A 54,173-nucleotide genomic window follows, 5' to 3' on the forward strand; every position below is an offset into this window, starting at 1 on the left:
AAGCCGTCTCCCTGCCCGTGCAGACCGCCGTGACCTGCCCTCTCATCCGTATGCACCCGGCCGTCGTCGCCCAGGCCGCGGCCACCAGCGCCGTACAGCTGGACGGCCGCTTCCGGCTGGGCATCGGCAGCGGCGAGGCCCTCAACGAGCACATCCTCGGTGACGCCTGGCCCGAGGCCGACGTACGCCTGGAGATGCTGGAGGAAGCCGTCCACGTGATGCGCCAGCTGTTCACCGGGGAACAGATCAGCCACCGCGGCAAGCACTACACGGTGGAGAACGCCCGCCTGTACACGGTCCCCGACCAACCGGTGCCCATCGACGTCTCCGCGTTCGGCCCGCACGCCGCCGAGGTCGCCGGCCGCATCGGCGACGGATTCATCACCATGGCACCGGACACCCCCGCCATCGAACGGTTCCGACGCAGCGGCGGCGGAACCAACCCCGTCTCCGCCGGGCTCAAGGTGTGCTGGGCAACCGACAAGGACGAAGCCGTCCGTACCGCACACCGCCTCTGGGCGAACGAACAGCTCCCCGGCGAACTCGCCCAACTTCTGCCCACCCCACGCCACTTCGAGCAGGCATCGCAGCTCGTCGGCCCGGATCGCATCGAAGCGAGTCTCGCCTGCGGCGACGATCCAGACGCCCACGTCCAGGCGGTCAAGCAGTACGTCGACGCCGGCTTCGACACCGTCTACGTCAACCAGATCGGACCGGACCAACAGGGCTTCTTCGACTTCTACCGCACCAAAGTGCTGCCCCGACTCGGAGACTGACAAGCCCCCGTACTAGGGCGTTGTGCGTCAGCGGCCGTACCGATCTCGGTCAGTTCCGTTCCTTCTTGGGAAAGACGAACTCGTCGAGGACCAGGCCGGCCGCGACGGCCGCCGGGATGGCGACGAGGGCGCCGACGATGCCGAGGAGCGCGCCGCCGAGCAGTACCGCGAGGACGGTGACCAGTGGATGCACGTCGACGGCGAACTTCATGGTCCTGGGCACGATGAGGTAGTCCTCGGCGACCCGGAAAACGACGTAGAAGACCGCGGTCGCGATCGCGATGGGCAGGGACACGGAGAGCGCGACGAGGCTGACGACGATTCCGGCGAGGGTGGAGCCGACGATCGGGATCAGGTCCATCAGGGCGGTGAAGATGCCCAGCGCGGCGGCGTACGGGACGCCGGTGGCCGCGCACCAGCCGAAGGTCGCCACTCCGGCGATCCCCGAGGTGACCAGGTTGCCGAGCATGAACTTGCCGATCCGGTTCATGATCTCCTCGGCCACGCCCTCCACGCGCTCACGGCGGCTGGCCGCCACGAAGCGGTAGCCGAACTGCTTCATCGCCGGCAGAGCCGCCATGCAGTACAGGGTCACCGTGATCACGATCGTCGTGGACGTGACCGTACTCAGGACCATCTGGCCGGCACCCAGGACGCCTCCCGCCAGACCGGACGCTCCGCCTCCCGAGCCGATCTGCTCCTTGGCCTTCTCGACCACGTGGTAGCGGTCCTCCAGGCGACCGATCGTGGACTGGTGGTTGTGGACCTGCTCCAGCCAGCCGGGCACCGCGTCGACCAGCGCGCTGATCTCCTTGGCGACCGGCGGAATGACCAGCGCCAGGAATCCCGCGAGCACGACGACGAACCCCGTCAGGACGATCGCGACAGCCCAGCCGCGCCGCAGACCCCGGCGCGTGAACCAGACGACGAGTGGTTCGAGGCTGATCGCGATGAACACGGCCAGCAGGATCAGGGTCAGCATCGAACTGACCCGCAGAACGGTCTGGACGGCGAGCCACGCCAGGCTCGCCCCCAATCCCAGAGCGAAGCCGACCGTCACCCAGGACCGCTTGCGCCCGCCGCGCGCATCCCGTTGCGGGGGCTGCCGCGGCGCCTTCCGAAACTCCTCTACGGCGTCCGCCGGCCCGCCGTCGGAGCCGTTCACGTCCGCCCCTTCCGGCCCACCGTGCTCGTCCCGGGCGGACCCGGACTCGGACTGCGCAGACATCGCGACGCCTCTCCTCGGCTGCCTCACACGGGTGGGTGGCACCCGTCCCGGGTACCCAGGCACTCCGTTCGTACCGCGTGCGCGCGGGAGCCATGTCTGGCCGACGCGTCGAGAGCAGGTCACCATGGTGTGCGCAGTGACGTACGGCCGGCGCGGCAGGAGTGATGGCCGTTCCTTGCCGACGGCTTTGCCTCCCCGCTCGCGTTCCCGGGAAGGGGAACCTGCATGACAGTGAACGAATCCCCCCGCGGCACGACCCTGCTCGCGGACCCGCTGCGCAACAAAGGCACCGCTTTCGACTCCCGGGAGCGGGCAGAGCTCGGTCTCGACGGGCTGCTTCCGCCCGCGGTGGAAACGCTCGGCCAACAGGCCGACCGCGCGTACGAGGCATTCCTCGGCTACGACAAGCCGCTGAACCGGCACATCTATCTGCGCCAGCTGCAGGACACCAACGAGGTCCTCTTCCACCACCTGGTCACCAGCCATCTGGAGGAGACGCTGCCCGTCGTCTACACCCCGACCGTCGGGGAGGCGTGCCGGCGCTTCAGCGAGATCTACCGCCGCCCGCGAGGGCTGTTCCTGTCGTACGAGGACCGGCATCGCTTCCGGGAGATCCTGCGCAACCGCCCGCATTCCGACGTGGACGTCATCGTCGTCACCGACGGCCAGCGCATCCTGGGGCTGGGTGACCAGGGCGTCGGCGGCATGGGCATCCCGGTCGGCAAGCTCAGCCTCTACACCGCGATCGGCGGCATCCACCCGGCCCGTACGCTGCCCATCCTGCTGGACGCCGGGACGGACAACGAGGAGCTGCTGGCCGACCCGCACTACCTGGGCCGCCGCAAGCACCGGGTCACGGGTGACGCGTACGACGAGCTGGTGGAGGCACTCGTGTCGGCGGTGGAGGCCGAACTGCCCGGCACGCTGCTGCAGTGGGAGGACTTCGCGACCGCCCACGCTCGCCCGATCCTCACCCGCTACCAGGACCGGCTGCTGACCTTCAACGACGACATCCAGGGCACCGCCGCCGTCGCTCTCGGCGCGCTCACCACGGCCACGACGGTCGCGGGCACCCGGCTGACCGACCAGCGGATCGTGGTCCTCGGCGCGGGCTCCGCGGCGGTCGGGGTGGCCGACATGATCCGTACGGCCATGACGGACGAGGGCCTGTCACCGGACGAGGCCCGTGCGCGCTTCTGGTTCGTGGACGTCGACGGACTCCTGGTGGACTCCCGTGACGGGCTCAGCGAGGAGCAGCGCGTCTACGCCCGCAGCGACATGCCCGATTCGTACGACCTGGCCGAGGTGGTGCGCCGGGTGGAGCCGACCGTGCTGATCGGCCTGTCCACCGCGAAGGGCGCCTTCACCGAGGAGATCGTCCGGCACATGGCGTCCATGTGTGAGCGGCCGGTGATCTTCCCGCTGTCCAACCCGACCTCCCACTCCGAGGCCGACCCCGCCGACCTCGCCCTCTGGACGGACAGCAGGGCCCTGATCGCCACCGGTTCGCCGTTCCCTCCGCTGAAGACCGACGGCCGCGAAGTGCCGGTGGCCCAGGCGAACAACGTGTACGTCTTCCCGGCGATCGGCCTCGCGGTGACGGCCGCCCGGGCGACCAGGGTCACCGACCGGATGATGGTCGCCGCCGCCCGTGCCGTGGGCCGGTGCGCCGCACGGTCCGTGACGGACGACACCGGCCCCGCGCCGCTGCTGCCACCGTTGCGGGGCATGCGCGAGGCCGCCCTGGAGATCGCCGTGGCCGCGGCGGTGGCGGCCGTCGAGGACGGCGTGGCACCGGAGGCGACCGAGGACGAACTCCGGGCGGCGGTCACCCGCACCCAGTGGGCCCCGCGCTACGAAAGCTGACCCGGCGCGAAGCGTCGGCGCGCCGACCGAGGGGACCGTTGCCTGCCGACGCCCACGTCACGACTCGCGCGGGCGTCGAGACTGCCGCATCTGCATCCACCGCGCTGGATACGACTCGTCACTGCGGCCCAACAGTTGGACGCGATGGACTCACAGCGCCCCGCGCACGCCGCGTCCCGGAACCTGCCGACTTCAACAGCCCAACCGTCGCCACGGCCAGAGCGCGTATGGGGGCGGCCCTTCCGGCACATGAGCCGAACCGGAAGAGCCTGACCATCACATTCCCCCGGGGGACAGAGCGACGGCTGACAGCCGAGTGCCCACATATCCACCACCTACCTGCCGCCTCTGCCCGCCGAGTTCGGCTGCCGTCCGGGCGTCTGACGGGACGGTTTCAGGGCACTCGGCGGCCAGGAGGTTCAATCATGGTTCCCATCCTGCTGGTGTTGCTCGTGGTGCTGATTCTCTTCGGCGCCGGTTTCGCGGTCCAGGTTCTCTGGTGGATCGCTCTGGCCGTACTCGTCCTGTGGCTACTGGGGTTCCTGATGCGCGGGACGAGCGCGAGCGGAACTCGGGGTCGCTGGTATCGCTGGTAGTGGACGCGCGCGTACTGCCCAAGCCGGTCCTGGACCGGCTGCAGGTCCTGACGGAAGGCACCCACGAATACCGGTTCGCGCGCAACACCCACGTCGAGATGGACCCGACTCTGGTGCGCTTCCCGCAGCGGTCAGCGCACCACGGCCCCTGAGTAAGGTCCTTGCCGTACCCGGCATCGACCTCGCCCTCATCGCCGCCCGCCCCCGCCTCGTACCGCCGCGGCCTTCGGTCACTCCCTGTCGGCGAAGACTCTCGTGTCGAGGCGGTCGAGGCGGTCGAGGAGGTCCGCGCGGGGGATCCCGCCGGACAGCACCGCCACCGGGACCACTCCGTCCCGTACGGCGGCCTTCATGTCCCAGGCCGTGTCACCGACGAACACGGCCCGTTCGCTCGCAACGCCCGCGAGTTACCTGGCCTGTCGGACGGGGTCGGGGCGGGTTTGCCGGGTGTGTGTGGGGTGGTGCGGGACGGCTTCCTGCCCCGTCACCGCTTGCTGCTGAGCCGCAGATCGACCTCCTTCCCCTGGGCGCCCGACGCCGCGCCCCAGTGGTCCACGGCGAACGAGGTGCTCAGGGCTTCGAACAGCTGGTCCACGGCGACGCAGCCGCCCTGCAGCGTGGCGGAGACCGAGCCCTCCAGGGGGGTCGGACCGGTCGGGATCCATTCCTGCGTCGGCTCGAACTCCGCACTCCACACAGCGGAGTTGTCGCCCGGCTGTTCCTGGGGCGCGTCGTCGGAGGGCCGGTCGGTGGGGAACGCGGTCCGCAGGACGCCGAAGACGGTCGCGGCCGGCTCGCGCTGCTCGTCGGCGTCGGCCTGCTGATCGGGCAGATCCCTCGGCTTCGGTTTCGGCCCTCCTGTGGTTCCGCGGGCTTCCGGGCGGCTCTCGCTCACGGCGTTCTCGCTTCCTCGCGCAGGGTAGGAGTCAGACGCGGGTGCCCGGACCGCCGACGACAAATCCGGCCTCGGCACCCCTGACCTGGGGGCCGGGCCGTGCGGACGTCCAGGGCAGCGGTGGGACTGCCCGGGCACGGCGAAAGGCGGGCGCCGGCAGAACGCCGGTACCCGCCCCTGTGCGCTGTGGGACCGTCAGGCTCGGTGGTCTCCGTAGTAGCCGCCGACCTGCTCGTGGTAGCCGGGGTCACCGATGTGCTTGTCCTTGTCGAACTCCGGGGAGTTCTTGATCTCTTCCTTCGTGCGGCCGACGTGGATCGTCCGGTCCGCGACGTCGATGGACGAGATGACACCAGCGGGGAGCAGAACCTGCTTGCCGAAGATCCACACTCCGGTGTCGACGACGATGTACGCGGCTCCGACGTCCTCGGAGTGCTTGTCGACCTTGCCGATCGAGCCGTCGCTCGCCTCGACCTTGAATCCGGTCAGGTCCGTACCCGTCTGGTGGCCCGACTCTGCCGGGTAACCCCACATGTTGTTGTCCGTCATGCAAAACCTCCCCTTGTAGTGCCTTGTAGTGCGTGAATACCGAGAAAGCCCGTCCGGTATTTCGGTGGGCGTCCCTCGGCAGGTCGAGTGCCCGTCGTTTTCGGTCCCACACAATTTGAAATGTCGACTACGCGTCAGGCGCAACAAAAAATCAGTGCGAGGAGAAGTACAAGAATCAACGCAGCCATGTCGATTCCTGTCATGTCGATTCATGTCGATTCCCTTTTGGAAAGCCGTAGTACCCGTCTTACCGAATGGCATACGGGCGTTTTCCGGTCTCCTTGTCACGGCATGTCGTCGACCGTCCTGGCCGAGACCTTCCGCCGGGTCGACGCGGCCGGTCCGCATGAGACGGGGCGGCCGGGTTACCCGTGGGGCGTGCTGAGAACCGGAATGATCGCCGTGGTCGTGGGCGCCGCCCTCGCAGCCGTGGGCGGGGCTCTGGCCGTGTCGCCCTGGTGGTGGACGGTCGCCGTGCCGCTGGCCGCGCTCGGCGCGCTCGGTGTGTGGGATCTGATCCAGCGGCGGCACTCGGTGCTGCGCAACTACCCGGTGATCGGGCACGCCCGTTTCCTGCTGGAGCGCATCCGCCCCGAGCTGCAGCAGTACTTCGTAGAGCGGAACTTCGACGGACGCCCCTTCGACCGGGACATCCGCAGCATCGTCTACGAACGGGCCAAGGGCACCGCGGCCGAGGAGCCGTTCGGCACCGAACGCGACGTGTACCAGGCGGGCTACGAGTACCTGGTCCCCTCGATGGCTCCGCGCCCCGTGCCGGAACACCCTCCGCGCGTACGCATCGGCGGCCCGGACTGCACCCGGCCGTACGACATGGCCCTGCTGAACGTGTCCGCGATGAGCTTCGGCTCGCTGTCGGCGAACGCCGTACTCGCGCTCAACAAGGGAGCTGCGGCAGGCGGTTTCGCGCACGACACCGGTGAGGGCGGGCTCTCGGAGTATCACCTGCGTCCGGGCGGTGACCTGGTCTGGGAGATAGGCACCGGCTACTTCGGCTGCCGGACCCGGGACGGTGACTTCGATCCCGGGGAGTTCGCCGAGAAGGCGTCGGCCGAGAGCGTCAGGTGTGTGTCGCTCAAGCTGTCGCAGGGCGCCAAACCCGGTATCGGCGGTGTGCTGCCCGGCGCCAAGGTGAACGCCGAGATCGCCCGGGTGCGGGACGTCCCCCAGGGGCAGACGGTCATCTCACCGCCGTATCACCGGGTGTTCTCCACGCCCCGCGAACTGGTCCGTTTCATCGCGCGGATGCGGGAGCTGTCCGGCGGCAAGCCGGCCGGTTTCAAGCTGTGCCCCGGGTCGCGCCGGCAGTTCCTCGCCGTGTGCAAGGCCATGATCGAGGAGGGCATCACGCCCGACTTCGTCATCGTCGACGGCGCGGAGGGCGGCACCGGTGCCGCCCCGCTCGAATTCGCCGACCACGTCGGCACACCGCTCACCGAAGGCCTGACCACCGTCCACAACGCCCTGGTCGGCGCTGGCCTGCGGGACCGGATCCGGATCGGCGCCAGCGGCAAGATCGCCACCGGCACGGACCTCGTCAAACGCCTGATCCAGGGCGCCGACTACGGCAACGCGGCCCGCGCCATGATGTTCGCGGTCGGCTGCATCCAGGCCCAGCGCTGCCACACCAACACCTGCCCCGTCGGCGTCACCACCCAGGACCCGCGCCGAGCCCGCGCACTCGACGTCGACGACAAGGCCGCACGTGTGCGGCGCCTCCAGGAGGCCACCGTCGGCAGCGCCCTGCAGATCATGGCCTCCATGGGAGTCACCGACCCCGCACAGCTCCGGCCGCACATGCTCCGCCGTCGCATCGACCCGCAGACCGTCCGTTCCTACGACGTCCTCTACGACTGGCTCTCCCCCGGCCAGCTGCTGGTCGAGCCCCCGCCCGACTGGGCGGCCGACTGGAAGGCCGCCGACCCGGACCGCTTCACCATCTGACCCGCGCTCAGTTCACGATCCGCCCTGGCGGAATCCGTGGCACGAACCGTCGCCCGCGTCATCGTGGCCCCCCTGAGCGAACTCGGCGTCCGCCAGGTGTTCGGCGTGGTGGGAGACGCGCTCAACCCCCTCACCGACACCCTCCGCACCACCGACGACGCAGAGTGGGTCGGCTGCCGTCACGAGGAGGCCGCCGCCCCGAGTTCGGTACGGTCCTGGACAACCCCGACTTCGCCGCCGTCGCCACCGCCATGGGCATCACCGGCATCCGCGTCACCGACCCGGACGAGATCGCCGTACCCGCCATGTGTGGGCGGCGGCGCTGATCGTCACCGCCGTACTGGGCGCCGTCACCGCGCTGATGGCGGCTCTCGGCAAGCAGCAGATCGGCAAGGCGTCCCCGCCGACGCCGGAACAGACCATCGACAGCGTCAAGGCCGACGTGGCCGAAATCAAGGAGAGGGCACAGCGATGACCGAGGACAAGCCGCACACGGGTGATGGTGCAACACCCTCCACGAAGGGACTGCGTGAGCAGGTCGAGGCGACGCGCGAGGAACTCGGCGAGACCGTGGAGGCGCTCGCGGCGAAGGCCGACGTCAAGGCCCGCGCCCAGGAGAAGACGGACACCGTCAAGCGACAGGTCGAGGAGAAGACGACACAGGCCAAGGCCCAACTGCGGGACACGACGTCAAGCGTGGTTCATGCGGTGCAGGACAGGACCCCGGAGCCGGTGCGGGCCAAGGCCGCCACGGCCACGGAGCAGGTCCGCGACAAGGCAGCTCATGCCGGTCGGCTCGCCTGGGAGAACACCCCTGAGCCGATACGCGACAGGACCGGCCAGAGCCTGAAGGCGGCACGGGCCAACCGCGCCCCGCTGCTCGCCGCGGCCGGCGCGTTCATCGCGCTGCTGCTCATCCGCCGCTCCAGGAAGCACCGATGAAAGCGAGCGAGATCGCTTACCAACCACTCGGCCTGGCCATGGGCGCCCTGAGCGGCATGCTGGCCGGCGCGGCGTTCAAGCAGGTCTGGAGACGGCTCGGCCATGACGGGGACACCCCCAACGCCACCGACGAGCACCGCACCTGGCCCGAGGTCCTGTCGGCGGCCGCCTTGCAAGGAGCGATCTTCGCCGGTGTCAAAGCCGCCGTCGACCGCGGCGGCGCCACCGCCACCCGTCGGCTGACCGGCACGTGGCCCGGCTGATCACTCCTGTCGGCGTCCCCCACAAGCCGAACCCGGGCGGACGCCGACAGGCGGCCGACTTTCGGCAGGAAGACACCTCCCACCTCCTCCAGCGGCCGTCCGTCGTGCCCGGCCAGCGGTTGCCAGACCCCTCCCGCCTTCGGACAAACGGAGGCCGACGCGCTTGCCTGGAGGAAACAGCTGTCTGAAGCTCCGTGCCGTGTTCGGGCGGGTTCCTGGGCGATCGCCTGGCGCCTTCGGCCATGTGATGTCCGAAGGCGATCAGGCCACCGTCCAGCCGGTCGGCCGCCCAGTCGCGCCAGACGCTCCGTACGTCGCCGTAGAGGTCTGTCATGTCGTCTCGGGTGGCCCACAGCGCCTGCACCCCAAAGCCGGAGGCCAGCGGTGACAAGGGCCCCTGCATGACGCTATCGGGCGACGTAACCGCCGTCGACGGGGAGGGCGACGCCCACGACGAAACTCGCTACCGGGCTGCACAGCCACAGGACCGCCTGGGCGATCTCCTCAGCCGTACCGAGGCCATTGATGGGCTGGTTGGCCTCGGCCTCGGCGCGGTCCAGTTCCCCCTTGGCCATCATGTCGCTGACCATCGGGGTGTCGATCGTGCCGGGGCAGACGGCGTTGATACGGATGCCGCGTGGAGCGTATTCGAAAGCGGCGCTGGTGGTCGGGCCGATCACGCCGTGCTTGGAGGCATGGCAGGAGGCACAACGACCCCGCGGTGCTCCAGCACCAGGACCACCTCGCGCTGCGCCTGGCCCTCATCGCCAACAAACGCGCCACCGTCGTACGGCTGCGAGACGAGCGCCGGATCGACGACACCGTACTGCGCCGCCTGCAGGCCACCCTCGACAGCGAAGAGGTGCGCCTGTCGGGAGGCGCGGCAGTCGAATGACTCATCCCTGAGGAAGGGCTTCCATGAAGGCCATAGGTCCCATGGAGGCCATAGGACTGACCGCATTCGGCGGACCCGACGTACTGCGCGTCCTGGACCTGCTGGAACTCCCCATGGGCACCACCGTGGCGGTCACCGGAGCGGCCGGCGCGGTCGACGGCTACGCCGTCCAGCCGGCCAAGGCGGACGGGTTCCGGGTAATCGCCGACGCGGCACCGAAGGACCAGCACCTGGTGAAGGAGCTGGGGGCCGACGTGGTTCTGCTGCGAGGTACCGATTTCCCCGAACTGGTGCGCAAGGAGATACCCGCCGGAGTCGACGGCCTCGTCGACACCGCGGGCATCACCGCCCTCGCCATCCGCGCAGTGCGCGACGGCGGCCGGATGGCATCGTCGGTCGGCGGCGTCCAGGTGCCCGGTGAACGCGGCATCCAGACCCGGAACGCGTTCGTGCCGCAGTACGCACGCGAGCACGGCAAGCTCGACCGCCTGCGCGAACTGACGGAGAAGGGCGGCCTCACCCCTCGGGTCGCGCGGCCCTGCCGGCCGAGCAAGCCCCCGAAGCGCACCGACTGCTGGAGGCAAGCGGCCTCCGGGGACGAGTGCTGCTGACTTTCTGAGTATCCGATCGGGGACAGCAGCGGACTGCGTCCACGTCGGCAGCAGAGGTCACCGGCGTCCGAAGCAGGAGCCAGAGTCACATGTCGGAACCACCTGGACGACTGCGCGAACCGCCCGCTCCGGACCTCACCGACCGCCCCGTGACCCAAGTGGTCCCCAAGAATGATCAAGGGGCCGCTTCGGATCTCCTCCGAAACAGCCCCTGACCTGCGACTTCGAAAAGTCGGGACGACAGGATTTGAACCTGCGACCCCTTGACCCCCAGTCAAGTGCGCTACCAAGCTGCGCCACGTCCCGCTGCCCGTCTGACCTGGGGTTTCCCCCGGTTGAGCACGCATGGAAACAATACCGCACTCGCATCGATGATCGCGCACGCCTTTTTTCGGGGCCTGGGGTCGCTTCCTGCCGACTCCACCCGCGCCGCTTGACCTGAAGTTTGGTCGAGGTTGCACGATCGTCCGCATGACGACGACCACCACGGAAAACAGCCGCCCGTACACGCACGGCGACCTGTCCCGGCTCATGGGGCTGATGACCGGTGACGAGAAGCACGGCCCGGCGGCGACCTCGACGCTGGACGTGCTGTGGGTGCTCTACGACCGGGTGCTACGGGTCGGCCCGGAGCGGGTGAACGACCCCGAGCGGGACCGGTTCCTGCTGTCCAAGGGGCACGGGCCCATGGCGTACTACGCCGTGCTGGCCGCCAAGGGATTCGTACCGGTGGACTGGCTCCCGGACTTCGGCTCCTACGACTCGCCGCTCGGGCACCATCCCGACCGGGTGCTGGTGCTGGGCGCGGAGATCGGCAGCGGGTCGCTGGGGCACGGGCTGCCGATCGCCGTCGGGACTGCACTCGGGCTGCGTGCCCAGGGGCGTACCGAACCGCGGGTCTGGGTGCTGGTCGGGGACGCCGAACTGGACGAGGGCAGCAACCACGAGGCCATCGCCTTCGCCGGGCCCGCCGGACTGGACCGGCTGCACACCGTCGTCGTCGACAACTCCTCCGCGAGCCACGCCCGGCCCGGCGGTATCGCCGCCCGCTTCGAGGCCGCGGGCTGGTCCGCGGTGACGGTCGACGGCCGTGACCACGAAGCGCTGTACGCCGCCTTCACCGCGCCGCACCCCGGCCGGCCGCATGTGGTCGTGGCCCGGGTGGAGCCGAAGTCCGCCTGATCGTCCCTCCCCATCCCCAGCGCATCGAGAAAGGCTCTCCATGGACACCATGCGTGACCGTTTCACCCCGGTCGTCTCCCGGCTGCTCGACGAGGACCCGCGGGTCGTGGTCGTGCTCGCCGAGATCGGCAAGGACGGCTTCGCGGACGCCCGGCTCCGGCACCCCGACCGGGTGATCAACGTCGGCATCCGCGAGCAGCTCCTCGTCGGGGCGGGCGCGGGACTCGCCCTGACCGGGATGCGCCCGGTCGTGCACACCTTCGCGAGCTTCCTCGTCGAGCGGCCCTTCGAGCAGGTCAAGCTGGACCTCGGGCACCAGGACGTCGGCGCGGTCCTGGTGAGCGCGGCGGCCTCCTTCGACTGGCCGGCCGGCGGGTTCACGCACATGGCTCCGGGCGACGTGGCCCTCCTCGACACCCTGGACGGCTGGACCGTGCACGTGCCGGGCCACCCGGACGAGGCCGAGACCCTGCTACGGCACGCGGTCGCCGCGGGCGACGACAAGGTGTACGTACGGCTGTCCGTCCAGTCGAACCCGGAGGCCCTCCCGGTCGACGGCGCCCACTTCCTCACCGTCCGCCAGGGCCGCTCCGGTGCGGTCGTCGCCGTCGGACCGATGCTCGACACCGTCCTCACCGCGACGGAGGGCCTCGACGTCACCGTCCTGTACGCCACGACCGTCCGGCCCTTCGACGCGGACGCGTTGCGCGCCGCCACGCGCGATACCGGGACGGACGTCGTCCTCGTCGAGCCGTATCTGGCGGGCACCTCGACAGCAGCCGCGAACGACGCACTCGCCGACGTGCCCCACCGCGTACTCGGCCTGGGCGTCGGCCGGGCCGAACTCCGGCGCTACGGCACCGTCGCCGAACACCTCACCGCCCACGGCCTCGACGCGCGGACGCTCCGCGAGCGGATCGGCGGCTTTGTGGGAGGAGGGGGCGGGCGGGCGGCGGCGCGGGGCTGAGGCTGCGCCGTACGACAACGCCCGCACCATCACGCGCAGCCACGCACACCCACCATGCTCGTCGCCGTCAACTCTCTTGCGGACACGCCCGTTCACGTATCGCCGCGTCGCTCGGGGCACTCGCCCCAGTCGGGCCGACCGGTATCGCGTCGGCCCGTACCAGCCCGCGTATGGCAGGCACCAGAAGCAGCGAGATCGGCACCACGAAGCTCATCGCGCCCGCGACGAGGAGAACGTGGTCGGCGCCGAGGGCCGCGGCAGCGGGGCCCGCCAAGGCCTGGCCGACGGGCATCATCGCGAGGGAGCCCGCCACGTCGTACGCGTGGATGCGGTTGAGGACGTCCGGCGGGACCTGGGTCTGGACACTGGTCGCCCACATCACGCCCCAGAAGGACATCCCCACCCCGGCGACAGCGGCGCCGGCCGCCATGGCCGGTACGCCGAGTCCCGCCCCGACGGTCGCCGGGAAGCCGGCGAAGGCGAAGAGGGCGATCGCACCGGCGCGCAGCATACGGCGGGGGCGCAGCCGCAGGGCCAGCAGTCCGCCTACGACGGTGCCCGCGCCGAGGGCCGAGTTGACCAGGCCGTAGGCGCGTGGGCCGTGCTGTTGCACCACGTCGGTCGCCACCAGCGGAACGGTCGGGCCCCATACGGCGATCATGTAGAAGCACCACACGGCGATGACTCCCCAGAGCCACGTGCGTGATCTGAACTCCCGCCATCCCTCGGCCAGATCGGCCTTGAAGGCGCCCGACCCGTGCCCCGGCTCGCGGCTTCCCGGTGCGAGCGGGGGCAGCCGGAGCAGCAGGAGGCAGAGGGCGCTCACCGCGTAGGTGGCGGCGTGGGCCGCGAACACTCCGCCGGGCGAGGTGAATCCGACGAGCAGGCCCGCCACGGCCGGGCCCGCGAGTTGGGCGGCGGACTCGGCGATGCGTATCGCGCCGTTCGCGCCCTGGATGTCGGAGGCGAGTCTCGGCACCGTGCTCGCCACGCCGGGCTGGAACACCGCGCCCGCCACGCCGTTGACGAAGCCGATCGCGCAGATCTCCCAGAGCACGACATGGCCGGTGAAGAAGAGCGCTGCGGCGAGGGACTGGGTGCCGAGGCGCACCAGGTCGGCGCCGATCATCAGCTTGCGGGTGCTGAACCGGTCCGCGATCACCCCGCCGAAGACCACAAGTCCCGCGAAGGCGGCGGCCGTAGAGGCCATGGCGAGGCCTACCGCGCCCGCGCCGTATCCGTGTTCCAGTAGGCCGGCGGCGAGGGCCACGGGCAGCATGGTGTCGCCGAGGCGGGCGATGGCGCGGGCCACGAAGAACAACGCGAAGTCCCTTGACCAGACGGGGCGTTCACCGCCTCCGCCGCCCCGCTTCACCACCCCGGCAACAGTACCGGCACCCCCTTCCGCACCCCTTCCGGCAACGATGTCATCGCCGTCGCCATCGGCTCCGCCCGACTCCGTCTCCGGCCCGCTTCCCGTCCCGGTCGTCATCCCCCACCGCTCCCTCCCCCGGCCGCCGCCCCCGAAGCGCCCCGCCGGTGCTCGCGAAATCCCGCTCAGGTGGGAGCCGGGTCCCCCTCCGTCCCGGGTCCCACTCCCGCTTCCGGATGATGCCACGCGGCACTGACAACGCCCGAGGGAATTTCAGTCGCCGGACCCGGACGGGAGGCCCAACTCGGGGTAGGCGTCCAGGAGTCGGGGCGGGGCCGCCTGGCGCCAGGAGTCGGCGAGGATGTCACGGAGTTCGTCCTCGCTGTCCAGCGCGGAGAGGCGGGCCCGGACCCAGGCGAAGCCCGCCTCGTGGTCGGCGATCCAGAACTTCTCCGGTTCGGCCAGGACCAGTTCGTCGCGCTCCTCCTTGGGGCAGCGCACCGCGATGGAGGTCTCCTCCTCGGGCACGGTGACGAACATCTTTCCGGCGACCCGGAAGGTGGGCATGTTCCAGGCGATCTTCTCCGTCGTGTCCGGGAGGGAGAGGGCGATACGGCGTACGTCTTCGGCATCCGGCATGACTCGCAAGATAGCGGCTGACACTGACAATCACCTGGTGGGAGTGCCCGCCCCCAAGTCCGCCTCCCTATCCCACCCGACGTCCGCTCCGCCTCCCTTTTCCTCTCCCACACGCTTGTAGTACAGCGTCGTCGGCCGCAAGACCCCGGCCGGACTCGCCGCGTAGTTCGGGATCACGCCGGCCCGGGTCCAGCCGGCCGAGCGGTACAGGTGCTCGGCGGGGCTGTCGGTCTCGGTATCGAGGTGGAGGAGCGTGATGCCGGCGGCGACGGCCGCGTCCTCGGCGACGGTCAGGAGCCGGCGGCCGAGCCCCGATCCCCTGGCCTCCCGGTGCACCATCAGCTTGACCAACTCGGCGCGGTGGCGGCTGTTGGGCTTGTCGGGGAAGGCCAGGCTCACCGTGCCGACGACCCGGTCACCGCTCAGCGCCACCCACACGGCGAGCTGCCCGGCGGCCACACCGTCGGCACGCTCCCGCCACCAGTCGACGGCAGCCGCCCGGCCGAGCGGAGCGAGGAATCCGATCGAGGCGCCGTCGTCCACGGCGTCGACCAGCAGGTCTGCCAACTCACCTGCGGAGGCACGCAGTTGAGGCGCGCCCAGACCCCGCACCGTCACCGTCGTCTTCCCCTTCACGGCAACACCACCGCCAGTACGTAGCGCACGTCGTCAGGCCCCGAGCACCGGAACCGCGTCGGTCCCCACACCCGCAGCCGCAGACAGTCACCGGCGTCCAGATGGTGCTCGGTGTCCTGGGCCGTCACGTCGAGGGCGCCCTCCAGGACCCAGATGTGCTGTTCCAGGCCGGGCACGGGCGGCCGGCCGTAGGCGAGGTCGGCGCCCGGCCGGAGCCGCCCCTCGACTAGTTCGCCGCGCAGCCCGGTGTGCGGGGGTGACACGGATCGTCGTACGAAACCGGAGGCGCGGTCCTCCCACACCGGTTGCTCGGCGGCGCGGACCAGCAGGGCGGGTTCGGCCTCCACCTCGCTGAGGAGTTGGGACATCGTCCGGCCGTAGACACCGCACAGGCGGTTGAGGAGGGAGGCGGTGGGGCTGATCTCGGCGCGTTCGGCACGGGACAGGGTCGAGCGGCTCACCCCGCTCCGCTCCGCCAACTCGCCCAGGGACCAGCCGTGTTCGGTCCGCAGTTCGGCGAGCCGGGCGCCGAGTCGGACGTCCACGGGGTCGAGAGTCGTCACCGTTTCCTCGGATCTCATATCCGGGACGATATCCCGCATATGAGACGACGAGGTTACGTCCGGGCCACTTCTTCCAACGCGTCCAGGACCGGGCGGATCAGCGGGTGCTCCTCCGTGCCGCGTCGTACGGCGGCGAAGACCCGGCGGGTCGGGGCCACCCCGTCGACAGGCCGGACGACGACTCCGGTCAGGTCCATGCCGCGGAGCGCCGAGCGGGGGATGAGGGCCACGCCCGCGTCGGCCGATGCCAGGGCGACCACGGCACGGAAGTCGTCCGAGGAGTGTTCGAGGCGGGGCTGGAATCCGGCGTTCTCGCAGGCCAGGACGACGACCTCGTGGCAGGGGTTGCCGGGGTAGGGGCCGATCCACGGGTCCTTGGCCAGTTCGGCGAGGGGGACCTCGTCGGCGTCGGCGAGGCGGTGGGTGACCGGGACGACCGCGTCGAACGGCTCGGCGTAGAGCGGGAGATGGGTCAGGCGCGGGTCGTCGGCGGGCGGGGCCCCGCGGTACTCGACGGCGACCGCGACATCCACCTGCCGGTCCAGCACCATCGGCAGACTGGCGTCGCCCTCGGCGTCCTGGACGCGGATGCGGATACCGGGCGCGAGGCGGGCGAGCCGGGTCACCGCGGGCGCCACCACCTGCGCGATGCCGGTCGCGAACGCGGCGACGGTGACCGTGCCGGCCGCACCCGAGCTGTACGCGGCCAGCTCCGCCTCGGCCCGCTCCAGCTGGGCCAGGACCACATTGGTATGGCTGAGCAGGATCTCACCCGCCGGGGTCAGCCGCACGCCCTTGGCACCCCGCTCGACCAGCCGGTGCCCGGTCTCCTGCTCCAGGGCGGCCAACTGCTGCGACACCGCCGAGGGCGTGAGATACAGCGCGGCGGCCGCCGCCGTCACGGTGCGGTGGTCTGCCACCGCACGGAGGATATGGAGCCGCCGCGCTTCGATCATGAGACCGATTATCGCAATATGTCCGAGGGGCCGGACGAACGCGGGACAGTCCTGGGTCCGGGGCGGGGTCGAGGCCTGGGGCCCGGTCGGGATCGGGGGTGATGTCTGGGCCCGGTCCGGGTCGGGATCGAGGTCGGGGGCTCAGACCGGGCCCGGGTCAGGTCCGGGTCCTGGTCTGGGTCAGGTCCGGGGCCAGGGCCCGGGTCCGGGGCCGGGTCGGGGCCGGCGTCAGGTCCGGGGCCAGGGCCGGGTCGGGGCCCGGGTCAGGTCAGGTCGGGGGCTCAGTCCGGGTCTGGGTCAGATCCGGGTCCGGGTCCGGGTCCGGGTCAGGGCCAGGTCTGGGTCTGGGTCAGGTCTGGGTCGGGTCCCGGGCTCAGTCCGGGTCTGGGTCAGGTCAGGTCCGGGGCCAGGTCGGGGTCAGGGCCGGGTCGGGGTCAGGGCCGGGTCGGGGTCAGGGCAGATCCGGGTCCGGGTCAGGCCGATCGGGTCAGCCCACCGGCTCCGCCCTCAACCTCAGCCTCCGCCCCGCAGCTCTCCAACTCCGCCCACCGGCTCAGCCGTCCGCATCCGCTCTCCGCCTCAGTCCCCCCGGCCCCGCCCTCGGCCTCCGCCCTCCAGCCCCGCCTTCCGCCCCTGGCTGCCAGCCCCGCTCTCGGCCTCAGCTCTCCGCCACGGCCCTCCACCTCGGCCCGCCAGCCGCACCCTCGGCCCCTCAGAGCCCTTCCGCTCCGCTCCAGCCTCGGGCCTCCCCCACGGCACTCAACGTCAGCCTGCCGACTCCACGCTCCGGCCTGAGCCCAGCTCCGACCCCGGACTCAGCCCTCCACCCCGGACCTCCATCTCAGCCCGCGAGCCCCGTCTTCAACCTCAGCCGCCCCCCGCTCAGCCCTCCAGCTCAGCCCGCGCAGCGACAAACGCGTCCACCGCCCGATGCACATCCTCCGTCGAGTGCGCGGCGGACAACTGGACCCGAATCCGGGCCTGTCCCTGCGGTACCACCGGATACGAGAAGCCGATCACATACACGCCCCGCTCCAGCAACAGCTCCGCCATACGCCCCGCCACCCCCGCGTCGCCGATCATCACGGGTGCGATCGCATGGTCACCGGGAAGGATGTCAAACCCCTCCTCGGTCATCCTCCGGCGGAACAACGCGGTGTTCTCTGCGAGTTGGACGCGCAGGCCGTCCGCGGACTCCAGCAGGTCGAGCACCTTGAGCGACGCTGCCGCGATCACGGGGGCCAGGGTGTTCGAGAAGAGGTACGGCCGGGAGCGCTGGCGGAGCAGGGCGACGATCTCGGCGCGGGCGGCGACGTACCCGCCGGAGGCACCCCCCAGGGCCTTGCCGAGCGTGCCGGTGATGATGTCGACGCGGTCCATGACGCCGTGCAGTTCGGGGGTGCCGCGGCCGCCGGGTCCGACGAAGCCGACGGCGTGGGAGTCGTCGACCATGACCATCGCGTCGTAGCGGTCGGCGAGGTCGCAGATCTCGTGGAGGGGTGCGACGTAGCCGTCCATGGAGAAGACGCCGTCGGTGACGATCAGCTTCCTGCGCGCACCCGACGCCTCCTTCAACTGCCGTTCCAGATCGGCCATGTCACGGTTGGCGTAGCGCAGGCGGCGGGCCTTGGAGAGGCGGATGCCGTCGATGATCGAGGCGTGGTTGAGGGCGTCGGAGATGACCGCGTCCTCCGGGCCCAACAGGGTTTCGAAGACACCGCCGTTGGCGTCGAAGCAGGAGGAGTAGAGGATCGTGTCCTCCTGGCCGAGGAACGCGGCCAGCCGGGCCTCAAGTTCCTTGTGGACCTCCTGGGTTCCGCAGATGAAGCGCACGGACGCCATGCCGTAGCCCCAGCGGTCGAGGGCCGCGTGGGCGGCGGCGACGACCTCGGGGTGGTCGGCGAGGCCGAGGTAGTTGTTGGCGCAGAAGTTGAGGACCTCTCCGGGGCGGCCGCCCGCGGTGACGTTCACGGTCGCGGACTGCGGGGAGCCGATCACGCGCTCGGGCTTGTGGAGTCCGGCTGCGCGGATCTCGTCGAGGGTGGCGCGGAGGTCGTCGCGCACGGAGTCGAACATGGGGAAAGCTCCTAAAGTTCCTTCGCCGAAAGGGAGTTGCTCGGTCCCAAAGGGAGTTACGCGGTCCAGTCCAGGATGACCTTGCCGCCCTTGCCACTCGCCGCGTCCGCGAACGCCGCCTCGAAGTCGCGGTGTCCGTACCGGCCGGTGATCACGGGCGCGAGGTCCAGGCCGCCCTCCAGCAGGACCGACATCGCGTACCACGTCTCGAACATCTCACGGCCGTAGATGCCCTTGATGGTGAGCATCGAGGTGACGACGCGGGACCAGTCGACCGGGAACTCCTGGGAGGGCAGGCCCAGCATGGCGATACGGCCGCCGTGCGTCATGTTGGCGATCATGTCGCGCATGGCCTCGGGTCGGCCGGACATCTCCAGGCCGATGTCGAAGCCCTCGCGGAGTCCCAACTCCCGCTGCCCGTCGGCGATCTGAGCGTCCGTCACATTCAGGGCGAGGCTCACACCTATCTTGCGGGCGAGGGCGAGGCGTTCCTCGCTCACATCCGTCACCACGACGTTCCGCGCACCGGCGTGCCGCGCAACTGCCGCCGCCATCAAGCCGATCGGGCCGGCTCCGGTGATCAGCACGTCCTCGCCGACCAGCGGGAACGACAGCGCGGTGTGCACGGCGTTGCCGAACGGGTCGAAGATCGCGGCGACATCGAGGTCGACGGGGACGCGGTGCACCCATACGTTGGCGGCGGGCAGCGCGACGCACTCCGCGAAGGCCCCGTCCCGTCCGACGCCGAGCCCGACCGTGGCGCGGCACAGGTGGCGGCGCCCGGCCAGGCAGTTGCGGCACTTGCCGCACACCAAGTGGCCCTCGCCGCTGACCAGTTCACCGACGGCGATGTCGGCGACGTCCCGGCCCGTCCCGACGACCTCGCCCACGAACTCGTGGCCGAGCACCAGCGGCGTACGGATCGTCTGTCGCGCCCAGCCGTCCCAGTTCCGGATGTGCAGGTCGGTGCCGCAGATCCCGGTCCGCAGGACCTTGATCAGTACGTCGCCGGGTCCGACGGCGGGCTCCGGGACGTCCGCGAGCCACAGCCCGGGCTCCGCCTTCTCCTTGACCAGCGCCTTCAACGCTACGGCTCCTGAGGGTGAGGCCCCGGGCACGTCGAACGAGCCCGTTCCGGGGGTGGGGTGGATTCTGTTAGCAATCTGCCCCACCGGAGCGCCCGGGTCCATCGAGGTTTTCTTAAGCCGTGTCGCAGCTTTCCTTCACAGCCGTCAGAGCCGCGACACCTGGTAGTGGGCGATGGACCACCCGTCCGCCACCCGCTTCACCAGCACCGCGAGCTTGACGTCGACCGGCGCCCGGTCGGTGAACGTGAACTCCGTGTCCAGATAACCGAGTACGAGGTCGTCGGCATACCGACGGGTTTCGAGGATCTCGAACTCGGCTGTCATGCCCAGGGGTTGGGAGTCGTAGTACTCGGCTATGCCCTTCCGGCCGACGCTGTAGGGATGCAGCCCCTGGAAGATCGCGTCCTCAGTGAAGAGGGACGCGACCCGTTGCGGCTCATGCGTGTCGACGGCCGCTTTCCAGGGGTCCAGGACACCGCGCAGGATGACTTCGTCGTCGTTCGTGCTGTTCATCTCCGTCGACCTTTCTCAGTGACCGGCGCTCATACCGCCGTCGACATGCAGGATCTCGCCGGTGACGAAGGGGGCGTTCTCCAAGAACACCACGGCGTCGACGATGTCGCTCACCTCGCCCATCCGGCCGACCGGATGCAGTCCGGCGAGGCCTGTGTGTGTCTCCTCCGGGTGCATCGGGGTCTTGATGGTGCCGGGCGACACGGCGTTGGCGCGGATGCCGCGGGTGGCGTACTCGATGGCGAGGGACTTGGTGGCGGACTGCAGCCCGCCCTTGGTCAGCGAGGCGAGGGCGGAGGGGACGCGGGCGTCCGCGTTGTCGACCAGGCTGGTGGTGACGTTGACGATGTGGCCGCCGCCCTGGGCGAGCATGTGCCCGATGGCCAGCTGGGTGATCCGGAAGAACCCGGTCATGTTGATGCCGAGCACGGACGCGTAGTCGTCGGCCGTGTAGTCGGTGAACGGCTTGGCGACGAAGACGCCCGCGTTGTTGACCAGCGTGTCGACGCGGCCGAACCGCTCGATCGCGGCGGCGACGACCCGCTCAGCGGTCGCCGGGTCCGCGATGTCGCCCTGGACGGTCAGCACGTCCGCGTCGTCGGCCGGGGCGATGGTCCGCGAGGTGGCGACGACGGCGTAACCGAGCTTGCGGTAGGCGTCGACGACGCCGGCTCCGATGCCCTGCGAGGCACCGGTGACGATCGCGACCTTCTGGTTCTGAGTGCTCATGACGACCTTCTCCGAAGTAGTTGCCGAGGTGCTCCTGGCCGGCCGATCGCTGCTAGCCGACCGGTCGCCTATTGGAGAAAGTAGGCGACCTCTGGAAGGGAAAGCAAAGGTCAGACGGGGTTTTCCCAGGACCGGAATCCTCGTTGCTGGGAGGCCTGGCCTCCCAGTCCACGTCAGCGGTGCGGGTCGCCCTCGGGCAGCCAGGCGTCGGGGGCGCGCAGCCCGAGGTCGCCGACGCCGTCGCAGAGCGCGTCCACGGCGGCGAGCACGGCCGTGCGCGTCTCGCCCTCGCGCCACACCAGCGACCAGGTCCAGTGGACCGTCGGCCCGGCGATCTCCCGGCGCACCAGGTCGGACGGCAGTGAAGTGGTCTGCCCCTTGGGCGAGTTGACGACCGGACGACGGCTGCGGCGGACGTGGTCGAAGAACGCGGGGCCGGTGACACCGCCGTCGGAGATGGGCACCGCGCGGGCCCCGGTGTCGTGGGCGAGCTGCTCGGCGTAGACGTTCCACGACGACCAGGAGTTGGTGTCGTCGTCGAGGAGGAGGGCGGTGTCCCGAGCCCGCACGTCACCGGTGTCGGTGCCCGGGGACACCGCGTACAGCCGGTCCGCGCCGAGCAGCCGGGCTCGCAGTCCGTGCCGTTTCAGGTTCTCGTCCCGTACCCAGCACACCGCGAGGTCCAGACTGCCGTCCGCGACCCGGGCGGCCTGTGTGTGCGAGGGCGCGACCCACGCGTCGACATGCACCTGGGCCACTCCGGCGGTGCGCGAAGTCAGGTCCGCGGGAAGCCAGTTGACGTAGCCGAGCCGGACCGCCTCCGAGCCCGCGAGCCGCCCGGCCCGGCGCCGGAGGTCGTCGGCGCGCTCCAGCAGGGCCCGGGTGTGCGGGAGTAGGGCGGCGCCGGCCGGGGTGAGGGAGACCGAGCGGCGGTCGCGGTCGAAGAGCCGTACGCCCAGGTCGCGTTCGAGGGCCTTGATCTGCTGGGAGAGGGACGGACCGGCGATCAGGAGGCGGTCGGCGGCGCGGCCGAAGTTCAGCTCCTCGGCGACGGCGACGAAGTACCTCAGTTGGCGCAGCTCCACGCCCGTCATGCTACGCGCGCTGGGAGGTCGTGCCTCTCAGCAGGGAGCGAGCCCGTCGTGGCGCCCGGGCCGGTCACGGGCCACGATGAGGACATGGAAGCCCGGCACCCTGCCGTCCCGCCGGGCGGGCCCGAACGGAGCGAGATCATGCTGCGAGAGTTCCTGGTCGAGATCACCACCACGATCCCCGAGGGCACCGCCCAGGAAGAGGTCGACCGGCGCCGCGCCGCTGAGGCCGTCCGCGCCCGCGAACTGGCCTCGACCGGCCATCTGGCCCGGTTGTGGCGCCCGGTCGGCGAACTGCGCAGCGTCGGCGTCTGGCGCGCCGCCGACGAGGAGGAACTCCACGCGAAGGTGCTCGGCACGCTGCCACTGCACGCGTGGATGACCTTCGCCGTCACCCCGCTGGAACCGCACCCGAACGACCCCGGCTATGCGGAGTAACTCACCCTGCCCGCAAGGGACTTCACCACCATGAGCCGCTACGCCCCGGTCCCCGCACCTCGGGCGGAGGGCCCGCTCCCGTCCCCCTGGACCCACGTCGCACGGGTCGCCGCGGCCCTCGCGGCGGGCATGGGCGTCGGCCGCTTCGTCTACACCCCGATCCTCCCGCTGATGCACGCCCAGGCGGGGCTCTCCACCGACGCCGGCGCCCACCTGGCCACCGCCAACTACGTCGGCTACCTCCTCGGCGCCCTCGCCGGCACCCTGTTCCCCGCCCTGGTCCGCTCCCGCACTGTCCTGCGCGGCTCGTTCGTCCTGCTGATCGGCACGCTGGCCGCGATGCCCGTCACCGACAGCACCACGGCATGGATCGCGCTGCGGTTACTGGCAGGGATGGCGAGCGCGCTGGTCTTCGTGGTCGCGGTCAGCTCGCTCCTCGGCCATCTGCGCAACCACCCGGCGCACATGCCCGGTTGGGGCTTCGGCGGCGTGGGCGCGGGCATCGCGCTCTCCGGTCTGCTGGTCCTCGCCCTGCGCTCGGTAGCGGACTGGCAGGTCGCGTGGTGGTCCTCGGCCGCCCTCGCCACGGCACTCGCGGCGGCCGCGTGGAATCTACGGCCCGAGGCACCGGCCGCACCCTCAATCGACGCCCCTGAAAAGGTAGTTGGCCCCTGGTTCGGCGCCCTGTTCGTGAGCTACGCCCTGGAGGGCGTCGGCTACATCGTCGCCGGTACCTTCCTGGTCGCCGCGATCGGGCAGAGCTCCCCCGGCTGGATCGGCAGCGGCGCATGGGTGCTCGTAGGCCTGGCCGCCGTACCGTCCTCCGCGCTCTGGGCACGGCTCGGGCGCCGCTGGTCGCGGCCCGGGCTGCTGTGCGTGGCGCTGGTGATCCAGGCGGTCGGCATCGCCCTGCCCGCGCTGGCCGGCGGGGTGGCGGCGGCCCTGGTCGGCGCGGTGCTGTTCGGCGCCACCTTCATCGGCGTCAGCACGCTCGCCCTGGCAACCGGGGCGGAGCTGCAATTCCCGCGCTCGGTCGCCCTGTTGACCGCCGGTTACTCCATCGGCCAGATCCTCGGCCCCCTCGCCGTGGCCCCGCTCCTGCACCACGGCTACCGCCCGGCCCTGCTCCTGGCCGCCGCGGTGGTCCTCGCCGCGGCCGTCGCAGCCGCCGTCCTGCGGACCGGCTTCCCGCCTCGTCAAACGGTGGCGCTACGACCCTCCGCGGCCGCCCGGGACGTACGGACCGCCGGTCGCTGATCAGGCGGTACGGGTCCCGAGCAGGGCCAGGCAGTTGGCCCAAAGGGGGCTCAAACGCCCGGTGTTGTTGTAGAGCTTCGCGAACATCACCTGGCCCTCCAACTGCGCGACGACGGAACGCGCCGCCTCCTGGGAGTCGTTGACGGTGATGTCCCCGCGCTCGCGCGCCTCGCCGATGACCGAGGCGACCATCTCGACCTGGGCGTCGAAGATCTCCTGGAGCCGCGCGCGAACGGCCTCGGTCTGATTGCTCATCTCCAGACTGAGGTTGCCGAACAGGCAGCCCAGCACGGTGCCGCAGCCCTGCTGCACGGCGTGCTGGCCGGCCTCGGTCTCCTCGAACAACTGCCGTAGCCGGTCGAGCGGTTGAGCACCGCCGGTCTCCCCGCTCAGGATGCGCGTCCACTCACGGCGCTGGTCCGCCCAGTGTTCGTCGACGACGGCCAGCGCGAGGGCCTCCTTCGACGCGTAGAAGTAGTAGAAGCTGCCCTTCGGCACTCCGGCGGCCTTGCAGATCTCGGCCACCCCCAGAGCCGAGTAACCGCGCGCCTCGAAGAGCGTCCGCCCGGCGGCGAGGATCTTCTCTCCGGCGTCACTGGTCCTACCCATACGACGACTATACGACCGGTCGGCTATCCTCCGCCGAGCAGTTCGAGCCGGGCTACCAGCTCCGCCGCCGTCGACTTGATCGTCTCCAGACCCGGCTTCCCCCACGGCCGCGGCTCCGTGTCGACGACACACACCGTGCCCAGCACCATCCCCGTGGAGTCGATGAGCGGCGCCCCCAGATAGGAACGGATCCCGAACTCGTCGACGACCGGATTGCCCGCGAACCGCGGATAGTCGCAGACGTCTTCCAACACCAACGCCTTACGTCTGACCACCACATGGGGGCAGAACCCATAATCACGCGCCAACTGCCGGCCCACCTCGGGCTTGGCGTGCTCCCCTCCCGAGACGGGCCGGGGCAGTCCCACCCCGCCCGGAGTGTGCAGACCGGCGAAGAACTGCCGGTTCTCGTCGATGAAGTTGACCATGGCGTACGGCGCCCCGGTCAGGTCGGCGAGCTGGTCCGCGAAGGCGTCGAGCGCCGGGTCCGGGTGCTCCCCCAGGCCCAGCCCGCGCAGCCGGCGCCGCCGTTGAGGGGCCTCCTTGTCCTCGGGTGTGAGCAGCAGACGACCGGCCGGACGCGGCGGGTCGTAGCTCATGGGCAAACTCCGTCCATGTGGACGCATGACATAGAGGAACTCCGTGGCGGTGTGCGGGGATCACATGTGGGCACCATGGCTCGGCGCGTGTGCCGGGGCGTGGGCGATGAGATGGCGTACGAGGGTCAGCAGAGTCTGGACACCGGAACTGGAAATCCGCGCGTCGCAGCGGACGACCGGGATCCCGGGGTCGAGATCTATGGCGGCACGCACCTCCTCGGGGTCGTAGCGGTAGGAGCCGTCGAATTCGTTGATCGCGACGATGAAGCCGAGGCCACGCTGCTCGAAGAAGTCGACGGCCGCGAAGCACTCCTCCAGCCGTCGTGTGTCGGCGAGGATGACCGCGCCGAGCGCGCCTTCGGACAGCTCGTCCCACATGAACCAGAACCGCTCCTGTCCGGGCGTGCCGAACAGATAGAGCACGTGTTCCGGGTCGAGGGTGATCCGGCCGAAGTCCATCGCCACGGTCGTCTCGACCTTGTTCTCGATGCCTTCGAGATCGTCGGTCGCGGCACTGACCGTGGTGAGCAGCTCCTCCGTGCTGAGCGGCGCGATCTCGCTCACGGCGCCGACGAAGGTCGTCTTGCCGACGCCGAAGCCGCCCGCCACCAGGATCTTCAGCGCGGTGGGGAAGGGGTCGTGGCCGCTCTCGTAGTCAGAGCTGTCGTCGTAGTCCATCGAGCACTGCCTCCAGAAGAGACCGGTCAGTGGGGTTGTGGTGGAACTCGGGTGGCTTGGTGGTCAGCGTCCCGCAGTCGACGAGGTCCGACAGCAGCACCTTGGTGACCACGGCCGGCAGCTTCAGGTGGGCGGAGACCTCGGCGACCGAGACGGGCGCGCGGCACAGGTCGAGCGCCTGCGCGTGCTCGGGTCCGAGGTAGCCGAGGGGGGTGGCGCCGGTGGCCATCACCTGCGACAGGAGGTCGAGTGCGACGGAGGGCCGGGTACGGCCGTTGCTGACCGTGAAGGGGCGCACCAGACGTCCGGCCGCGTCGTCCAACCAAGGCCCGTCGCCGGCCGTCGCCACGCTCAAGGCCTCATCGCAGGTGATTCGACGGCGTGCTGCCGGGGGGCGGTCACGAGGTAAGGGCGGACGCTCTTGACCAGCATCGCCATCTCGTAGCCGAGGACGGCCGCGTCGGCCTCACGGCCGGCGAGCACGGCGAGACAGGTGCCGGATCCGGCCGTGGTGACGAAGAGCAGCGTCGAGTCGAGCTCGACGACGACCTGCCGGACGTCTCCACCGTCACCGAAGCGGACGCCCGCGCTACGGCCGAGGGAGTACAGCCCGGAGGCCAGGGCGGCCATGTGGTCGGCGCTGTCAGGGTCGAGCCCGTGAACCGACTTCACGAGCCCGTCGCAGGAGAGCAGCACCGCGCTGGTGGTGTGCGGTACGCGCTGCACGAGGCCGCTCATCAGCCAGTCGAGATCGGATACATGGCCGGTCGGCGCGTCGCTCGCCATGGTGGATCGACTCCTTGGGGTACGAAGGTCTGCGGGAGCGCGGGTGGGGGTGCCAGTGGGGGTGGTGGCGTGCGTGGTCATCCGGCTGATGCGCTCCCGTCGTGCCGGGCGGTGAGGTCGTGGTCATGGCCGAGCACATGCGCGTGCGCTTCGGTTATGGGGGCCGCGTCCATGTGGGGGGCGAGGGTGAAGCGGTCCGTCCCGGTGTCCGGTGTCGTGGGCTGAGCGGTGTAGCGGTGCAGTGCGGTGTCCATATAGCCGGAGCCCATGTGCGTTGCCGACATGTGGGGCTGGTCCACAGGGGTGGTCGCGTCCCGAGCGGAGGAGTCCGCGTGGAGCGCGTTCGTGTAGAGACCGCCTGTGTGGACGCCGGTCGTGTCGGCCCCGTTGGTGTGCGGGACCTCCATGTGGTCCGACGCCATGTGCGGTGACGCCACCTCGCCCTCGTCCAACGGCACCACCCCGTCCGCCGCCTCGGCCGCCTCCATGTGCTGCTGCGCCTCCGCGAGGCCGATCCCGCGCTGGAACGCGGCCATCAGGCCCGGGTCGTGGCCGGCGGGGTGTTCGGAGTCCTGGCGGGGGGTGGGGCCGTCGCGGAGTTGGGGGGCGATGTGTTCCTGGGCGCGGCGCCGGGGCAGTTGGGGCGGCTTGCCCATGGTGCCGCGTACCGCTCCGCCGCGTGGGACGGGCGGTGCGGTCATGTTCTCAGCCACGGTCCCCCGGTCGTCGGGACGGATGCCGGGCACCGCTTCCGAGGGGTTGGCCCGTTCCACGTGGGCGCCGCGCACGGGCAACGGCACCGGTCCGCTGCCGTCCGACCCCGCTGCGGCGGACGGTGCTGAGTCCCGTCGCTGATGCCGCCCCGGCGCCCCTGACCCGCGCTGATGCCGACCCGGCGCGCCAGGAGCACCGGACGGCACCGACGCACCCTGCCCGACGGCGAGTTGACCCCCCTCGGTCCCACCCTGTGCCTGCTGCGGCGGGACGAGCGGATGCCCCCCGCCCAAGGTGTCCTGCGGCTGTCCTACGACCCCGGGGGCGCCCGGCGCCGTACCCGACAAGGCCTGTGGCACCACGAGTACGGCCTGCACCCCGCCGTAGATGTTGGTCTGCAGGCGGACGTGGATGCCGTGGCGACGGGCAAGTTGAGAGACGACGAACAGGCCGATGCGGCCGTCGGCCAGCAGGCTGGCGACGTTGACCTGGTCGGGGTCGGTGAGCAGGGCGTTCATCCGGCTCTGCTCACCGGCGGGCATGCCGAGTCCGCGGTCCTCGACCTCGACGGCGAGGCCCGAGGTCACGAGATTGACGCGGAGCAGCACTTGGGTGTGCGGGGCGGAGAACACCGTGGCGTTCTCGACGAGTTCGGCCAGCAGGTGGATCACGTCGGCTACGGCGTGGCCGCGCAGGGTGCCGTCGATCGGCGGCACGAGTTTGACGCGGGAGTACTGCTCGACCTCGGCGATGGCGGAGCGCAGCACCTCGGTCATGGAGACCGGCTTGCTCCACTGTCTGCGGGATACGGCGCCGCCGAGGACGGCGAGGTTCTCGGCGTGGCGGCGGATGCGGGTGGCGAGGTGGTCGACATGGAAGAGGCCCTTGAGGAGGTCGGGGTCCTCGATCTCGTTCTCCAGCTCGTCGAGGATGGAGATCTCCCGGTGCACGAGGGACTGCAGGCGCCGTGCGAGGTTGACGAAGACCTCGACCTTCTGTTCGCTGCCCGCCTGGCTGGAGAGCTGTGCGGCCGCGACGACGGCGGTGACGGCGCCGTCGTGCGCGTGTGCCAGGTCGGCGGCGAGCAGGTCGAAGTCGTCGGCGTCCCCGGGGGGCTTGGTGCGCGGCTTGCGTGGGGGCGGGCTCTCGCCGCGGCGCAAGGCCTCGACCAGGTCGCGCAGATCGGCCTCGCCGCGCGCGCTGCTGCGGCGCAGGGCGCCGATGCGGTCGCTGACGGAGCCGGCGGCACGGCCTGCGGCCACAGCGGCGATGAAGATGCCCGCGATCGTCACGGACGTGGCTCCGGCGAGGACGCCCCAGAGGGTGAGGCTGGTCCGCGCTCCGGTGGAGCGGACGGTGAACAGGACGGCCGCGCTGGCGCTCAGCGCGACCGCGACGGGCGGCAGCACGGCGAGGCGCAGGAGCTGGGGGCGTATGTGGGTCTCGGGCAGTGCGGGCACGGGGCGGGCGGCCGGTCGCCCGTGCCGGCCGCCCTCACGGCGGTCTGCGCGGGCGGCCGGTGCACGGAGTTGAGACATCGGCGTCCTCGTACTGGTGCGTCGGGCCGGTTGGTTCGCGCGGGGTGCGCGATTCGGGCATACGCCATCGCGGTGCCGGTCGAGAGAGCCGAAGAATTCGGCCCCGCGTCGCCCGACGGACACTCACAGTAGTCGTCAACGCATCAGGTGCGGTGGGCAGTTGACAAACTCCCACGGGGAGCGTCCCGCTCTGGTATGAGGCCTCGTACGACAGACCGATAACCCCCTCGACCGCATGCCGAAGAAGGACAAAGAATCGATCGCACCTGATCGGAACCGGTCACGAGCGGGCGTCGGGGGCCGAGGGGTTCGATGCCACCCCGTCTCCGACACTCGCCCGCCCCTCGCCCAGAAGCGGGCCGCGGAGGCGTTCCCCGGGGCCTCGGCCGCCCTCGACCCCACCCCGGAACATGACAGAACGTGACTGCCGTCGAGGTGTACGAGCGCGTCAGGCGTCGAAGCGGCGGCGGGCGGCCTCGATGTGACCGAGGTATCGGTGGGTCCAGCCGCACATGGCATCGACCGTCGCCCGGAGCCCCTGGCCCGACTCGGTGAGGGTGTATTCCACGCGCGGCGGCACGGTGGGGTGCACGTCACGCTCGACCAGACCGTTGCGCTCCAGCATGCGCAGGTTCTGGGTGAGCATCTTGTGGCTGATGCCCTCGATCGCGTTCCGCAGCTCACTGAAGCGCAGGGTGCCTTCGCCGAGGGCCTCGATGATCAGGAACGCCCACTTGTTGGCGACGTCGGAGAAGATCTCCCGCGCCAACGAGTCCGCGCGTCTCAGGTCCGCGTCCTCGGGCGAGTCGCTGAAGTGCTTGGTCACCATAGGGTTCCTCAGTCACCGAAAAGTGCGTTCTTCCAGGTCAGCGGCAACTCTCCTACGGTTTCCGAGTAACCACAAGTGACCGAGAACGAGGTGGGCAGCATGGCCGTCACTCTGATGAACCCCAGCGGATTGCCGCAGATCCCGGTGTACCGGCAGGTGTCGATCGCGACCGGGGCGAAGCTGGTCTTCGTCGCCGGCCAGGTCGCCTGGGACGCCGAGGGGGTCACGGTCGGCGAAGGCGACCTCGCGGCCCAGGTCGAGCGGAGCTATCTCAATGTCGGCACCGCGCTGGCGGCGGCCGGCGCGTCCTTCGACGACGTGGTGAAACTGACCGTCTACGTCGTCGACTGGACCCCCGACAAGATGCCCCTGTTCCTGGAGGGGGTCGCCCGGGCCACCGCGAAGCTGGGGACCACGCCGATGGCGCCGGGCACGTTGATCGGCGTGGCGGCCCTGGACGTGCCGGACCATCTGGTCGAGGTCGAAGCCACCGCGGTCATCGACTGAGCAGAGCCGGCAGGACAGGACTTCCTCGCCCTGTCAGCGTTCGTTCGCGAGATCCAGTTCCGCCGGAGCGGTCGTCGGCTTCGGTTCCGTCTCCACCGGCTTCGGGGTCCGCCAGGGGTGATCGATCGTTCCCCCGAAGGGCCGCCACCACGGGTCCGTCGTCAGGTCGCCGCCCGGTTCGAACGGCTCGCCCGGCCTCGGTGTGGCCACGGCCTGGCCGGCCGCTTCGCCCTCGTCCGCGGTCCATTCGCCGGGCTCGGCCCACGGGTGCAGCGCCAGATTGAAGGTGCCCCAGTGGATCGGCAGCAGCACCCCGTGCGGCTGCCCGCCCTGGAGATCGAGGTGGGCGCGCATGCCCTCCTCGGGCGTCATGTGGATGTCGGGCCAGAACTCGCTGTACGCGCCGATCTGGATCATCGTGGCGTCGAACGGGCCGTGCGCGGCACCGATGTCCTTGAAGCCCTCGAAGTAGCCGGTGTCGCCGCTGTGGTAGATCCGGTGCTCGTCGCCGGCTACCACCCAGGAGGCCCAGAGGGTGTGCTGGGTGTTGCGCAGGCCGCGGCCGCAGAAGTGCCGGGCCGGGGTGGCGGTCAGGGTGAGGCCGCCGACCTTGGTCTCCTCGTGCCAGTCCAGCTCGCGCAGCCGGTCGGGGGACACGCCCCAGTGCTCCAGGTGGGCACCGACGCCCAGCGGCACGGCGAACAGGGTGTCCGTGTCGGCCAGCGCCTTGATCGTGGGCATGTCCAGGTGGTCGTAGTGGTCGTGCGAGATGACCACGACGTCGACCGGGCCGAGCGCGGCGATCGGCAGGGGCACCGGGTGCAGCCGCTTGGGTCCGGCGAACGGGAACGGGGAGCAGCGCTCGCCCCAGACCGGGTCGAAGAGGACCCGGTGGCCGTCGATCTCCGCGAGCACGCTGGAGTGCCCCATCCAGGTCAGCCGCAGCCCGGTCGCGGCGGGCCTGGCCAGGTCGGCGAGGGTGGTGGCGTGCACCGGCAGCGTGCCGTCGGGGGCGCGGCGGGCGCGCTGCTCCTTGTCGAGGTAGGACTTCCCCATCTCGCGCACCGTGCCGCCGGACGGGCGGACGTTCGTATTGCCCCCGGGGTTCTGGAAGACCCCGTCCTTGAAGTGGGGGGATCTGCGGATGCGCGCCAGGCGCTCGCCACTCGGGTCCGCGCCGAAGGCAGCGGGCTGCAACGCGCGGAGCCCGGAGCTCAGCGTACGGAATGCGGTCACGATGCCTCCAGGTCGGGTCGTTCAGGCTTTCCATTATGGTCGACCCCTGTGACAACGCCGCTGCGTCGGCGTCATCGGGGCCGGTTTCCAAGGAAAGACCAAAGTTCCGCGCCGGAGGTTGACGCCGCGGGGCGGAACTCGCCCTTCCGTTGACAGGACACGGCACCTCTTCCGATACTGACTCGCCGTTCAGTACCCGCCATTCAGCACCGACCGTCCGGTACGCGCTCCAGTACGCGTGCTGCCCGTACTCGCCCTGTCGGCCGGCGCCCCGAGGAGCCCGTATGACCGCCCCCTTGATGTCGCTCACCTGGACCGACCACGTCACCGGCCGCCAGGGCTTCCTGGTCGTCGACCGGCTGGTGCGCGGGGTGTCCAGCGGCGGCCTGCGGATGCGGCCGGGCTGCACGCTCGACGAGGTGGCGGGGCTGGCCCGGGGCATGACCATGAAAGAGGCGCTCCATTACGACCCGCAGGGCCTGTACATCCCCCTGGGCGGCGCCAAGGGCGGCATCGACTGCGATCCCCAGGACCCGGTGTCGTACGGCCTCCTCGTGCGCTATCTGCGCGCCATGCGGCCGTACATCGAGAGCTTCTGGACGACGGGTGAGGACCTCGGGCTCACCCAGGACCTGGTCGACCGGGCCGCCGCGGAGGCGGGGCTCGTGTCGTCGATCCAGGCCGTGTATCCGCTGCTCGATGACGAGACCGCGGCGCGGCGGCGGCTCGCGGACGCCTTCGCGGTCGAGGTGGAGGGCATCGGTCTCGACGAGCTGGTCGGCGGCTGCGGGGTCGCCGAGTCGGTGCTCGCGGCGCTGGACCGGGCGGGCGTGCCGTACGCGGGGACGCGGGTCGCCGTGCAGGGGCTGGGCACCATGGGCGGGGCCACGGCACGGTTCCTCGCGCGCGCGGGGCTGTCGCTCGTCGCCGTCGCCGACATCAAGGGCACGATCGCGAACCCGGCCGGCCTCGACGTGGACGCGCTGCTCGCGGCCCGGGACACGTACGGCACCGTGGGCCGCTCCGCGCTGCGCCCGGGCGACCTCGAACTCCCCGGCGAGGACTGGCTGTCCGTCGACGCGGAGGTGCTGGTTCCGGCAGCGGTGTCGTACGCGATCGACACCGCGAACCAGCAAGGGATCACGGCCCGCTGGATCGTCGAGGCGGCCAACATGCCCGTACTGCCCGAGGCGGAGGAACTGCTGTCCGCGCGCGGGGTCACCGTGCTGCCGGACGTGGTCGTGAACTCCGGGACGAACGCCTGGTGGTGGTGGACCCTGTTCGGCGACATCGGCGCCGACGCGGACGAGGCCTTCGCCCACACCCGGCGTTCGATGCGCGCCCTGATCGACCGGATGCTGGCCCGCGCGGAGGCCGACGGCACGACACCGCGCGCCGCCGCGCACGCCATCGTCGCGGACCGGCTGCCGGTCATCGCGGAACGGTTCGGCTGGTACCGGTGACGTACGGGACACCACCCCTATGGGCAACGGATTAGGGTGATCACGTGGCGAGAGTGCGGTTGAGCGTGGCGGAACGGCGGGCCGAGTTGCTGCGGGCCGCCGTCGAGCAGATCGAGGCGCGGGGTGTGGCGGCGGTCCGGATCGCCGACGTGGCCTCGGCGCTCGGCGTGAGCAACGCGCTGGTGCTGTATCACTTCTCGACCAAGGAGAAGCTGGTCGCCGCCGCGTTCGCCTTCGCCGCCGAGGACGACCTCGCGCATCTCCACAAGCTCCTGGGCCGCCGTACGACCGCGCTGCGCCGACTGCGGGCAGCGGTGCGCTGGTACGCGCCGACCGGGCAGGCCAAGGGCTGGCGGCTGTGGATCGAGGGCTGGGCGGCGGCCCTGCGCGAACCCGCCCTCCTGGACGTCACCCGCGATCTCGACCGGCAGTGGAAACAAGCACTGGCGGAGGTCGTCGCCGAGGGCGTGACCGCGGGCGAGTTCCACTGCCCGGACCCGGCCACCACCGCCCTGCGCCTGACGGCCCTCCTGGACGGCCTCGCCGTACAGATGACCGCATACGCGGGAGCGGTGCCGCGGGCACGGGCCCTGGAGTGGGTCGACGAGGCGCTCGCACGGGAACTGGGCCTGGAGCGGGCGGCGTTGACCGCTCCCTGAGTCGTTCCTCAAAGGCCGCCTCTTCGAGGAGACGCCTCCCGAGAAAGCCGCCTCTCCGAGGGGTCACCTCCGCACCCGGCACCCCGTTACCGCAGGACCCCGTTACCGTGTCGCCCCGTCAGGCCACCCGTTCGATCCGCATCTTGATGTCGTCCGGCGACAGCGCGCCCTTCGCCTCGACATGGTCCCCGGAGGACTCGCCGCGCAGCCGGCGTCCGATCCACGGCACCAGGTACTCGCGCGCCCAGTGCACGTCGTCGCGCCGGATGTCAAGCGTGCCGCGCGGCGGCAGCGGAGGCCAGGGCTGGTCCGGGTCTGCCGGGACCTCGACGCCGAGGACCTGGCCCGCGCGGAGCGCCACGCGCGTGTGCCCCTCGGGAGAGAGGTGGAGCCGGTCGCCGTCCCAGGCCCGCCGGTCCTGGACCGTCTTCAGCGACCACAGGTCGAGCACGGGGCAGCCGTAGCGGTCGGCGATGGCCCGCACATGTCCGTTGTAGGTGGCGATCTTGCCGCGCAGATGCTTGAGCACGGGCACGCCGCGGGTGTCGAAGCCGGTCGTCACCAGGACGGTGCCGACGGCGGCGGTGAGATCGGCGACCGCGCGTTCGAAGCGCTCGGCGACCTCGTCGGGGTCGGTGCCGGGGCGGATGATGTCGTTGCCGCCGGCGCAGAAGGAGACCAGGTCCGGGCCGATCTCCTTGGCCCGGGTGAGCTGGTCGGCCACGATCTGGTCCAGCAGCTTCCCGCGCACGGCCAGGTTGGTGTACTCGAAGTCGCCCTCGGGCCGCCGATCCGCGAGCAGTACCGCGAACCGGTCGGCCCAGCCGACCATCGCCCCGTCGGGCCCTGGATCGCCGACGCCCTCGGTGAAGCTGTCCCCCACCGCCACGTACGACCCGATCACTGATCTGTTGTCACTCTTCGAATCGTTAGCCACGGCAACCATAATTCACCCTCGCATGTGACCTACGCGATCGTATTTAGGGGTTGACGGGCGGTGAGATAAGCCACTTGTAAAGGGTTGTCCAAAGTCGGAATAAGCCTCTGATCAGGGGCGTTGACCCCGGAACTGCTGTGCCCGAAGGCCGGACCCAAGGATCTGGGTCCGGCATTCGGTTGCGTGGGGCAGGCGTGGGGGCCCGGTGTCAGCCGACGGTGACGCCGTGCGAGCGGAGGTAGGCGACCGGGTCCACGTCCGAGCCGTAGTACGGCGTGGTCCGGATCTCGAAGTGCAGGTGCGGGCCGGTCACGTTGCCGGTCGCGCCGGAGAGGCCTATCTGCTGGCCCTCGGTCACGGTCTGGCCGGCCGAGACGGACAGCTGCGACATGTGGGCGTACTGCGAGTACTCGCCGTCCGCGTGCCGGATGACGACCTCGTTGCCGTAGGCGCCGTCGTAGGCCGCCGACACGACCGTGCCCGCGGCGACCGCCTTGACGGTGGTGCCGGTCGGGACGACGAAGTCGACGCCGGTGTGGTAGCCGCTGGACCACATGCTGCCCGCGACGTGGTAGCCGGTGCCGATGGTCCCGCCGGTCACGGGGAGGGTGTAGCCGGTGGAGGTGCTGGTACTCGTGCTGTCGTCGCTCTGTGAGGCCGAGCTGCTCTTCGACGAGGAAGAGGAGGACGACGACGAGGACGAAGCAGTCGAAGTACCGGACGACTTGGAGGAAGTACCGGTGTCCGTCCCGCCCGTCGATGCCTTCTCGCCGAGGGAGAGCTTCAGGCCCGGGTGGATCAGCGACGGGTCGCCGCCGATGGCCTCACGGTTGTCCTGGTAGAGCTTCTTCCAGCCGCCGGTGACGTCCTGCTCCTCGGCGATCTTCGCGAGCCAGTCGCCCGACCGCACCGAATACGTCTTGACGCCCGAGGCCTTCGAGACGGTCTTCGCGGCCGCCTTCTCAGAAACCGTCTTCTCGGCCGCCGGAACGGACTGAACTGCCTTTTCCGGAACCGAAGTCGTGGTCGCGGCATGGGCGCCGGTGGCCCCCATGAGCGGAAGGGCGAGTGCGGCGCCGCCGGTTCCGGCTACGGCCATCGAGCGGGTGAGTCGCTGGGACTTCGGGCGGCGGTGCTTACCCTTCGCGGGCATGACGAATTCCTCTCCGGCGCCTGCGAGGTGAGCTGTCGGGTGCGGGCTGGAGATGCCCGGCCGCGCGCTGGACGCGGCTAAACCCCAAGCCCGTTCCGGAGACCGGAACAGGCGTCTTACCTGTGGGTCCCCCGCTCCTGCCGCATACGGGTGGGTGTGTGCGGAGTCCGGTCGGCGGCAGGATTGGGCGTCCGTCCGGATTGGTGGCGAACGTAAGCGAGGAAGACGCAAAGGGACAAGCAGGAGGTTCCACGGATTTGCGTTCCTTGCGTTTCCCTGTGGGAATTCACAGTCACCCTCCGTGAATTCCCACAGGACCCGACCCCCCAATTCCCCTGCAAAAGCACGTCAATTACGTGAACATGACGAGCGACGCACGGTCACGAATATGACGCTGCTCACGTACACAACTCTCAGGTTCCTTTATTCCAGAGCGAGTTGGAACGAAGGCTGCAATTAGGACAGAGGGATCAGATGCGACGCAGGCGGATAACCGTCGCATCGAGGTCACCGCGCAGGGGGGTACGCAGGCCGTGGTGCAACAAGACGGCACCCCGGTGCACTTCGCCCGTTTCGAGGCATTCGTACGACGCTGCCGGGTCGAGCCCGCGCAGCCGGAGCGCCGGTACGGGCTCGCCGTAGTGCTGCGCCTGGAGCAGGGCGAGGACGACGGTCTCGTCGCCGCGCGCGTACTGCACGGCACTCAGTCCGCCGCTCGGCGGGCGCAGCCGGTGGAGGTCGCCGTGCTGCACGAGCGGCCGGATCTCCTTGTAGAGATCCACCCACCGGCGGGCCTCGGCGAGTTCCTCCCCGCTCCACTCCGAGAGGTCGCCGCCCACGCCGAGCACTCCGGCCATAGCACTCACGAACCGGAAACGCAGGCTGCTGACCCGGTCGTTGAGCTGGGTGTTCGGGCTGTCGGTGACCCAGGCGGCCATCACGCGCGCGGGATGGATCTGACTGAAGCCGTGCTGGATGGCGAGCCGGTCCAGCGGGTCGGTGTTGTCCGAGGTCCACACCTGGTCCGTACGGCTCATGATGCCGAGGTCGATCCGGCCACCACCGCCCGAGCAGGACTCGAAGGCCACACCCGGGTGGGCCGCCCGCAGCCGGTCGAACAGGGCGTACAGCGCGCGCACATGGTCGACCCAGAGGCGCTGCGGGTAGCCGTCACCGGGCCACCCGGCGTCCGTGAAGCAGCGGTTGAAGTCCCACTTCACGTAGTCGATCGGGGCGCTGGAGAGCAGCCCGTCGAGCTGCTCCCAGAGGTACTCCTGCACGTCCTCGCGGGCGAGGTTCAGTACGAGCTGATTGCGGAACTCCGTCCGCTTTCGCCCCTCTTGGTACTGCACCCAGTCGGGGTGCGCGCGGTACAGGTCGCTGTCCGCGTTGACCATCTCGGGCTCGACCCAGATGCCGAACTGCATGCCCAGCGCGTGGACGCGGTCGGCAAGGGGCTTGAGTCCTGCGGGGAAGCGATCCGGGTTGGGGGTCCAGTCGCCGAGCCCGGCCCGGTCGCTGGTCCGCTTCCCGAACCAGCCGTCGTCGACCACGAACAGCTCGACCCCGAGCGCCGCCGCGCGCTGCGCGAGCGTCTCCTGCTGCTCCTCGGAGATGTCGAACTGGGTGGCCTCCCAGGAGTTGTAGAGCACCGGCCGGTCCTGGTCCGCGTCCGGGATGACGTACGTCCGCTGGTACGCGTGCCAGGTGCGGCTGGCGCCCCCGAAGCCGGCGTCGCTCCACAGGCCGGCGAAGACGGGGGTCGTGAAGGACTCCCCCGGTGCCAGGAGCAGCAGCCCGGAGTCGTCGTACCCGGCGCCGCCGGTGATCTGCACGCGCGCGTCCGGGAGTTGGGCCACGGCGATCCGCCAGGACCCCGACCAGCCGAGGGCGCAGCCGTAGACCTCGCCGCGCTCCTCGGTCGCGTCCGTGTCGAGCGCGACCCAGGGCAGGTGCTGGTGCCCGGTGTGGCCGCGCCGGCTGCCGATGACCTTCTCACCGTAGGTGAGGTCGGAGCGCACCAGCCGCGACTCGGCGGCCCACCGCCCGTGCAGCTGCGACAGCTGCCACCCCTCCCGCTCGGGCAGCGTCCACACGGCGGAGTCGGCGCGCAGCAGCTCCAGCGTCTCGGCCCCGTCGTTGTCGAGGCTCGCCCAGCGCTCCACGACGTCGCCGCGCATCCGGTAGTGCAGCGTGATCGCGAGACCGGTGTCCCGGAAGCGGAGCCGCAGCTCGTCGCCCTCGGTGTCGTACCGCTCGAAGGTCCATTCCGTGCCGCGGCGCTCGGGGGTGCGCACGGACAGGGCGGGTCGGGCGAAGCGGGGGCCGCCCTCGACGGGGTACTCCTCGCGGCCGTCGAGCGGGGACTCGAAGGAGGAGCCCACGGGCAGCGGGCGGCCGGCGAGCTCCTCGGCGTCGGCGAGTGCGATCGCGGGGCCCCAGTGCAGGTGGAGCAGCTCGTCGTCCTCGGTGAGATGGACGGCGTAACTGCTCGTGGGGCCCGACAGCACCCACGTACGGCCGTTCTCGGCGATCTCCAGCATCAGGTTCCTCACAGATTCGAACAAGTCCGCTCAAGCGCCAACATCATCAACGGCGGAAGGCCTGTGAGGCAACGCCTGTGGACAACTCATTGCCTGTCGGACCCATGTCGTATCGTCGGGAACGTGCCCGCCGGTGAGCCGCGCCGTCGGGCCGAGTGGGAGGAGTCCTCGTGACGCAGCAGATTCCGTCGACCGAGCCGGAATTGTCCGGAGTGCGCAATTTCCGGGACGTGGGCGGGCTTCCGACCGTGGACGGACGACGGGTGCGGCACGGGGTGCTGTTCCGCAGCGGCCACCTCGCGCACGCGACCGAGGAGGACGCCGCGTTCCTCGACTCGCTGGGCCTGCACACGATCTTCGACTTCCGCAACGCGTCGGACCAGAAGCTGGAGGGCCCCGATGTCGAGCTGCCCGGCGTACGCAATGTGAATCTGCCGCTGAGCGACCCGGCGGACGGCTCCGAGTTCTGGAAGATGGTCCGCGACGGCGAGATGGACCAGCTGCGCGAAATCCTCGGCGGCGACAAGGGCGCGAACCGGATGATCGCCTCGTACCGCACGATCATCAAGGAGCGCACCGCCGAGCACTCCCAGGTACTGCGCTCGCTCGCGGAGGACAGCGTCCCCGCGCTGATGCACTGCGCGGCGGGCAAGGACCGCGCCGGCCTGTCGATAGCCGTGACGCTGCTCGCCGTGGGCGTGGAGCGCGAGGCGATCGTGACCGACTACCTGGAGTCGAACGCGAAGCACCGCCGCTACAAGGTGCGCCGCAGCGGCCCCTCCGCCTCGGCCTACTCCCCCGAGGTGATGGAGCTCCTCAGCCCCCTCTTCGACGCCCGCGCCGAGTATCTGACGGCGGCCTTCGAGACCGTCGAGGAGACCTGGGGCAGCGTGGACGCCTACCTGGAACAGGGACTGGGGATCACCCCGGAGATCCGGGAGCGGCTGCGCGAACGCCTGCTCGACTGAACCGGACCCGGTGAACCGGCCGTCGCGGCAGGTTACTTGGCGCCCACGGAGAACAGCAGGTAGATGAAGCCCGCGAAGATGTGGCCGACGGCGATGTAGATGATGAGCCGCACCCACAGGGCACGGGGGAACTTGTCCTCGATGTTGTTGCCGCTCATGGCGTCTCTCCGGTGATCGGGCCCAGGCACAGGGTGGCCGTGGGGCTCTGCAGCAGGGTGTGGACGAACAGGACCTCGACGCCGTCCTCGTCGGCGGCCGCGAGGCGGTGCGGGGTGAGCGAGTCGAAGTGCGCGCTGTCGCCCGGCGCGAGGAGGTGCGCGGTGTCGCCCAGGCGCAGGCGCAGCCGCCCATTGAGGACGTACAGCCACTCCTCGCCGGGGTGCACGCGCACGATGTCGCCCTGGGAGCCGTGCGGGATGCGCACGCGCAGCGACTGCATCCCGCGGCCGGGGGCGCCTGCCTGCCAGTAGGTCCAGCCGCCCGCCCGGGTCGGTTCCATGTCGGCGGCGCGGACTACGGCCTCCCGGTCGGTGACCGTCTCACCGAGCAGATCGGAGACTGTCGTACCGTAGATGCGGGCGAGCGCGAGCAGCATCGGCAGCGAGGGCTGGCGCTGCCCGGTCTCCAGACGGGAGAGATGGGCGGGCGAGAGTCCGGCCGAGCGGGCGGCGACCTCCAGCGTGAGGGAGGCGCGGCGACGGAGGGCCCGGAGCTGTGGTGCGACGGTGGCCGGCAGGTCTTCGACCGGCCCGGCCGCCGGTTCCGGCTCGGTCTCGGGAGAGCTCATGCTCTCCATTCAGCCGCAGGCTTGTCTCCGAGGCAAATCTCTTGCCTCGGAGGCAAAAGGCCCGGCGCTCACCCACGGCGCACGGCAGAAACCCCTACCGGTTGGCCACCGCTACCGGTTCGCCACCGCCTGCTTCACGAGCGTCTTGCTGAAGTCCCACATCAGCCCGCCACCGCTGTGCGCGTCGTCCATCACGGCGGTGAAGGCGTCCACGAACCGGTCCACCTCACGCTCGCCGATGATCAGCGGTGGGATGAGTTTGATGACCTCCAGGTGGTCGCCGGAGACCTGGGTCAGGATCCGGTGCCGCTGAAGCAGCGGTACGACCACCATCTGCGCGAACAGGCCCTTGCGCGCTGCCTGCAACATGGTCCAACGGCTGCGCAGCTTCAGCGACTTGGGCCTGCCGAACTCGATGCCGATCATCAGGCCCCGCCCGCGGACGTCGGCGAGCAGCTCGTACTTGTCGACCAACGCGGCGAGTCGGGACCTCAACTGCTCCCCGGTGGCACGGGCGTTGGCGACGACCTGCTCGTTCTCCATGACCGACAGGACGGCGAGCCCGGCGACCATGGCCTGCGCGTTGGACCCGAAGCTCGCCGAGTGGACCAGGACGCGGTCCATGGACGAGTAGACCTTCTTGAAGATCCAGTCCTTGCCGAGGGTCGCGCCGACCGGCACATATCCGCCGGACAACGCCTTGGCCACGCACACCAGGTCCGGCTCCACGCCCTCCTCGTGCTGGTAGGCGTAGAAGTCGCCGGTCCGGCCGAGGCCGGTCTGTACCTCGTCGGCGATGAGCAAGGCCTTGTGCTGGTGCAGGAGTTCCTGCGCCGAGCGCAGATAGCCGGGCGGGGCCTCGTGCACGCCCTTGCCCTGGATCGGTTCGACGACGAGGGCGGCGACGTCGCCCTTCTTCAACTCCCGTGCCAGGGCGTCGAGATCGCCGAGCGGTACGGCCGTGTCCGGCAGCAGCGGGGCGAAGCCGTCCCGGAAGCCGTCCTCGCCGTTGACCGAGAGCGAGCCGGTGGTCAGGCCGTGGAAGGCGTGGTCGCAGTACAGGACGCGGGGTTTCCCGGTGGCGTACCGGGCGAACTTGAGCGCGGTCTCGACCGCCTCCGTACCGCTGTTGCCGAAGAACACCCGGTCCAGGTGCGGGCTGTGGGTGAGGAGTTGCTCGGCGAGCAGGCCGGGCAGCGGCTGGCAGTCGAAGCGGGTGAGGTCGGCGAGCTGGGCGTCGAGGACGTCGTGCACCGCCTTGCGGACGACGGGGTGGTGGCGGCCCAGGCCCATCACCCCGAACCCGGCGAGCATGTCGAGGTAGTCGTTGCCGTCGGCGTCCCAGAAGTAGGCGCCCTCGCCCCGCTCGTAGACCTTGTCGAAGCCGATGGTGTGCAGCACGCGCGGGAGCTGGTGGTTGAGGTACTTGGTGTGCAGCTCGTAGCGCTCGGCTCCGCGCTCGGCCAAGAGCGCGGTGAGGTCGAACTCCTTGGTCATTCGGGTTTCTCCTTGGCTGTGCCGGCGTTCGTGTCCTTGACCGCCAGGCTTGCGCTGATCCGTCCGGCGACCTCGACGGGTGTGAGGCCGATGTCGGCGAGCACCTCCCCGCGTTTGGCATGCGCGAGGAACTGCTCCGGGATGCCGAACCGCCGTACGGGGACGTCGACTTCGGCATCCCCGAGCGCCAGCGCCACGGCGGCGCCGACGCCGGAGGCACGGCTGTTGTCCTCGACGACGGCCACCAGCCGGTGCTCCGCGGCGAGGCCGGGGAGCACCGGGTCGACGGGTTTGACCCAACGGGGGTCCACGACCGTGCAGTTGATGCCGCGGGCTTCGAGGAGTTCGGCGGCCTGGAGGCAGACGGGCGCCATCACGCCCACGGCGACGAGCAGTACCTCGGGGGTCTCAGCGCCCCGGTGCAGGACGTCGAGGCCGCCCACGCGGTCGATCGCGGGGATCTCCGGTCCGACCGACTCCTTCGGGAAGCGGACGAGGGTCGGCGCGTCGTCGACGGCGACCGCTTCCCGTAGCTGCGCCCGGAGTTGGTCGGCGTCACGTGGCGCGGCGATGCGAAGACCCGGCACCACTTGCAGGATGGACATGTCCCACATGCCGTTGTGTGACGCTCCGTCAACTCCGGTCACCCCGGCGCGGTCCAGGACGAACGTCACCCCGCAGCGGTGCAACGCCACGTCCATCAGGAGCTGGTCGAAGGCGCGGTTGAGGAAGGTGGCGTAGACGGCGACGACGGGATGCAGACCGCCGGTCGCCAGGCCCGCCGCCGACACGGCCGCGTGCTGCTCGGCGATGCCGACGTCCCACACCCGGTCGGGGAACTTCGCGGCGAACTTGCCGAGGCCGACCGGGTGCAGCATGGCCGCCGTGATGGCCACGACGTCGTCCCGTTCCTCCCCGATGCGCAGGATCTCGTCGCCGAACACGCTGGTCCAGGAAGGGCCGTTGGAGGGCACGAGGGGCTCGCAGGTGAGCGGGTCCATCACGCCGACGGTGTGGAAGTGGTCCTCCTCGTGGGCGAGGGCGGGTTCGTAGCCGCGGCCCTTCTCCGTGAGGCAGTGGACGAGGACCGGGCCGTGGAAGCGTTTCGCCCGGCGCAGTGCGGACTCGACGGCGCCGATGTCGTGTCCGTCGATCGGGCCGACGTACTTGAGGCCCAGGTCCTCGAACATGCCCTGCGGCGCGAACGCGTCCTTGAAGCCCTTCTTCGCGCCGTGCAGCGACTCGTAGACCGTGTTGCCGACGACCGGGGTGCGCAGCAGGACGCTCTTTCCCCAGGCGAGGACCTGCTCGTAGCTGTCGGTCGTGCGCAGGGTGGCCAGGTGGTTGGCGAGGCCGCCGATGGTGGGCGAGTAGGACCGCTCGTTGTCGTTGACGACGATGATCAGCGGCCGGTCCTTGGCGGCGGCGATGTTGTTCAGCGCCTCCCACGCCATGCCGCCGGTGAGCGCGCCGTCGCCGATGACCGCGACGACATGGCCCTTCTCCCCCTGCACCTGGCGGGCCTTGGCGAGGCCGTCGGCCCAGCCGAGCGCGGTGGAGGCGTGGCTGTTCTCGATGACGTCGTGCTCGGACTCCTCGCGCGAGGGGTAGCCGGACAGCCCGCCCTTGCTGCGCAGCTTCGAGAAGTCCTGACGACCCGTCAAGATCTTGTGTACGTAGCTCTGGTGGCCGGTGTCCCACAGGATGCGGTCGGTTGGAGACTCGAAGACCCGGTGGAGCGCGATGGTCAGTTCCACCACTCCCAGGTTGGGTCCGAGGTGTCCGCCGGTCCTGGCCACCGCGTGGACCAGGAACTCCCTTATTTCTTCGGACAGTTCGCCGAGTTCCGCCTCGGACAGCGACTTCAGGTCGCGTGGTTGCCGGATGCTCTCCAGGATCGTCACGTCGGGCCCCCTTCGGTCCGTGCTGTTTCAGCTCACGGTGACGGCCGGCTCCCCCGCCGCGACGCCGTCCTGCTCCATCTGTTCGGCGATCTTCATCGCCTCCTCGATGAGGGTCTCCACGATCTTCGACTCGGGCACGGTCTTGATGACCTCGCCCTTGACGAAGATCTGACCCTTGCCGTTGCCGGAGGCAACCCCGAGGTCCGCCTCCCGCGCCTCACCGGGTCCGTTGACGACGCAGCCCATGACCGCGACGCGCAACGGCACCTCCATGCCCTCAAGCCCTGCCGTGACCTCGTCGGCGAGCTTGTAGACGTCCACCTGGGCGCGCCCGCAGGACGGGCACGACACGATCTCCAGTCGGCGGGGTTTGAGGTTCAGCGACTCCAGGATCTGGAGGCCGACCTTGACCTCCTCCACCGGCGGGGCGGACAGCGACACCCGGATCGTGTCGCCGATGCCCTCGCTGAGCAGCGCCCCGAAGGCGACCGCCGACTTGATCGTGCCCTGGAAGGCGGGCCCGGCCTCTGTGACCCCGAGGTGCAGCGGATAGTCGCTCTGCGCGGCCAGCTGCCGGTAGGCGTTGACCATCACCACGGGGTCGTTGTGCTTGACGGAGATCTTGATGTCGCGGAAGCCGTGCTCCTCGAAGAGGGACGCCTCCCACAGGGCCGACTCGACGAGCGCCTCGGGCGTCGCCTTGCCGTACTTCTGGAGCAGACGGCGGTCCAGGGAACCGGCGTTGACTCCGATCCGGATCGGCGTGCCGTGGTCCTTCGCGGCCCGAGCGATCTCCTTGACCTTGTCGTCGAACTGCTTGATGTTGCCGGGATTGACGCGAACTGCCGCACAGCCGGCCTCAATTGCGGCGAACACGTACTTGGGCTGGAAGTGGATGTCGGCGATCACCGGGATCTGCGACTTGCGGGCGATGGTCGCCAGCGCGTCCGCGTCGTCCTGTGTGGGACAGGCGACGCGGACGATCTGGCAGCCGGACGCGGTGAGTTCGGCGATCTGCTGGAGGGTGGCGCCGATGTCCGACGTACGGGTCGTGGTCATCGACTGGACCGAGACGGGGGCCCCGCCCCCGACCGCCACCGGCCCGACCTGGATCTGCCGCGACACACGTCGCTCGGCGATCGGCCGGACCGGCATCTCGGGGACGCCCAGGGACACTGCGGTCATGGCGTCAGTCGCGGTTTCCTGCGACGGTCTCGCGCATGGCCCGCAGGGACTCCTTGAGGGAGCCCATGGTGGCGAGGACGGCGGTGGGCTCGTAGCCGCAGTGCGCCATGCAGTTGGCGCAGCGCGGGTCCTTGCCGCGGCCGTACTTGTCCCAGTCGGTGTCCTCGATCAGCTCCCGGTACGTCGGGACGTACCCGTCGCTCATCAGGTAGCAGGGGCGCTGCCAGCCGAAGAGCGAGTAGTTCGGGATCGCCCAGGCCGTGCACGGGAAGTCGACCTTGCCCTCCAGGAAGTCCAGGAAGAGCGGGGAGTGGTTGAGCCGCCACTTCCTGCGGTTGCCGCCCGCGAAGGCCTTCTTGAACAGCTCGTGGGTCTGCGCGACACCCAGGAAGTGCTCCTGGTCGGGCGCCTTCTCGTAGGCGTAGGCGGGCGAGATCATCATCTCGTCGACCTTGATGTCGTCGTTGAGGAAGTTCAGGACCTCGATGATGGTCTGCGGGGTGTCGGTGTTGAAGAAGGTGGAGTTGGTGGTGACCCGGAAGCCGCGCTTCTTGGCCTCCTTCATCGCCTCCACCGCCTCGTCGAACACCCCCTCCTTCGCGACGGACTCGTCGTGCCGCTCGCGCAGCCCGTCGATGTGCACCGCGAAGGCGAAGTACGGGGAGGGCGTGAACTTGTCCAGCTTCTTGCGCAGCAGCATGGCGTTGGTGCAGAGGAAGACGTACTTCTTCTTCGCCACCAACTGCCGCACGATCTCGTCGATCTGAGGATGCATCAGGGGCTCGCCGCCCGCGATGGACACCATCGGCGCACCGGATTCGAGCACCGCCCCGACGGCCTGCGCCACCGGCATGCGCTGCTTGAGCACGCCCGCCGGGTGCTGGATCTTGCCGCAGCCCTCGCACTTCAGGTTGCATGCGAAGAGAGGTTCCAGCTCCACGATCAGGGGGAACTTGTCCCGCTTGCGGAGCTTCTGTTCAGCCAAGTATGTAGCGACCTTGATTGTCTGGCGCAGCGGCATGGCCATCTGGCTCACCTCCGGGGGAGCAGCAAAGAACGGTGCCATTCGAAAAAAGCGGGAAGAACGGATCGAAGAACGCGGAAAGCCGATATTCCACCGCGCACCGTGCCGATCCGGACGAGTTCATGTTCAGGAGCGTCCACGACCACCCGTACGGCCGCAACCGGGCGCGCGCCCGTACGCACGGCGCTCAGCAGCGTGACCGCCGACTCCATGTCGACCGCGATCGCGCCGGTCGCGAGCAGATCCGGCCGTTCCTGACCGCGGACGAGATGATCGGAGCCGGTCAGGGGGCCGGTGTGGACGGTGCGGCCGGGCAGGGCCCGCACCAGTTCCTTGACGAGCAGCTCGGTACCGACGCACGGAACGGTTCCGCGCGCCTGTCTGGTCTCCTCGGCGACCACCAGGTCGCCGGGGTGCATACCGGGGGCGAGTCCGGCGCAGAAGCCCGTGGCCAGTACGGCGGCCTCGGCCAGCGCCGGGTCGGCGAGGCGCCGTGTGACGGCCTCCTCGGCCGCCTGGGGCCCCATCCCCGTCCTGAGGAAGGTGACCGGTCCGTCGGCGCCGGAGCGGTCGCCTGCGCGCAGGGCGAGGCGCTCGATGCCGAGCGCGCAGGCGATCAGCAGCGGCGGTCCGGCGGACTGTCTGCCCATCAGCCCCCCTTGGCCGGGGAGAACGAGGTCTGGGAGAACGGTTCTCCGTGCACGTAGCGCCCGAGCGCGGTGAGCGGGAAGACCTGCCGGTAGAGGTGGTAGTTGATGGAGAAGTCCCACGGGAAGCCCGTGCCGGTGAAGTAGGGCTCGTCCCAGGACCCGTCCTCCCGCTGGGTCGTCGCGAGCCATTCGATGCCGCGTTCTACGGCCTTGGAGTCGCGCTCTCCCGCCGCGAGCAGGGCCATCAGCGCCCAGGCCGTCTGCGAGGCGGTGGAGGCGCCCCGGCCGCTCCATTCCTTGGCGTACTTGTAGGAGCGCAGGTCCTCGCCCCAGCCGCCGTCGTCGTTCTGCACGGCTTCGAGCCAGGTGACCGCGCGCCGGATCGCCGGGTGCGAGCCGGGGATCCCGGCCGCGGCGAGGGCAGGCACCACCGACCCTGTGCCGTAGACGTAGTTGACGCCCCAGCGGCCGAACCACGAGCCGTCCGGCTCCTGTTCGGCGAGCAGCCACTCGATGCCGCGCCGGGTGCGCGGGTCGTGGGCGAGGCCCTCGACGGCGAGCATCTCGACGACGTGCGCGGTGACGTCCGCCGACGGCGGGTCGATGACCTCGCCGAAGTCGCAGAACGGCAGCCGGTTGGGGAAGGGGCTGGTGTTGTCGACGTCGAAGGCGCCCCAACCGCCGTTCTTCGACTGCATTCCGAGGTTCCAGCGGACCGCGCGTCCGGCGGCCCGGTCCAGGCGCTCCGGGTCGTGATGTCTGACCCGGCGCAGCGCGAGCACGACCTCGGCGGTGTCGTCGATGTCGGGGTAGTTGTCGTTGTGGAACTCGAACGCCCAGCCGCCGGGCGGCAGTTGGGGCCGCTTGACCGCCCAGTCGCCGGGGCGGACGATCTCCTCCCCGAGCATCCAGTCGGCCGCCTTGACCAGTTGGGGGTGGTCGGCGGGCACGCCCGCGTCGGCGAGCGCGATGGTCGCGAGACAGGTGTCCCACACCGGGGACTGGCAGGCCTCGATCATCCGGGCCCCGTCCTCGCGCCAGACCGCGAACCGGTCGAGCGATTCAAGTCCCGCGCGCATCACGGGGTGTTCGAGGTCGTAGCCGAGCAGATGCAGGGCGATCACCGAGTACACGGCCGGCGGCTGGATGCCGCCCCAGCAGCCGTCGTTCTCCTGCCGCTCGATGATCCAGCGCGCGGCCGACTTCATCGCGGAGCCGCGCAGCTTGCGCGGGGCCACCTTGCGGTAGAGGTGCAGCGCCTTGTCGAGCCGTTCGAAGGCGCCGTCCCAACTCGCCACCGGGGCAAGCGGCTTGACCGGGTTCGGGTTGTCCGCGTCGGTGTGGAGTTCGTCGAGCGGGAAGGGCGCGGGCCGTACCGGCCGCTTCGCGGAGACCACCGTCAGCGGCACGATGGTCTGCCGGGCCCAGCATCCGAAGTCGTAGATGTTGAGGGGTACCCAGGTGGGGAAGTAGATGAGTTCCGGCGGGAGTTCGGGAAGGTCGTCCCACTTCCACCAGCCGAACAGGGCGAGCCAGATCCGGGTGAAGACCCGGGCCGCGGCGATCCCGCCCCGCTCCCGGATCCACGCGGACGCCTTCGCCATGTGCGGGGCGTCCGGCGCGTCCCCGGCCAGGCGCAGCGCGACGTACGCCTCGATGGTGGTGGAGAGTTCACCGGGTCCGCCGTAGAAGCTGGCCCAGGTGCCGTCCTCGCGCTGCTCGCCGCGGATGAAGAGTGCGGCGGCCTGGGTCGTCGACTCGTCGCGGATGCCCAGGAACTGACGGAGCAGCAGATCCTCGGCGTCCATGGTGACGTTCGTCTCCAGGTCACCCTTCCACCAGCCCTGGGCGTCCTGCTGCGAGAGGAGGAAGTCGGTGGCGCGTTGGACCGAGCGTACGGCGGCGTCGTGCACCCCGGCCGCCACGGGGGTGTTGATGTCGGTTTCGCTGGCCGCGGCAACACGGGGAGGCATGGCCCCGGTGCTTCCGTCGGTCGTCGCTGTCATGGCTTCCCCTTCGTGCAGTGGCATGTCTCTGCTGTGGGTCCGCCGTCGGCCGGTGCTCGTATCTTCGCAGCACCGGCCGGCGACTACGCGAGGGCTATTCGACCGATAGTGATCATCTCTTTCGTACGACGACGAAGTCGGCGAGCGCCGTGAACTGCGCCCGAACCCGGTCGGGCATGTCGATGGCGTCGAGGACCTCGATGGCGATGGTGTGCTGACGGCGTGCCTCTTCGGCGGTCCACTCGCGGCCGCCCGCCTCCTCGATGAGCGCGGCACGGGCCGCGAACTCCTCCTCGGAGAAGTTCTCGAAGTCGCTGCTCTTGGCGTCGGCGGCGAGGATCTCGCCGAGCCGCTCGGAGGCGGGTCCGCCCGCCGCGAGCGCCGCCACCACGGGCAGGGACTTCTTGCGCTGGCGCAGATCGCTCCAGGTCTGCTTCCCGGTGGCCTCCGGGTCGCCCCAGATGCCGAGGAGGTCGTCGACGGCCTGGAAGGCCAGGCCGAGATGGTGGCCGTACTTCTCCAGGACGTCGGCGGTGCGGTCGTCCGCACCGCCGAGCACGGCCCCGATGGAGGAGGCGCAGGCGAGCAGGGCGCCGGTCTTGTTGCCCTCCATCTCCAGGCACTCCTCGACGCTGACGCGGTCGCGGTGCTCGTAGGAGATGTCCTGCGCCTGGCCGTCGATGAGGGCGCGGGTCGCGGTGGTGAGGCGGCGGGTGGCGCGGCCGGCCTCGACGGTGCCTAGCTCCAGCAGGACCTCGTTGGCGAGCGCGAACAGGGCGTCGCCGACGAGGATGGCCTGGGAGGGGCCGTGCACCTTCCACACGGTGTCGCGGTGCCGGCGCTGCTCGTCGCCGTCCATCAGGTCGTCGTGCAGCAGCGAGAAGTTGTGGACCAGTTCGACGGCGACGGCGCCGGGGATGCCGGTCTCGGGCGAGGCTCCGGTGACCTCGGCGGAGAGCACGGCGAGCGCGGGGCGTACGGCCTTGCCGCCGTCGCCGGCCGCCGGGTTGCCCTCGGCGTCGATCCAGCCGAAGTGGTAGGCGGAAACGGTGTCCATGGGGGGAGCCAGGCGGTCCACGGCCGCCCGCAGTACCGGTGTGGCAAGGGTCCGGCCGCGCTCCAGGAGCGCGGACACGTCCACCGCGTCGGCAGCCGTCTCGGCCGGGGGCACAGTGGGCACAGTCTCTCCTCTTGTCGCGGTACCGGAGGTACGGGGGTCGCCTGCCGCCTGCTGATCGAGCATCACGCCGCCTCCTCGACTTCGAAGAGGTGACGGGGGCGGGGCCGGCCCAGGGCGGTGAGTGCGGCGTCCGCCGCGCTCACCCCACTGCGGACCGCACTCTCCATGGTCGCGGGCCACCCTGTGGCGGTCCACGCTCCGGCCAGGTACAGGCCGGGGGCCTTGGTGCGGGCGCCGGGCCGCAGCCGTCCGACGCCGGGGGCGGGAGCGAACGTCGCCGTGCGCTCCCTGGTCACGAAGAAGTCCTTCACCTCGGCGCCGCGCGCACCGGGCAGCAGCCGCTCCAGCTCGGGCAGGTAGCGCTCCCGCAGCTCGGCCACGGGCGCGTCGATCTCGTCGTGCACGGCGGACTGGGACAGCGCCAGGTACTGGCCGCCCTTCAGCCCCGACGCGTCGGTCCGGTCGAACACCCATTGCACCGGGGTGCCCAGCGCCGCGAAGAACGGGCGGGCGAGCACCTTGCGGTCGTAGACGACATGGACGTTGAGGATCGGCGCGGTGTCGATCGCGAGCAGCCGCCCGGGGTCGTCGAGGGCGCCGTCGGGCAGCAGATCGTGGGCCTCGCGCTGCGGTACGGCGAGTACGACGGTGTCGGCCTCAAGAGTCTCGCCGGGACAGTGAACGCTCCAACGGCCGTTCTCGTCTGTAGAGATGGAGGTGACGCGTGTACGGACTTCGGTGCGCACGCCCGCGGAGTCGAGCGCCTTGCGGGCGAGCCGGTCGTGCAGTTCGCCCAGCGGGACGTGTGCCCAGCCGATGTCGGCCGCGCCCGGGTCGGAGAGCAGACCGGTCTTGAACACCATCGCGGCGAGAGCGAGCGAGGAGTCGCCCGCGACCGCGTTGAGGGTGGCGACCCCGACCAGGTCCCACAGTGCCTCGACGGCACGCGCCGACTGACCGTGCGCGGTCAGCCAGCTGCCGAAGTTCTGCGCGTCCAGGGCCGGATCGGCGAGGTCGAGCCCTTTGAGCGCGAGCGCGGCACGCCCTACTCTGGCGCGCTCCGCGAACGAGAGATGCGGGTACGTCGCGAGGCTGCGCCCCAGATGCAGCGGCACGGGCAGCGGGTCGCGCCGCAGCCTGCCGAGGCGGCGCCCCTCGGGGCGGTTGACGTCGAGTACGGGCACGTCGAGACGATCCTGCAGCGGAGCCAGCGCCGCGCCGTCGATGCGGTCGAGGAACCAGCGGTAGGCGGTGCAGCAGCGCAGATACACGTGCTGGCCGTTGTCGACGGTGAGGTCGCCGCGCTGGAAGGAGAAGGCGAGTCCGCCCAGGCGCGGGCGGCCTTCGAGCAGGGTGACGCGGACACCGGCGTCGGCGAGGGCGAGCGCGGTGGTGATGCCCGCGAGGCCGCCGCCGATCACGACGGCATGCCGTCCGGCCGGTGCTGTCGCCGGCCCGGCGGGCAGCCCGTCGGGCTGCGTCCCGTCGCTCATCGTGCACTCCCCCCTGCGCGCCCACCGCGGCGCTCGAACCAGCCACGGCAGACCGTTGCAGTCAGGGACGCCGCTTCGCACCGGAGGGTTGCCTGCCGCTTTTCTCCGGTGGCGTCTCCTTGGCCCACTTTGTCCATCAGGTGCGCCTCCTGAGGGTCCGCCGCGTGACGTGCCGGGCGTCCAGACCGGACAGGCCGCGCACGGCGACGTAGGCCTTCTCGCGGCCGGGCAGGGAGACGCGGCCGCGCAGGACGGCCTCCGGCTCGCGCTCGATGCGGTCCAGCAGGCGGCGGTAGATGCCGGCCATGGCGGCGACGCAGGCGCCGCTGCGGCGGTCGAGCATGGGGAGCAGCCGGTAGCCCTCGGCGAAAAGAGTGCGGGCCCGGCGCACCTCGAAGTGCACGAGACCCGCGAAGTCGGAGCCCTCCGGCGGCGTCGGCCCGTCGAACCCGGCCGAGCAGCCGAATTTCGCGAGGTCGTCGGCGGGCAGATAGGTACGGCCGTTCTCGGCGTCCTCGCGGACGTCTCTGAGGATGTTGGTGAGCTGGAGCGCGAGCCCCAGCGTGTCGGCGTACTCCGAGGCGCGTTCCACACCGCGCGCGCCCGGCTCGGTGCCGAACACGCCGAGCGAGAGCCGCCCGATCGCGCCCGCGACACACCGGCAGTAGACCTTCAGGTCGTCCCAGGTCTCGTAGGTCTCGCCGCGGACGTCCAGCAGGACGCCGTCGATGAGCTCGTCCAGGCCGTCGAGCGGGACCGGGAAGGCCTCGGCCGTGTGCGCGAGGGCGACCGCGACCGGGTCGGTGTCGTCCTCCTCGACCTTGCCCTCGCGGACCCGGGTGAGCAGCGCCCGGGTGTCCTCCAGGCGTGCCGACTTCACGTCGGTCGGCAGGGTGCCGTCGCCGATGTCGTCGACGCGCCGGGAGAACGCGTACAGCGCCGACATCGCGCGGCGCTTGGGCGTCGGCAGCAGTCTGATGCCGTACGCGAAGTTACGTGCCTGCTGACCGGTGACGGCCTCGCAGTAGCTGTAGGCGGCGAGTACCGGTGCGGACATATGCGGTGCAGACTCCACGCTGCGGATCACCCCTCTCCTCGCAGAGTCACGCCCACCTCACGCAGCAACTGGATCTTGCCGGGTTTGGGCGGGCCGGGAAGTACGTCGTATTCAGCGGCGACGATCGCTCGGATCGCCGCCCTTCCCCCCGCCACGAACCCCGCGAGCAGCAGCTTCAGTCTGCCGTGGACGCTACCCACCAGGGGGGCGCCTTCATTCAGGAGATCGCGGGCGCGTTCTGCTTCGTATGCAACCAGTGCGCGCACCGATGCGCCCGCGGAGGGCGTGGCGAGATCCGTTTCCTGGACGTGAAAGCGCTTCATGTCCTGGGCGGGCAGGTAGATGCGGTCGCGGCCGAGGTCCTCGGCCACGTCCTGCAGGTGTTCGACGATCTGAAGTGCGGTACAGATCGCGTCGGACAGCCGGACCCGCTCGGGGGTCTCGGTGCCGGTGACGCCGAGGACCAGGCGGCCGACCGGGTTGGCGGACAGTTCGCAGTAGGCGAGGAGATCGTCGTAGGTCTCGTAGCGCGTGACGAGCTGGTCCTGGCGGTTCGCGGCGATCAGGCCGAGGAAGGGCTCGGGGGTCAGCGCGCACCGGCGGACGGTCGGCTGGAGGCGGCGCAGCAGGGGGTGACCCGGGGTGCCGTCGAAGACGCGGTGCAGATCGGCCTCGAAGGCGTCGAGGAGGAGCAGGCGGTCCTCGGCGTCCGCGGGCGGCACGCCGAGGAGGCGGGCGTCGGCGCCGCCGGGGGCCAGGTCGCCGTCGCCGATATCGTCGACGAGGCGGGCGAATCCGTACACCGCCATGAGATCGGTGCGCCAGGCCTTGGGCAGGAAGAACGGCGCCACGGGGAAGTTCTCACCCGCGGCCTTGTCGAGTGTGCCGCGCTCCGGATCACCGGTGCCGGCTGGGCCGGTTCCCGTCACCGCTCACTGCCAGGGGCGGGGACGGCGCATGCTTCGGTGAGCTGGGGAGTTTCCGTAGCCATTGCCGTCACATCTCCCGTTCTACACTGCCGACCCAATACACACTATTTCGGACACGCCGCCCAGTCGTCCGCACAGATACCCGCAGAAGGGTGTCGCGCATTATCGCCCCACTTGCCGCTATTCGGCACCGGTACAGCTTACGTTGTACAACGCAGCGAGCTTCCTCGGGGTGTCCTGCACATCACAACAACACACCGATTGGCGTCAAGATTCCTTGGGGCGGGCCGAGTTGACGTTTCCTTTGCAGACGCGGAGCCCCGCCGGAGCAGTTCCGGCGGGGCTCGGTGAAGCGTTCTGGGCTTTTGCGCCCCTGTGCGAGTGGACTACTTGCCCGTGAACTTCTCGTACTCCTTGAGGACCTCGTCGGTCGGTCCGTCCATCCGGAGTTCGCCGCGTTCCAGCCACAGCACCCGGTCGCAGGTGTCACGGATCGACTTGTTGTTGTGACTGACGAGAAACACCGTGCCCGCGGACTTGCGCAGCTCGCGGATGCGCTCCTCGGAGCGGACCTGGAACTTGCGGTCGCCGGTGGCCAGCGCCTCGTCGATCATCAGGACGTCGTGGTCCTTCGCCGCCGCGATGGAGAAGCGCAGCCGGGCCGCCATGCCGGAGGAGTAGGTGCGCATCGGGAGGGTGATGAAGTCGCCCTTCTCATTGATGCCGGAGAAGTCGACGATCTCCTGGTAGCGCTCCCTGACCTGCTCGCGGGACATGCCCATGGCGAGCCCGCCCAGGATGACGTTCCGCTCGCCGGTGAGGTCGTTCATCAGGGCCGCGTTCACGCCCAGCAGCGAGGGCTGGCCGTTGGTGTAGACCCGGCCCTTCTCGGCCGGGAGCAGGCCGGCGATGGCCCGCAGCAGGGTCGACTTGCCGGAGCCGTTCGAGCCGATCAGGCCGACGGCCTCGCCGCGGTAGGCGACGAAGGAGACGCCCTTGACGGCGTGCACCTTGCGCACCCCGCGCTCCTCGCCGCGCTTGACTATGCGGCTGAGGGCGGAGGTGGCGCTGCCCTTGCCGGTCTTGGCGCCGTGCACGCGGTAGACGATGTGCAGCTCGTCCGCGATGACGGTGGGGACCAGATCCTGGGGG

At 70.3% G+C, this 54,173-nt stretch carries 56 protein-coding genes, 1 tRNA gene, 5 pseudogenes and 1 riboswitch (2 of these 63 cut by a window edge); of the genes and pseudogenes, 20 read left to right on the forward strand and 42 right to left on the reverse strand.

Annotated features, from left to right (window positions below; genetic code table 11):
* On the forward strand, positions 1-776 hold the 3' portion of the coding sequence (locus ACGFY9_RS45210; protein ID WP_393764417.1) for an LLM class F420-dependent oxidoreductase. 181 nt of this gene lie to the left of the window's left edge; 776 of the gene's 957 nt are visible here — the last part of the coding sequence; its start codon lies beyond the left edge, outside the window; its stop codon occupies positions 774-776.
* Between the two features lie 49 nt (positions 777-825).
* Here ACGFY9_RS45210 and ACGFY9_RS45215 read toward each other — a convergent pair whose 3' ends face one another.
* Positions 826-2,004 (reverse strand): AI-2E family transporter, encoded by a 1,179-nt coding sequence (locus tag ACGFY9_RS45215; RefSeq protein ID WP_393764419.1) that lies wholly within the window; start codon positions 2,002-2,004, stop codon positions 826-828.
* A gap of 225 nt (positions 2,005-2,229) precedes the next feature.
* Between ACGFY9_RS45215 and ACGFY9_RS45220 the strand changes: the two genes are divergently transcribed.
* The 3 genes and pseudogenes from ACGFY9_RS45220 to ACGFY9_RS45230 form a co-directional block, all read left to right on the forward strand.
* Positions 2,230-3,870, forward strand: a complete 1,641-nt coding sequence (locus ACGFY9_RS45220) for an NAD-dependent malic enzyme (RefSeq protein ID WP_393764421.1) — start codon at positions 2,230-2,232, stop codon at positions 3,868-3,870.
* Positions 3,871-4,295: 425 nt separating this feature from the next.
* Positions 4,296-4,466, forward strand: a complete 171-nt coding sequence (locus ACGFY9_RS45225; protein ID WP_393764423.1) for a hydrophobic protein — start codon at positions 4,296-4,298, stop codon at positions 4,464-4,466.
* A gap of 2 nt (positions 4,467-4,468) precedes the next feature.
* Positions 4,469-4,588, forward strand: a pseudogene (locus tag ACGFY9_RS45230) (RNA polymerase sigma factor SigF); the annotation flags it as partial.
* Positions 4,589-4,696: 108 nt separating this feature from the next.
* On the opposite strand, the gene ACGFY9_RS45235 reads toward ACGFY9_RS45230, so the two are convergent.
* The 3 genes from ACGFY9_RS45235 to ACGFY9_RS45245 all read right to left on the reverse strand — a co-directional run bounded on the left by ACGFY9_RS45235 (position 4,697) and on the right by ACGFY9_RS45245 (position 5,910).
* Positions 4,697-4,846 (reverse strand): hypothetical protein, encoded by a 150-nt coding sequence (locus tag ACGFY9_RS45235; protein WP_393764425.1) that lies wholly within the window; start codon positions 4,844-4,846, stop codon positions 4,697-4,699.
* Between the two features lie 104 nt (positions 4,847-4,950).
* The gene (locus ACGFY9_RS45240; RefSeq protein ID WP_393764427.1) at positions 4,951-5,361 is read right to left on the reverse strand and encodes a hypothetical protein; all 411 of its coding nucleotides are present in this window, start codon (positions 5,359-5,361) and stop codon (positions 4,951-4,953) included.
* A 195-nt stretch (positions 5,362-5,556) separates the two neighbouring features.
* Positions 5,557-5,910, reverse strand: coding sequence for a PRC-barrel domain containing protein (locus ACGFY9_RS45245; RefSeq protein WP_393764429.1), 354 nt, complete (start codon positions 5,908-5,910; stop codon positions 5,557-5,559).
* Between the two features lie 393 nt (positions 5,911-6,303).
* On the opposite strand from ACGFY9_RS45245, the gene ACGFY9_RS45250 reads away from it, so the two are divergent.
* From ACGFY9_RS45250 to ACGFY9_RS45275, 6 genes and pseudogenes are all read left to right on the forward strand, one after another.
* Positions 6,304-7,872: an FMN-binding glutamate synthase family protein gene (locus ACGFY9_RS45250; RefSeq protein WP_393764541.1), complete on the forward strand. Its 1,569-nt coding sequence runs from the start codon at positions 6,304-6,306 to the stop codon at positions 7,870-7,872.
* A gap of 36 nt (positions 7,873-7,908) precedes the next feature.
* Positions 7,909-8,070: pseudogene (locus ACGFY9_RS45255) on the forward strand (thiamine pyrophosphate-binding protein); the annotation flags it as partial.
* A complete protein-coding gene (locus ACGFY9_RS45260; RefSeq protein ID WP_393764559.1) occupies positions 8,037-8,198 on the forward strand; it encodes a thiamine pyrophosphate-dependent enzyme in 162 nt (53 codons plus the stop codon). The pseudogene ACGFY9_RS45255 and the gene ACGFY9_RS45260, both read left to right, overlap by 34 nt.
* A pseudogene (locus ACGFY9_RS45265) lies at positions 8,180-8,347 on the forward strand (phage holin family protein); the annotation flags it as partial. The gene ACGFY9_RS45260 and the pseudogene ACGFY9_RS45265, both read left to right, overlap by 19 nt.
* Complete coding sequence (locus ACGFY9_RS45270) at positions 8,344-8,814, forward strand: DUF3618 domain-containing protein (RefSeq protein WP_393764543.1); 471 nt, start codon at positions 8,344-8,346, stop codon at positions 8,812-8,814. The pseudogene ACGFY9_RS45265 and the gene ACGFY9_RS45270, both read left to right, overlap by 4 nt.
* Positions 8,811-9,077: a DUF4235 domain-containing protein gene (locus ACGFY9_RS45275; RefSeq protein ID WP_393764431.1), complete on the forward strand. Its 267-nt coding sequence runs from the start codon at positions 8,811-8,813 to the stop codon at positions 9,075-9,077. The genes ACGFY9_RS45270 and ACGFY9_RS45275 overlap by 4 nt, the downstream gene beginning before the upstream one ends.
* A 229-nt stretch (positions 9,078-9,306) precedes the next feature.
* On the opposite strand, the pseudogene ACGFY9_RS45280 reads toward ACGFY9_RS45275, so the two are convergent.
* Positions 9,307-9,441 (reverse strand): annotated as a pseudogene (locus ACGFY9_RS45280) (alpha/beta hydrolase); the annotation flags it as partial.
* A gap of 43 nt (positions 9,442-9,484) precedes the next feature.
* A pseudogene (locus ACGFY9_RS45285) lies at positions 9,485-9,832 on the reverse strand (SDR family oxidoreductase); the annotation flags it as partial.
* Here ACGFY9_RS45285 and ACGFY9_RS45290 point away from each other — a divergent pair.
* Positions 9,799-9,972: a hypothetical protein gene (locus ACGFY9_RS45290; protein ID WP_393764433.1), complete on the forward strand. Its 174-nt coding sequence runs from the start codon at positions 9,799-9,801 to the stop codon at positions 9,970-9,972. The pseudogene ACGFY9_RS45285 and the gene ACGFY9_RS45290 overlap by 34 nt on opposite strands.
* Before the next feature lie 23 nt (positions 9,973-9,995).
* A complete protein-coding gene (locus ACGFY9_RS45295; protein ID WP_393764435.1) occupies positions 9,996-10,583 on the forward strand; it encodes a zinc-binding dehydrogenase in 588 nt (195 codons plus the stop codon).
* Between the two features lie 232 nt (positions 10,584-10,815).
* On the opposite strand, the gene ACGFY9_RS45300 is transcribed toward ACGFY9_RS45295, so the two are convergent.
* Positions 10,816-10,889, reverse strand: a tRNA-Pro gene (locus ACGFY9_RS45300).
* Between the two features lie 165 nt (positions 10,890-11,054).
* Here ACGFY9_RS45300 and ACGFY9_RS45305 point away from each other — a divergent pair.
* Both ACGFY9_RS45305 and ACGFY9_RS45310 read left to right on the forward strand, forming a co-directional pair.
* Positions 11,055-11,765 carry a transketolase gene (locus ACGFY9_RS45305; RefSeq protein WP_393764437.1) on the forward strand — a complete coding sequence of 237 codons (711 nt, stop codon included), beginning with the start codon at positions 11,055-11,057 and terminating at the stop codon, positions 11,763-11,765.
* Between the two features lie 40 nt (positions 11,766-11,805).
* The gene (locus tag ACGFY9_RS45310; RefSeq protein ID WP_393764439.1) at positions 11,806-12,732 is read left to right on the forward strand and encodes a transketolase family protein; all 927 of its coding nucleotides are present in this window, start codon (positions 11,806-11,808) and stop codon (positions 12,730-12,732) included.
* A gap of 67 nt (positions 12,733-12,799) precedes the next feature.
* On the opposite strand, the gene ACGFY9_RS45315 is transcribed toward ACGFY9_RS45310, so the two are convergent.
* The 10 genes from ACGFY9_RS45315 to ACGFY9_RS45360 all read right to left on the reverse strand — a co-directional run bounded on the left by ACGFY9_RS45315 (position 12,800) and on the right by ACGFY9_RS45360 (position 22,398).
* Positions 12,800-14,107: an MFS transporter gene (locus ACGFY9_RS45315; RefSeq protein ID WP_393764545.1), complete on the reverse strand. Its 1,308-nt coding sequence runs from the start codon at positions 14,105-14,107 to the stop codon at positions 12,800-12,802.
* A gap of 270 nt (positions 14,108-14,377) precedes the next feature.
* Positions 14,378-14,743, reverse strand: coding sequence for an MmcQ/YjbR family DNA-binding protein (locus ACGFY9_RS45320; RefSeq protein WP_393764441.1), 366 nt, complete (start codon positions 14,741-14,743; stop codon positions 14,378-14,380).
* Positions 14,744-14,773: 30 nt separating this feature from the next.
* Positions 14,774-15,361, reverse strand: coding sequence for a GNAT family N-acetyltransferase (locus ACGFY9_RS45325; protein WP_393764547.1), 588 nt, complete (start codon positions 15,359-15,361; stop codon positions 14,774-14,776).
* 14 nt (positions 15,362-15,375) lie between these two features.
* Positions 15,376-15,960 (reverse strand): helix-turn-helix domain-containing protein, encoded by a 585-nt coding sequence (locus ACGFY9_RS45330; RefSeq protein WP_393764443.1) that lies wholly within the window; start codon positions 15,958-15,960, stop codon positions 15,376-15,378.
* 35 nt (positions 15,961-15,995) lie between these two features.
* Positions 15,996-16,898: a LysR family transcriptional regulator gene (locus ACGFY9_RS45335; protein ID WP_393764445.1), complete on the reverse strand. Its 903-nt coding sequence runs from the start codon at positions 16,896-16,898 to the stop codon at positions 15,996-15,998.
* Positions 16,899-17,780: 882 nt separating this feature from the next.
* Positions 17,781-18,974, reverse strand: a complete 1,194-nt coding sequence (locus tag ACGFY9_RS45340; protein WP_393764447.1) for a glycine C-acetyltransferase — start codon at positions 18,972-18,974, stop codon at positions 17,781-17,783.
* Between the two features lie 56 nt (positions 18,975-19,030).
* Positions 19,031-20,059: an L-threonine 3-dehydrogenase gene (gene tdh / locus ACGFY9_RS45345; protein WP_393764449.1), complete on the reverse strand. Its 1,029-nt coding sequence runs from the start codon at positions 20,057-20,059 to the stop codon at positions 19,031-19,033.
* A gap of 147 nt (positions 20,060-20,206) precedes the next feature.
* Positions 20,207-20,575: an SgcJ/EcaC family oxidoreductase gene (locus ACGFY9_RS45350; protein WP_393764451.1), complete on the reverse strand. Its 369-nt coding sequence runs from the start codon at positions 20,573-20,575 to the stop codon at positions 20,207-20,209.
* A gap of 15 nt (positions 20,576-20,590) precedes the next feature.
* Positions 20,591-21,304, reverse strand: a complete 714-nt coding sequence (locus ACGFY9_RS45355) for an SDR family NAD(P)-dependent oxidoreductase (protein WP_393764453.1) — start codon at positions 21,302-21,304, stop codon at positions 20,591-20,593.
* Between the two features lie 173 nt (positions 21,305-21,477).
* On the reverse strand, positions 21,478-22,398 hold the full coding sequence (locus ACGFY9_RS45360) for a LysR family transcriptional regulator (protein ID WP_393764455.1): 921 nt from the start codon (positions 22,396-22,398) through the stop codon (positions 21,478-21,480).
* A 141-nt stretch (positions 22,399-22,539) separates the two neighbouring features.
* Between ACGFY9_RS45360 and ACGFY9_RS45365 the strand changes: the two genes are divergently transcribed.
* Both ACGFY9_RS45365 and ACGFY9_RS45370 read left to right on the forward strand, forming a co-directional pair.
* The gene (locus ACGFY9_RS45365) at positions 22,540-22,833 is read left to right on the forward strand and encodes a muconolactone Delta-isomerase family protein (RefSeq protein WP_393764549.1); all 294 of its coding nucleotides are present in this window, start codon (positions 22,540-22,542) and stop codon (positions 22,831-22,833) included.
* Between the two features lie 30 nt (positions 22,834-22,863).
* Positions 22,864-24,090 carry a YbfB/YjiJ family MFS transporter gene (locus tag ACGFY9_RS45370; RefSeq protein ID WP_393764457.1) on the forward strand — a complete coding sequence of 409 codons (1,227 nt, stop codon included), beginning with the start codon at positions 22,864-22,866 and terminating at the stop codon, positions 24,088-24,090.
* Here ACGFY9_RS45370 and ACGFY9_RS45375 read toward each other — a convergent pair whose 3' ends face one another.
* From ACGFY9_RS45375 to ACGFY9_RS45405, 7 genes are all read right to left on the reverse strand, one after another.
* Complete coding sequence (locus ACGFY9_RS45375) at positions 24,091-24,699, reverse strand: TetR/AcrR family transcriptional regulator (protein ID WP_393764459.1); 609 nt, start codon at positions 24,697-24,699, stop codon at positions 24,091-24,093.
* Positions 24,700-24,722: 23 nt separating this feature from the next.
* On the reverse strand, positions 24,723-25,298 hold the full coding sequence (locus ACGFY9_RS45380) for a GAF domain-containing protein (protein ID WP_393764461.1): 576 nt from the start codon (positions 25,296-25,298) through the stop codon (positions 24,723-24,725).
* Between the two features lie 60 nt (positions 25,299-25,358).
* On the reverse strand, positions 25,359-25,976 hold the full coding sequence (locus ACGFY9_RS45385; protein WP_033281764.1) for an ATP/GTP-binding protein: 618 nt from the start codon (positions 25,974-25,976) through the stop codon (positions 25,359-25,361).
* Positions 25,954-26,325 (reverse strand): DUF742 domain-containing protein, encoded by a 372-nt coding sequence (locus ACGFY9_RS45390; protein ID WP_393764551.1) that lies wholly within the window; start codon positions 26,323-26,325, stop codon positions 25,954-25,956. Before ACGFY9_RS45390 ends, ACGFY9_RS45385 begins: the two co-directional genes overlap by 23 nt.
* A gap of 2 nt (positions 26,326-26,327) precedes the next feature.
* A complete protein-coding gene (locus ACGFY9_RS45395) occupies positions 26,328-26,762 on the reverse strand; it encodes a roadblock/LC7 domain-containing protein (RefSeq protein WP_019069670.1) in 435 nt (144 codons plus the stop codon).
* Between the two features lie 77 nt (positions 26,763-26,839).
* The gene (locus tag ACGFY9_RS45400) at positions 26,840-29,014 is read right to left on the reverse strand and encodes an ATP-binding protein (RefSeq protein ID WP_393764464.1); all 2,175 of its coding nucleotides are present in this window, start codon (positions 29,012-29,014) and stop codon (positions 26,840-26,842) included.
* 448 nt (positions 29,015-29,462) lie between these two features.
* Positions 29,463-29,843 carry a winged helix-turn-helix transcriptional regulator gene (locus tag ACGFY9_RS45405; RefSeq protein ID WP_393764466.1) on the reverse strand — a complete coding sequence of 127 codons (381 nt, stop codon included), beginning with the start codon at positions 29,841-29,843 and terminating at the stop codon, positions 29,463-29,465.
* Positions 29,844-29,942: 99 nt separating this feature from the next.
* Between ACGFY9_RS45405 and ACGFY9_RS45410 the strand changes: the two genes are divergently transcribed.
* Complete coding sequence (locus ACGFY9_RS45410; RefSeq protein ID WP_393764468.1) at positions 29,943-30,350, forward strand: RidA family protein; 408 nt, start codon at positions 29,943-29,945, stop codon at positions 30,348-30,350.
* Positions 30,351-30,383: 33 nt separating this feature from the next.
* Here ACGFY9_RS45410 and ACGFY9_RS45415 read toward each other — a convergent pair whose 3' ends face one another.
* Complete coding sequence (locus ACGFY9_RS45415) at positions 30,384-31,586, reverse strand: MBL fold metallo-hydrolase (RefSeq protein ID WP_393764469.1); 1,203 nt, start codon at positions 31,584-31,586, stop codon at positions 30,384-30,386.
* A gap of 284 nt (positions 31,587-31,870) precedes the next feature.
* Between ACGFY9_RS45415 and ACGFY9_RS45420 the strand changes: the two genes are divergently transcribed.
* Together ACGFY9_RS45420 and ACGFY9_RS45425 are read left to right on the forward strand one after the other, a co-directional pair.
* Positions 31,871-33,049: a Glu/Leu/Phe/Val dehydrogenase dimerization domain-containing protein gene (locus tag ACGFY9_RS45420; RefSeq protein ID WP_393764471.1), complete on the forward strand. Its 1,179-nt coding sequence runs from the start codon at positions 31,871-31,873 to the stop codon at positions 33,047-33,049.
* A 44-nt stretch (positions 33,050-33,093) separates the two neighbouring features.
* Positions 33,094-33,708 carry a TetR/AcrR family transcriptional regulator gene (locus ACGFY9_RS45425; protein WP_393764473.1) on the forward strand — a complete coding sequence of 205 codons (615 nt, stop codon included), beginning with the start codon at positions 33,094-33,096 and terminating at the stop codon, positions 33,706-33,708.
* Positions 33,709-33,826: 118 nt separating this feature from the next.
* Here the strand turns inward: ACGFY9_RS45425 and ACGFY9_RS45430 are convergent, their stop codons facing one another.
* From ACGFY9_RS45430 to ACGFY9_RS45440, 3 genes are all read right to left on the reverse strand, one after another.
* Positions 33,827-34,612 carry an SGNH/GDSL hydrolase family protein gene (locus tag ACGFY9_RS45430; RefSeq protein WP_393764553.1) on the reverse strand — a complete coding sequence of 262 codons (786 nt, stop codon included), beginning with the start codon at positions 34,610-34,612 and terminating at the stop codon, positions 33,827-33,829.
* Between the two features lie 241 nt (positions 34,613-34,853).
* Complete coding sequence (locus tag ACGFY9_RS45435; protein WP_393764475.1) at positions 34,854-35,798, reverse strand: peptidoglycan DD-metalloendopeptidase family protein; 945 nt, start codon at positions 35,796-35,798, stop codon at positions 34,854-34,856.
* Positions 35,799-35,802: 4 nt separating this feature from the next.
* A riboswitch (cyclic di-AMP (ydaO/yuaA leader) is annotated at positions 35,803-35,965 on the reverse strand.
* Positions 35,966-36,268: 303 nt separating this feature from the next.
* The gene (locus ACGFY9_RS45440) at positions 36,269-38,341 is read right to left on the reverse strand and encodes an alpha-galactosidase (RefSeq protein WP_393764477.1); all 2,073 of its coding nucleotides are present in this window, start codon (positions 38,339-38,341) and stop codon (positions 36,269-36,271) included.
* A gap of 170 nt (positions 38,342-38,511) precedes the next feature.
* On the opposite strand from ACGFY9_RS45440, the gene ACGFY9_RS45445 reads away from it, so the two are divergent.
* Complete coding sequence (locus ACGFY9_RS45445) at positions 38,512-39,309, forward strand: tyrosine-protein phosphatase (RefSeq protein WP_393764479.1); 798 nt, start codon at positions 38,512-38,514, stop codon at positions 39,307-39,309.
* Positions 39,310-39,341: 32 nt separating this feature from the next.
* Here the strand turns inward: ACGFY9_RS45445 and ACGFY9_RS45450 are convergent, their stop codons facing one another.
* The 14 genes from ACGFY9_RS45450 to ACGFY9_RS45515 form a co-directional block, all read right to left on the reverse strand.
* Positions 39,342-39,467 (reverse strand): DUF6126 family protein, encoded by a 126-nt coding sequence (locus tag ACGFY9_RS45450; RefSeq protein ID WP_393764481.1) that lies wholly within the window; start codon positions 39,465-39,467, stop codon positions 39,342-39,344.
* Positions 39,464-40,096: a helix-turn-helix domain-containing protein gene (locus tag ACGFY9_RS45455; RefSeq protein ID WP_393764483.1), complete on the reverse strand. Its 633-nt coding sequence runs from the start codon at positions 40,094-40,096 to the stop codon at positions 39,464-39,466. Before ACGFY9_RS45455 ends, ACGFY9_RS45450 begins: the two co-directional genes overlap by 4 nt.
* Positions 40,097-40,207: 111 nt before the next feature.
* Positions 40,208-41,593, reverse strand: a complete 1,386-nt coding sequence (locus ACGFY9_RS45460; RefSeq protein ID WP_393764485.1) for an aspartate aminotransferase family protein — start codon at positions 41,591-41,593, stop codon at positions 40,208-40,210.
* Positions 41,590-43,497, reverse strand: coding sequence for a 1-deoxy-D-xylulose-5-phosphate synthase (dxs, locus tag ACGFY9_RS45465; protein ID WP_393764487.1), 1,908 nt, complete (start codon positions 43,495-43,497; stop codon positions 41,590-41,592). Before dxs ends, ACGFY9_RS45460 begins: the two co-directional genes overlap by 4 nt.
* A gap of 27 nt (positions 43,498-43,524) precedes the next feature.
* Positions 43,525-44,682, reverse strand: a complete 1,158-nt coding sequence (ispG, locus tag ACGFY9_RS45470; RefSeq protein ID WP_393764489.1) for a flavodoxin-dependent (E)-4-hydroxy-3-methylbut-2-enyl-diphosphate synthase — start codon at positions 44,680-44,682, stop codon at positions 43,525-43,527.
* A gap of 4 nt (positions 44,683-44,686) precedes the next feature.
* Positions 44,687-45,709: an adenosyl-hopene transferase HpnH gene (gene hpnH, locus ACGFY9_RS45475; RefSeq protein WP_033281750.1), complete on the reverse strand. Its 1,023-nt coding sequence runs from the start codon at positions 45,707-45,709 to the stop codon at positions 44,687-44,689.
* A 5-nt stretch (positions 45,710-45,714) separates the two neighbouring features.
* Complete coding sequence (locus tag ACGFY9_RS45480) at positions 45,715-46,356, reverse strand: 1-hydroxy-2-methyl-2-butenyl 4-diphosphate reductase (RefSeq protein WP_393764490.1); 642 nt, start codon at positions 46,354-46,356, stop codon at positions 45,715-45,717.
* Positions 46,356-48,362 (reverse strand): squalene--hopene cyclase, encoded by a 2,007-nt coding sequence (gene shc / locus ACGFY9_RS45485; RefSeq protein WP_393764491.1) that lies wholly within the window; start codon positions 48,360-48,362, stop codon positions 46,356-46,358. The genes ACGFY9_RS45480 and shc overlap by 1 nt, the downstream gene beginning before the upstream one ends.
* 112 nt (positions 48,363-48,474) lie before the next feature.
* Entirely contained in the window at positions 48,475-49,605 is a 1,131-nt protein-coding gene (locus ACGFY9_RS45490) for a polyprenyl synthetase family protein (RefSeq protein ID WP_393764493.1), read from the reverse strand.
* Positions 49,605-51,035: a hydroxysqualene dehydroxylase HpnE gene (gene hpnE / locus ACGFY9_RS45495; protein ID WP_393764495.1), complete on the reverse strand. Its 1,431-nt coding sequence runs from the start codon at positions 51,033-51,035 to the stop codon at positions 49,605-49,607. Before hpnE ends, ACGFY9_RS45490 begins: the two co-directional genes overlap by 1 nt.
* Positions 51,032-51,172: a DUF6380 family protein gene (locus ACGFY9_RS45500; protein ID WP_393764497.1), complete on the reverse strand. Its 141-nt coding sequence runs from the start codon at positions 51,170-51,172 to the stop codon at positions 51,032-51,034. Before ACGFY9_RS45500 ends, hpnE begins: the two co-directional genes overlap by 4 nt.
* The gene (hpnD, locus tag ACGFY9_RS45505) at positions 51,172-52,122 is read right to left on the reverse strand and encodes a presqualene diphosphate synthase HpnD (RefSeq protein ID WP_393764499.1); all 951 of its coding nucleotides are present in this window, start codon (positions 52,120-52,122) and stop codon (positions 51,172-51,174) included. Before hpnD ends, ACGFY9_RS45500 begins: the two co-directional genes overlap by 1 nt.
* A complete protein-coding gene (gene hpnC / locus ACGFY9_RS45510; protein ID WP_393764501.1) occupies positions 52,119-53,021 on the reverse strand; it encodes a squalene synthase HpnC in 903 nt (300 codons plus the stop codon). Before hpnC ends, hpnD begins: the two co-directional genes overlap by 4 nt.
* 386 nt (positions 53,022-53,407) lie before the next feature.
* Positions 53,408-54,173, reverse strand: partial view of an ABC transporter ATP-binding protein gene (locus ACGFY9_RS45515; protein WP_328676206.1) — the 3' portion only. 26 nt of this gene lie beyond the right edge of the window; 766 of the gene's 792 nt are visible here — the last part of the coding sequence; its start codon lies off the right edge, out of view — the gene reads right to left on this strand; it ends in the stop codon at positions 53,408-53,410.

Source organism: Streptomyces sp. NPDC048504, from assembly GCF_043200035.1.
Lineage (GTDB): Bacteria > Actinomycetota > Actinomycetes > Streptomycetales > Streptomycetaceae > Streptomyces.

What these genes read in the sequence shown, in the direction of transcription:
- ACGFY9_RS45250 (WP_393764541.1), top strand. Translation starts at nt 6,304, where the DNA reads ATGATCGCCGTGGTCGTGGGCGCCGCCCTCGCAGCCGTGGGCGGGGCT.
- ACGFY9_RS45375 (WP_393764459.1), bottom strand. Translation starts at nt 24,699, where the DNA reads ATGGGTAGGACCAGTGACGCCGGAGAGAAGATCCTCGCCGCCGGGCGG.
- ACGFY9_RS45320 (WP_393764441.1), bottom strand. Translation starts at nt 14,743, where the DNA reads ATGCCGGATGCCGAAGACGTACGCCGTATCGCCCTCTCCCTCCCGGAC.
- ACGFY9_RS45310 (WP_393764439.1), top strand. Translation starts at nt 11,806, where the DNA reads ATGGACACCATGCGTGACCGTTTCACCCCGGTCGTCTCCCGGCTGCTC.
- ACGFY9_RS45215 (WP_393764419.1), bottom strand. Translation starts at nt 2,004, where the DNA reads ATGTCTGCGCAGTCCGAGTCCGGGTCCGCCCGGGACGAGCACGGTGGG.
- ACGFY9_RS45330 (WP_393764443.1), bottom strand. Translation starts at nt 15,960, where the DNA reads ATGAGATCCGAGGAAACGGTGACGACTCTCGACCCCGTGGACGTCCGA.
- ACGFY9_RS45410 (WP_393764468.1), top strand. Translation starts at nt 29,943, where the DNA reads ATGGCCGTCACTCTGATGAACCCCAGCGGATTGCCGCAGATCCCGGTG.
- ACGFY9_RS45405 (WP_393764466.1), bottom strand. Translation starts at nt 29,843, where the DNA reads ATGGTGACCAAGCACTTCAGCGACTCGCCCGAGGACGCGGACCTGAGA.
- ispG (WP_393764489.1), bottom strand. Translation starts at nt 44,682, where the DNA reads ATGACCGCAGTGTCCCTGGGCGTCCCCGAGATGCCGGTCCGGCCGATC.
- ACGFY9_RS45245 (WP_393764429.1), bottom strand. Translation starts at nt 5,910, where the DNA reads ATGACGGACAACAACATGTGGGGTTACCCGGCAGAGTCGGGCCACCAG.
- ACGFY9_RS45225 (WP_393764423.1), top strand. Translation starts at nt 4,296, where the DNA reads ATGGTTCCCATCCTGCTGGTGTTGCTCGTGGTGCTGATTCTCTTCGGC.
- ACGFY9_RS45350 (WP_393764451.1), bottom strand. Translation starts at nt 20,575, where the DNA reads ATGAACAGCACGAACGACGACGAAGTCATCCTGCGCGGTGTCCTGGAC.
- ACGFY9_RS45370 (WP_393764457.1), top strand. Translation starts at nt 22,864, where the DNA reads ATGAGCCGCTACGCCCCGGTCCCCGCACCTCGGGCGGAGGGCCCGCTC.
- ACGFY9_RS45355 (WP_393764453.1), bottom strand. Translation starts at nt 21,304, where the DNA reads ATGAGCACTCAGAACCAGAAGGTCGCGATCGTCACCGGTGCCTCGCAG.
- ACGFY9_RS45435 (WP_393764475.1), bottom strand. Translation starts at nt 35,798, where the DNA reads ATGCCCGCGAAGGGTAAGCACCGCCGCCCGAAGTCCCAGCGACTCACC.
- hpnE (WP_393764495.1), bottom strand. Translation starts at nt 51,035, where the DNA reads ATGAGCGACGGGACGCAGCCCGACGGGCTGCCCGCCGGGCCGGCGACA.
- ACGFY9_RS45420 (WP_393764471.1), top strand. Translation starts at nt 31,871, where the DNA reads ATGACCGCCCCCTTGATGTCGCTCACCTGGACCGACCACGTCACCGGC.
- ACGFY9_RS45340 (WP_393764447.1), bottom strand. Translation starts at nt 18,974, where the DNA reads ATGTTCGACTCCGTGCGCGACGACCTCCGCGCCACCCTCGACGAGATC.
- ACGFY9_RS45305 (WP_393764437.1), top strand. Translation starts at nt 11,055, where the DNA reads ATGACGACGACCACCACGGAAAACAGCCGCCCGTACACGCACGGCGAC.
- ACGFY9_RS45450 (WP_393764481.1), bottom strand. Translation starts at nt 39,467, where the DNA reads ATGAGCGGCAACAACATCGAGGACAAGTTCCCCCGTGCCCTGTGGGTG.
- ACGFY9_RS45270 (WP_393764543.1), top strand. Translation starts at nt 8,344, where the DNA reads ATGACCGAGGACAAGCCGCACACGGGTGATGGTGCAACACCCTCCACG.
- ACGFY9_RS45460 (WP_393764485.1), bottom strand. Translation starts at nt 41,593, where the DNA reads ATGACCAAGGAGTTCGACCTCACCGCGCTCTTGGCCGAGCGCGGAGCC.
- ACGFY9_RS45400 (WP_393764464.1), bottom strand. Translation starts at nt 29,014, where the DNA reads ATGTCTCAACTCCGTGCACCGGCCGCCCGCGCAGACCGCCGTGAGGGC.
- ACGFY9_RS45335 (WP_393764445.1), bottom strand. Translation starts at nt 16,898, where the DNA reads ATGATCGAAGCGCGGCGGCTCCATATCCTCCGTGCGGTGGCAGACCAC.
- ACGFY9_RS45395 (WP_019069670.1), bottom strand. Translation starts at nt 26,762, where the DNA reads ATGGCGAGCGACGCGCCGACCGGCCATGTATCCGATCTCGACTGGCTG.
- ACGFY9_RS45455 (WP_393764483.1), bottom strand. Translation starts at nt 40,096, where the DNA reads ATGAGCTCTCCCGAGACCGAGCCGGAACCGGCGGCCGGGCCGGTCGAA.
- ACGFY9_RS45275 (WP_393764431.1), top strand. Translation starts at nt 8,811, where the DNA reads ATGAAAGCGAGCGAGATCGCTTACCAACCACTCGGCCTGGCCATGGGC.
- ACGFY9_RS45295 (WP_393764435.1), top strand. Translation starts at nt 9,996, where the DNA reads ATGAAGGCCATAGGTCCCATGGAGGCCATAGGACTGACCGCATTCGGC.
- ACGFY9_RS45440 (WP_393764477.1), bottom strand. Translation starts at nt 38,341, where the DNA reads ATGCTGGAGATCGCCGAGAACGGCCGTACGTGGGTGCTGTCGGGCCCC.
- ACGFY9_RS45480 (WP_393764490.1), bottom strand. Translation starts at nt 46,356, where the DNA reads ATGGGCAGACAGTCCGCCGGACCGCCGCTGCTGATCGCCTGCGCGCTC.
- ACGFY9_RS45385 (WP_033281764.1), bottom strand. Translation starts at nt 25,976, where the DNA reads ATGGACTACGACGACAGCTCTGACTACGAGAGCGGCCACGACCCCTTC.
- ACGFY9_RS45380 (WP_393764461.1), bottom strand. Translation starts at nt 25,298, where the DNA reads ATGAGCTACGACCCGCCGCGTCCGGCCGGTCGTCTGCTGCTCACACCC.
- shc (WP_393764491.1), bottom strand. Translation starts at nt 48,362, where the DNA reads ATGACAGCGACGACCGACGGAAGCACCGGGGCCATGCCTCCCCGTGTT.
- ACGFY9_RS45500 (WP_393764497.1), bottom strand. Translation starts at nt 51,172, where the DNA reads ATGGACAAAGTGGGCCAAGGAGACGCCACCGGAGAAAAGCGGCAGGCA.
- hpnH (WP_033281750.1), bottom strand. Translation starts at nt 45,709, where the DNA reads ATGGCCATGCCGCTGCGCCAGACAATCAAGGTCGCTACATACTTGGCT.
- ACGFY9_RS45360 (WP_393764455.1), bottom strand. Translation starts at nt 22,398, where the DNA reads ATGACGGGCGTGGAGCTGCGCCAACTGAGGTACTTCGTCGCCGTCGCC.
- ACGFY9_RS45490 (WP_393764493.1), bottom strand. Translation starts at nt 49,605, where the DNA reads ATGCTCGATCAGCAGGCGGCAGGCGACCCCCGTACCTCCGGTACCGCG.
- ACGFY9_RS45220 (WP_393764421.1), top strand. Translation starts at nt 2,230, where the DNA reads ATGACAGTGAACGAATCCCCCCGCGGCACGACCCTGCTCGCGGACCCG.